This is a genomic window from Microcoleus sp. F4-D5 (assembly GCF_036704885.1).
Taxonomy (GTDB): Bacteria; Cyanobacteriota; Cyanobacteriia; order Cyanobacteriales; family Microcoleaceae; genus Microcoleus.
Genome location: NZ_JAUBSX010000050.1, coordinates 1 through 54,008 on the forward strand (window position 1 = coordinate 1; position 54,008 = coordinate 54,008).

At 46.2% G+C, this 54,008-nt stretch carries 28 protein-coding genes and 3 pseudogenes; 13 read left to right on the top strand and 18 right to left on the bottom strand.

The features are described 5' to 3' along the window. Positions 1–264: 264 nt before the first annotated feature. The 3 genes and pseudogenes from QUA80_RS21325 to QUA80_RS21335 all read right to left on the bottom strand — a co-directional run bounded on the left by QUA80_RS21325 (position 265) and on the right by QUA80_RS21335 (position 11,509). A pseudogene (locus QUA80_RS21325) lies at positions 265–1,057 on the bottom strand (IS1 family transposase). Positions 1,058–1,368: 311 nt separating this feature from the next. Continuing rightward, complete coding sequence (locus QUA80_RS21330) at positions 1,369–2,451, bottom strand: PleD family two-component system response regulator (RefSeq protein ID WP_333427083.1); 1,083 nt, start codon at positions 2,449–2,451, stop codon at positions 1,369–1,371. Next, positions 2,444–11,509 carry a PAS domain S-box protein gene (locus QUA80_RS21335; protein WP_333427084.1) on the bottom strand — a complete coding sequence of 3,022 codons (9,066 nt, stop codon included), beginning with the start codon at positions 11,507–11,509 and terminating at the stop codon, positions 2,444–2,446. Before QUA80_RS21335 ends, QUA80_RS21330 begins: the two co-directional genes overlap by 8 nt. 658 nt (positions 11,510–12,167) lie before the next feature. On the opposite strand from QUA80_RS21335, the gene blaOXA reads away from it, so the two are divergent. Beyond that, positions 12,168–13,040 (top strand): class D beta-lactamase, encoded by an 873-nt coding sequence (gene blaOXA / locus QUA80_RS21340; RefSeq protein WP_333427085.1) that lies wholly within the window; start codon positions 12,168–12,170, stop codon positions 13,038–13,040. Positions 13,041–13,331: 291 nt separating this feature from the next. Here blaOXA and QUA80_RS21345 read toward each other — a convergent pair whose 3' ends face one another. Continuing rightward, entirely contained in the window at positions 13,332–13,877 is a 546-nt protein-coding gene (locus tag QUA80_RS21345; protein ID WP_333427086.1) for a dual specificity protein phosphatase family protein, read from the bottom strand. 57 nt (positions 13,878–13,934) lie between these two features. Between QUA80_RS21345 and QUA80_RS21350 the strand changes: the two genes are divergently transcribed. Continuing rightward, positions 13,935–14,573 (top strand): pentapeptide repeat-containing protein, encoded by a 639-nt coding sequence (locus tag QUA80_RS21350; protein ID WP_333427087.1) that lies wholly within the window; start codon positions 13,935–13,937, stop codon positions 14,571–14,573. 320 nt (positions 14,574–14,893) lie between these two features. Here the strand turns inward: QUA80_RS21350 and QUA80_RS21355 are convergent, their stop codons facing one another. Both QUA80_RS21355 and QUA80_RS21360 read right to left on the bottom strand, forming a co-directional pair. After that, a complete protein-coding gene (locus tag QUA80_RS21355; protein WP_333427088.1) occupies positions 14,894–15,058 on the bottom strand; it encodes a hypothetical protein in 165 nt (54 codons plus the stop codon). A 26-nt stretch (positions 15,059–15,084) separates the two neighbouring features. After that, positions 15,085–16,149 carry a TIGR03032 family protein gene (locus tag QUA80_RS21360; protein ID WP_333427089.1) on the bottom strand — a complete coding sequence of 355 codons (1,065 nt, stop codon included), beginning with the start codon at positions 16,147–16,149 and terminating at the stop codon, positions 15,085–15,087. Positions 16,150–16,433: 284 nt separating this feature from the next. On the opposite strand from QUA80_RS21360, the gene QUA80_RS21365 reads away from it, so the two are divergent. Next, complete coding sequence (locus QUA80_RS21365) at positions 16,434–21,122, top strand: DUF4347 domain-containing protein (protein WP_333427090.1); 4,689 nt, start codon at positions 16,434–16,436, stop codon at positions 21,120–21,122. A gap of 102 nt (positions 21,123–21,224) precedes the next feature. Here the strand turns inward: QUA80_RS21365 and cruG are convergent, their stop codons facing one another. The 7 genes from cruG to QUA80_RS21400 form a co-directional block, all read right to left on the bottom strand. Beyond that, the gene (gene cruG, locus QUA80_RS21370; RefSeq protein ID WP_333427091.1) at positions 21,225–22,427 is read right to left on the bottom strand and encodes a 2'-O-glycosyltransferase CruG; all 1,203 of its coding nucleotides are present in this window, start codon (positions 22,425–22,427) and stop codon (positions 21,225–21,227) included. A gap of 233 nt (positions 22,428–22,660) precedes the next feature. Next, positions 22,661–23,602 (bottom strand): gamma-carotene 1'-hydroxylase CruF, encoded by a 942-nt coding sequence (cruF, locus tag QUA80_RS21375; RefSeq protein WP_333427092.1) that lies wholly within the window; start codon positions 23,600–23,602, stop codon positions 22,661–22,663. A gap of 167 nt (positions 23,603–23,769) precedes the next feature. Then, positions 23,770–26,385, bottom strand: a complete 2,616-nt coding sequence (locus QUA80_RS21380) for a CHAT domain-containing protein (protein WP_333427093.1) — start codon at positions 26,383–26,385, stop codon at positions 23,770–23,772. 120 nt (positions 26,386–26,505) lie between these two features. Beyond that, complete coding sequence (locus QUA80_RS21385; RefSeq protein ID WP_333427094.1) at positions 26,506–29,415, bottom strand: two-partner secretion domain-containing protein; 2,910 nt, start codon at positions 29,413–29,415, stop codon at positions 26,506–26,508. A 65-nt stretch (positions 29,416–29,480) separates the two neighbouring features. Further along, positions 29,481–32,372, bottom strand: a complete 2,892-nt coding sequence (locus QUA80_RS21390; protein WP_333427095.1) for an S-layer family protein — start codon at positions 32,370–32,372, stop codon at positions 29,481–29,483. A gap of 65 nt (positions 32,373–32,437) precedes the next feature. Continuing rightward, positions 32,438–35,389 (bottom strand): S-layer family protein, encoded by a 2,952-nt coding sequence (locus QUA80_RS21395; protein ID WP_333427096.1) that lies wholly within the window; start codon positions 35,387–35,389, stop codon positions 32,438–32,440. Between the two features lie 372 nt (positions 35,390–35,761). Continuing rightward, a complete protein-coding gene (locus tag QUA80_RS21400) occupies positions 35,762–36,214 on the bottom strand; it encodes a Uma2 family endonuclease (RefSeq protein ID WP_333427097.1) in 453 nt (150 codons plus the stop codon). 319 nt (positions 36,215–36,533) lie between these two features. On the opposite strand from QUA80_RS21400, the gene QUA80_RS21405 reads away from it, so the two are divergent. From QUA80_RS21405 to QUA80_RS21430, 6 genes and pseudogenes are all read left to right on the top strand, one after another. Next, on the top strand, positions 36,534–36,749 hold the full coding sequence (locus tag QUA80_RS21405; RefSeq protein WP_333427098.1) for a hypothetical protein: 216 nt from the start codon (positions 36,534–36,536) through the stop codon (positions 36,747–36,749). 156 nt (positions 36,750–36,905) lie between these two features. Beyond that, positions 36,906–37,244, top strand: a complete 339-nt coding sequence (locus tag QUA80_RS21410) for a DUF433 domain-containing protein (protein WP_333427099.1) — start codon at positions 36,906–36,908, stop codon at positions 37,242–37,244. Then, the gene (locus QUA80_RS21415; protein WP_333427100.1) at positions 37,238–37,588 is read left to right on the top strand and encodes a DUF5615 family PIN-like protein; all 351 of its coding nucleotides are present in this window, start codon (positions 37,238–37,240) and stop codon (positions 37,586–37,588) included. The genes QUA80_RS21410 and QUA80_RS21415 overlap by 7 nt, the downstream gene beginning before the upstream one ends. Before the next feature lie 320 nt (positions 37,589–37,908). Then, positions 37,909–39,201: a hypothetical protein gene (locus QUA80_RS21420; protein WP_333427101.1), complete on the top strand. Its 1,293-nt coding sequence runs from the start codon at positions 37,909–37,911 to the stop codon at positions 39,199–39,201. 276 nt (positions 39,202–39,477) lie between these two features. Beyond that, positions 39,478–40,092 (top strand): alpha/beta hydrolase, encoded by a 615-nt coding sequence (locus QUA80_RS21425; RefSeq protein WP_333427110.1) that lies wholly within the window; start codon positions 39,478–39,480, stop codon positions 40,090–40,092. 109 nt (positions 40,093–40,201) lie between these two features. Further along, positions 40,202–41,866: pseudogene (locus QUA80_RS21430) on the top strand (IS1634 family transposase). 414 nt (positions 41,867–42,280) lie between these two features. Here the strand turns inward: QUA80_RS21430 and QUA80_RS21435 are convergent. Next, positions 42,281–44,440, bottom strand: coding sequence for a ShlB/FhaC/HecB family hemolysin secretion/activation protein (locus tag QUA80_RS21435; RefSeq protein ID WP_333427102.1), 2,160 nt, complete (start codon positions 44,438–44,440; stop codon positions 42,281–42,283). A 436-nt stretch (positions 44,441–44,876) separates the two neighbouring features. Here QUA80_RS21435 and QUA80_RS21440 point away from each other — a divergent pair, with 436 nt between their 5' ends. Then, positions 44,877–45,068: a hypothetical protein gene (locus tag QUA80_RS21440; RefSeq protein WP_333427103.1), complete on the top strand. Its 192-nt coding sequence runs from the start codon at positions 44,877–44,879 to the stop codon at positions 45,066–45,068. A gap of 7 nt (positions 45,069–45,075) precedes the next feature. On the opposite strand, the gene QUA80_RS21445 is transcribed toward QUA80_RS21440, so the two are convergent. Further along, positions 45,076–46,083: a protochlorophyllide reductase gene (locus tag QUA80_RS21445; protein WP_333427104.1), complete on the bottom strand. Its 1,008-nt coding sequence runs from the start codon at positions 46,081–46,083 to the stop codon at positions 45,076–45,078. Positions 46,084–46,440: 357 nt separating this feature from the next. On the opposite strand from QUA80_RS21445, the gene QUA80_RS21450 reads away from it, so the two are divergent. From QUA80_RS21450 to QUA80_RS21460, 3 genes and pseudogenes are all read left to right on the top strand, one after another. Next, a complete protein-coding gene (locus QUA80_RS21450) occupies positions 46,441–46,854 on the top strand; it encodes a hypothetical protein (RefSeq protein WP_333427105.1) in 414 nt (137 codons plus the stop codon). Positions 46,855–46,920: 66 nt separating this feature from the next. Next, a pseudogene (locus QUA80_RS21455) lies at positions 46,921–47,998 on the top strand (ISKra4 family transposase). A gap of 49 nt (positions 47,999–48,047) precedes the next feature. Further along, positions 48,048–48,506, top strand: a complete 459-nt coding sequence (locus QUA80_RS21460; RefSeq protein ID WP_333427106.1) for an ATP-grasp domain-containing protein — start codon at positions 48,048–48,050, stop codon at positions 48,504–48,506. Positions 48,507–48,577: 71 nt separating this feature from the next. Here the strand turns inward: QUA80_RS21460 and QUA80_RS21465 are convergent, their stop codons facing one another. The 3 genes from QUA80_RS21465 to QUA80_RS21475 all read right to left on the bottom strand — a co-directional run bounded on the left by QUA80_RS21465 (position 48,578) and on the right by QUA80_RS21475 (position 53,746). Then, positions 48,578–49,696 carry an alkene reductase gene (locus tag QUA80_RS21465; RefSeq protein ID WP_333427107.1) on the bottom strand — a complete coding sequence of 373 codons (1,119 nt, stop codon included), beginning with the start codon at positions 49,694–49,696 and terminating at the stop codon, positions 48,578–48,580. A 204-nt stretch (positions 49,697–49,900) separates the two neighbouring features. Then, positions 49,901–51,649 (bottom strand): pseudouridine synthase, encoded by a 1,749-nt coding sequence (locus tag QUA80_RS21470; protein WP_333427108.1) that lies wholly within the window; start codon positions 51,647–51,649, stop codon positions 49,901–49,903. 117 nt (positions 51,650–51,766) lie between these two features. After that, positions 51,767–53,746, bottom strand: a complete 1,980-nt coding sequence (locus QUA80_RS21475) for an Ig-like domain-containing protein (protein ID WP_333427109.1) — start codon at positions 53,744–53,746, stop codon at positions 51,767–51,769. Between the last annotated feature and the right edge of the window lie 262 nt (positions 53,747–54,008).

Here is a 54,008-nt window from a genome sequence, read left to right on the forward strand (position 1 = left end):
ATGAATTACGCCCTTGATTTAGCTAAATACTTCATCTTATCATGTTTTAGGTTGAAATTAAGATGCGTTTACCCTGGCATCTATCTGCGGGCGGATCTGTAAAAGATTTCGGTACACAAAACGACGACAGCTTGCTTTGGCGACTATTGCGAGTACAATCCAACTTGATAGAAAACCTGCCTTTGTATTTGGGAGTTGTTTTACTTCGGTAGTCCTGCACAGTCAGTATAGTTACGACTTTTATTTGATAGATCGAGTGGCGTTCTACTCATGAATAAAATACCAAAGAGCTGCCGATATGATTGGAGAGTGTTTTAGAAACTAAAAGAGTTTTTCTCACCAGTCGCGATATTCTTTGTCTCGCGGTATTATTAAATCTTTCTATATAGTTTGTCTGACCAGCATCCTTTCCAACTGCTCTCTGTATTTTTTGAGGAAAAACTATCCCATAAGAAAGGACAGAAGTCTGTATAACTTACAGCACATTGACGATATACCGCTGGCACGTGAATCCCAAAGTCCTCGAACACCACTTCGATCTCTTTTGCCAAGATATACTCCTTCAATTTATGAAAGTAAATACATCAATTGCTAACCAAATCCACTGCTTATTACCCTTATTCCCTACAAATGAATGACCGCATATCATCACATTGAATTATTAGCTAACCCTGTTTTTTGACTTCACTTCTACTTGTCTTGCTTGCTGCTCCCAACTTTTTGTTAACATAGTAACGACTTACGCATTCTGTCCAGGTATAGGCACAACCACGGCGGGTTTGCCCCTACAAAACGCTGTAGGTAGATCCTGTGCGTTTAAGTCCTGATAGTATTGTAGCCATTTTTCTGAAATCCCCGTTGCCCTACAAATTTCAGCCAGAGATATCTTTTCTAATAAAAGTTTATCTATCAACTTTCTTGTTGCTTCCGAAATTGGCTGATGTCTGGGAGCTATCACAACTTGTCTGGCAGAATCTCCACACTTAAAACTTTGTTTACTATTGTGAGTGTGACCGTTTTTTCCAATATTTTGGAAATCAAATTTAGGACATTTTATCAGCTAAAACTTAAGGCAGATCGCATAAGTAAATTATAACAAATATTCCTGACTCTGCAGGACTACCCTAAACTCCAATCCATTGTCGATCGCCTTACCTATCCTACTTTTATATTCCTGTCTCAGCCTGATTTCTATTTTTATTCTGCCTAAAGTGACACAAGAGGGTTAATATTAACCACATCAAGCGCAGTAGCTAGTAAAATGTCTACCATCTTGGTAGTAGTCGCGAAAACTTACGTAAAAAAGCTTTGAGTTGTGACCACCACAGTTCAATGAGGTAAAAATCTGGGGAGTATGGGGATAAACACCTAAATCAATTTATCTGGGAAGCAAGTTGAGTTGAACTCAAAGCCTAATGATTCAAAAGTTGTCACAATTGAGCGGTTTCTCCCCTGCTCTTTAGCTTTATATAATGCTTTATCAGCCGCGGCAATCAAGATTGAGGGGTCACAGGTGTGCTGTGGAACTACACTGAAAATGCCCAGACTCAAGGTGACGTATTTATTAACAGCAGATTGAGGGTGAGCAATTTTAAGATTTAGCACTTCATGCCGCATCGCCTCAGCAACTTGTAGCGCTCCTTCAGCTTTTGTATTAGGTAGAATTACAGCGAATTCTTCACCTCCGTAACGAGCCAATAAATCTGCCGGACGCTTAATAGCACGGCTAATCGCTTGAGCCACTTGCTGCAGACAGAAATCTCCGGCTAAATGACCATAAGTATCATTGTATTTTTTGAAATAATCAATATCGCCTAAAATCAAAGATAGGGGTAATTGCTCTCGTGCCATCCGTTGCCACTCTTTATTGAGAGATTCATTGAACTGACGGCGATTAGCGACTCCTGTTAAGCTATCTAAAGAGGCGAGACGCTGTAGCTCGATATTAGCTTCAACCAAAGCAGATTCAGCTCGTAAACGAGCTTGGATTTCCTGTTGTAAAAACGCATTTTGCTCGGCGATTTTCTGGGCTTGCTTCTGAAGTTGAAGATACAGATTGCGGATAATTAGTTGGTTTTTAATGCGAGCTAAAACTTCGGTTGACTGAAAGGGTTTGGTAATGTAATCTACCCCTCCAGCATCAAAGGCTTTTACTTTATCAAATACATCATCGAGAGCGCTGAGAAAAATTACTGGAATCTCCGCTGTTTTTGGATGAGCTTTGAGCAAGGAGCAAACCTCATAGCCATCCATTTCTGGCATCAAGATGTCAAGTAAAATCAGAGCGGGGGGAGCCTTTTGGGCTACTTTTAAAGCCAGATGACCGCTGATTACTTTTCGGACTTGATATCCAGACTCGGTAAGGATAGCGGACAAAACTCGGAGGTTGTCTGGATGATCGTCAACGACGAGGATGTCCCTCAAAAAAGCGGGTACTTGATGGCTATTCATTACTAGATTCTCGGATTAAATTAAAGAGTATATCTAAGCGAAAGTTATTAACCAAATCTGCCAGGGTGTGTGCTAAACTTGCCTCGCTTTCGGGAATTTGATCGATTAGCTGCAATATTAACTCGTCGTTGGCACAAAGCACCTCTTGTCGGAACTGTGCTATCCACTCAGAAGGCATGACGTTTAGATCCTCTGGTGTTAAATTTCTCGGTGTTGCTGGCTGGGGTGAGCTATGCGACAAATCCTCTTGATAAAGATAACGGACTCCTAAGTGTTGAGCCATCTTGTCAAATAGTATCGACTCTCGGAAAGGCTTATGTATAAAGTCATCGCAGCCTGCATTCATAATTTTGGCTCGATCTTCTTCAAAAGCACTAGCAGTTAAAGCAATAATTTTTGTTGCGTTAGTAGGTGATGAGTTGGCAGGTAAGTTGATATTCTCTCCAGCTACCGCACTTTGCTGTTCCAAAGCTTTTATTTTTCTAGTTGCTTCGTAGCCGTCCATGACGGGCATTCGCATATCCATCCAGATTAGGTGCGGTTTCCAAGTGGACCACAAAGCGATCGCTTCTTGACCGTTAACCGCTTCTCGCACTTCAAATCCTAACGGTTCGAGTATTTTTAAGAGCAACTGACGGTTCTCTTCGACATCCTCAACAACTAGAATGCGGTATACAGGTTGATTTGGCTCTAATCCAATAACTTCCTGGGTAATTAATAAACTCTTCTCATCAGGTTCAGCAACCTCGCTCGCGACGATATCGAATCTGAAAATTGTTCCCTGACCGAGTTGACTGCTAGCCGCAATCTCTCCTCCCATCATCTCTACGAATTGTTGGCTGATAGTTAAACCCAACCCCGTTCCTTGCATCGATTTGCGACCTGCTTCTGTTTGGACGAAGGGATCGAATAAACTTTTAATTTCATTGGGATCGATGCCGGGTCCAGTGTCTTCAATTTCAAACAACAAATAGGTTGTCGAGCTGAGGTTTTGGATGTCAGGTTTTTCTGATATCCTGCCCTTTTTTACTCGTAATGCGACGTGACCTGAGGTAGTGAATTTTATCGCATTTCCCAACAGGTTAATTAAAATCTGACGCAATTTATTTTCATCAGCTTGCACGCATTGGGGAACATTTGATGCCAGTTCAAAAGTAAGCTGCAAACCTTTAGAAATCGCTTTGAGTTTGAGCATCTGTTCTATATCATTCAGTAGCTGATACAGGTCAAAGCAATTTTTATTGAGCGTAGTTTGGCCTGCTTCTATTTTGGACACTGACAAAATATCATTGATTAAATTAAGCAAATGTTCGCCACTACGATTGATAATTTTTAGCTGTTCTTTTTGCTCAGAGTCAACGGAACTACTGCGAACCATCACCTGGCTAAAACCGAGAATGGCGTTGAGAGGAGTACGCAGTTCGTGGCTCATGTTGGACAAGAAGCGGCTTTTAGCGATGGATGCGGCTTGGGCGGCTTGGAGGGCTTGTTGCAAGGCGGCTTCTGCTTGTTTGCGATCGCTCACATCTATGGCGTGACCTACGGCGCGAATTGCTCGTTTGTTGTCATCTCGCGCGATCGTGCCATAATCTGACAGGTAAACGTAGTGACCGTCTCGATGCTGAAGTCGGTATTCTAGCACGTAATAACTTTGAGTTTCACTAGCAAATGCTTCGGACACCTGCTGGAAAACTTTGGATACATCTTCTGGATGGATGTGTTCTTTCCACCACTCAACGTTAACTTGGGCTTCTTCAGGACGGTAGCCAACGGTATCAAACACTCCCTGTGTCCGTAGAACAGTATTTTGTTTGAGATCCCAGTCGTAGATAAATCCTTTTAGTGCTGATGCTGCTAGCTGAAAACGTTCGTTACTTTCTTGCAGCGCTTGCTCCATTTGCTTGCGATCGCTAATATCGAAAGCTAAACCCTGAAGCACTTGAGTCTTTCCGTTCGCGGCAAGGACGAGATTGGCTCGATCTCTGACCCAAACCGTTCCGCCACTGCGAGTTATCATGCGATATTCGACGCTCAATGGCTCTCCCGTAGAAATCGTATTGCTTACGGCTTGCCAAACGCGATCTCGATCTTCTGGATGTACGAAATCGGCCCAACTATTAAAGAATCCAGCAGACCATTCTTCCGGAGGAACTTCCAGCAATTGTTGCAGTTGCGGGCTGATATAAGCTTCCTCGGTTGTTGCCTTAAGCGGAGAGATATAAACGATACCCGGAATTTGTTCGATTAAGGTGCGATATTTATACTCTGCCTGTTTGAGCTTTTCTTCTGAAAGTTTGCGATCGCTGATATCTAAGATCACTCCATGCCAAACTTTAGAACCATCTTCACGGTCTTCGAGTTGGGCTTGGGCGCGCAGCCATTTTTGTTTTCCAGATGGAGCAATACTGCGCCATTCAGCAGTGAGAGGTTGCAGGTTTTGCAGGGAGTAAGAAATTGCCTCTTCAAACCTGAGTCGGTCATCAGGAGAAACTTGGTTTTCAAAAAGATTTCGATCTTCTAGTATCTGTTCCGGCTCGAATTCAAATATGTCTCGGCAACCGGGACTGACATACTCAAACTTAGCCGAACCATCGGGATAGTATCCAAAGGAGTAAAGGGTTCCCGGAATGCTGGCCGTCAGGTGTTTGAGCCGCGCTTCGCTGAGGCTCAGTGCTTCTTCTGCGCGTTTGCGATTGGTAATATCTTCGACAATGTACGACAGTCTCGGACGACCGTTGGGGCCAATTCCGATCGGGCAAACGCTGGCAGAGAGCCATTTTAACTCGGTTTGAGTGTCGTGACGATACTCAAAGCTCGCGGCAGCTTGAGTCTGTAAAGCTTCTCGATAGCGATCGAGCCACTGCTGTAGGTCTGCTGGTGGCACTCCCATGTCGCTTGCGAAGCGATTCTTCGTCTGTTCTGGGGTAGTGCCGAAAAACCGCGCTGATGTTAGGTTATCTGAAAGATGCAGAATATCGTCGTCATACAGCTCTACAATGCCCATCATCATGACGCTACTGTTGAAGAAAGCTCGCAAGGTAGATTCGCTCTGCTGCAACGCTACTTCCATTTGTTTCAGTCGGGTGAGGTTACGCAAACTTGCCACCACGCCTGAAATAGTGCCATCTGCCTCTACATAAGGAGCGTAGGTAGCGCTAAGAAATTTCTCTTCTCCGTTTGAATATTTAAACCACTGTTCGTATTGAACAATCTCTCCAGCTAAACATCGGTCTACTTTGGGTTTGATTTGAGTTTCAAACAGGTCTTTACCTAAAAATTCACTAATAGTATATCCGAGTATCTCTTCCTGACAGCAGTTATGCCAATTCAGATATGCTTGGTTAACTATTTTATAGGTATAGTTGCGTTCTATTAAACAAATTGCATCATTAGTAGTGGCAACAATCTTTTCGTAGCGTCGCAGGCTTTCTTCAGCAAGTTTGCGATCGCTGATATCTCTTCCTACTGCTTGCAATTCAATTAAGCGACCGTTGCTATCAAATATGCCTCGGTTAATCCATTGCGTCCAACGAATTTTTCCGCCCGCAATCACTCGATTTTCAATAGTAACAACCGGATTTTGCCAACATATTTTATTGACGCATTGAGCCACATATTCCCGGTCTTCCTCAATCACAACGGGTTCGTAGCAATATCCCACAATTTCTTCCCGCGTTATGCCAAAAAATTGACAGTAAGCTTCGTTGACATAAGTAAGAGTGCCATCGGGTAAAAACCGAGCAATGAGTTCTGTCTGATCTTCAAGAATGCCACGATAACGCGCTTCGCTTTGCCGCAGTGCCTCTTCTGCCTGTTTGCGAGCGGTAATATCAGCGAATGAGGCAACAACAGCGTAGGGAAGAGGTTCGCCTGCTCGAAATAGAGGTTGGGAATTAATGGAAATCCAGGTAAAACTATTATCTGGTTTTTGGACTCCGATCACCACGTTAGAGCAAGCTTTGCCCGTTCGCAGCGTCACGATTGCCGGGTGTTCCTCTCCTGGAAAAGGCGAACCATCTTCGCGAACAGCTTGCCAACGAGGATCGACAGAAGTCCGCCCCATCATTTGCTTGCGAGACAAACCGAGAATTCGTTTAGCACTAGCGTTACAAGTACGAATTACCCCATCAGTATCCTGCAAGACTATACCCTCTGCCATCGCTGCTATTACAGTACGATACCGTTCTTCGCTCTCTTGGAGCGCTGCTTGCGAGCGCTTGCGTTCGGTGATATCGCGCACCAAACATACAACCTCATCGGCACCGCTTTTGACGATGCGCGTCTCGTAACTGTGGATGCCATCCGGTTTGTCGAGGTCGTGTTCGTAAATTTGTAGCGTTCCTGTTTTCACCACTACCTGGAAACGTTCGAGCAAGTCGGTTTTAATTTGTTCGGGAATGGGCGTTTCCTGTAACTTTTTGCCAATCAGCGTTGCGCGCGGCACTAGCAAGGAGTTGTCATTTCCTGCCACGTCTAAATAAGTCCCATCGACTCGATGCCTAACCATCAAATCGGGTATCGCACTCAAGAGCGCCTGCATTCGCTCTTCGCTTTGCCTGAGCGCAGCTTCTGTCCTCTTGAGTTCGGTAATATCTGTAGAAATACCGCACAGGCCATAAACATCGCCGTCAGAATTTTTGAGAGGAACTTTGGTAGATAAAACGTAATGCAGGTCTCCTTTACTATCGATTCCAATTTCCTCAAAGCGATGGACAAGACCGCTGTTTGTTACGCGATCGCAATTTTCTTTGTAAGCTAGAACAAATTCTTCAGCAAAAAACTTCCAATCGTTCGCTCCGATAATTTCAGATGCGCTACACCCAAAAAATTCCTCAGTTAAGCGATTGACATAGATGTAGGTGCCATTCAAATCTTTGATATAAATACAAGCACCTGCATTATCCAAGATAGCTGATAGTTTAGCTTCGCTGCGCCGTAATTGGTCTTCTATTTGCTTGCGTTCCTCAATTTCCTGCTTTAATTGAGCATTTGTTTGAGTCAGTGCAGCCGTGCGTTCTTGTACTTGAGCTTCTAGAAGTTGATTGTAATCTTTTAAGAGTTGTTCTGATTGTTTGCGCCCGGTGATATCAGTAATGGTGCCAATGTAACCGATCGTGTTCCCCTCAGCATCTTTTTCCGCGATCGCTTGTCCCAATACCCAGATAACGCTACCATCGGGTCGTTGAAAGCGGTGTTCGTGGTGATAGGGAATGCCTTGCTGTACAAAACTCAACCAAGCAGCAATAGTGCGATCGCGATCCTCTGGGTATATTGCTGTTGCCCAACCTGCGCCCATCGATTCCCCTAGAGAAAGCCCGATCATTTCAAAACTGCGTTCGTTCCCATACACGCAATTGCCCTGAATATCAGTACGAAAAATTCCTACAGGTGCGGTTTCCGCTAAAGTTGCAAAGCGTTGTTCGCTTTCCTGCAATGCTTTTTCTGCTTGTTTGCGTTCGGTGATGTCAATAACAATTCCGGTGGCAAACCAGTAATCCTCAGATTTGTGCTTTTTAGCTAGCAAAGTGTTAGATAACCAAAGCAAACTGCCATCTTTATGGCAGAATCGATACTCTATGGTTATTTGCCGTCCGGCATACAAATCTTCCATCGCTGGCAGAACGACCGCCTCCATATCTTCAGGAGGAATTCTAGATAACCACAAACTCGAATCGGCAGCAAATTCTTCTCCTTTGTAGCCAAAAACCGCTTCTCCATTCGGAGAATAGTAGTTGTATTCCCAGACTCTATCGGGATGAATGCGGGCCGAGTAAATAAAGGCGGCTGTATTGTCGAGCAATTCTTTGAGTCTGCTTTCCGATGTTTGCAGGGCAGCTTGTGCTTGTTTGCGATCGCTAATCTCCTGCAGCAATTCCTTATTTGCTGTAGCTAGTAAGGCAGTGCGTTGTTTGACTCTAATTTCTAACTCGTTGCGAGCCTGTTTTAGATCCAATTCTGCAAGTTTGCGCTCGCTGATATCGCGAGCAACTGCCAAAACTGATTGCACCGAGCCATCGCTGCCCAATTCAGGAACTACGCGGGAAGCATAATAAGTTAGCCCTGCAAGCGATGAAATTTCGTATTCAATGTTTTGCTCGCAACCCGTTTCAAATACTTGCTCAATGGTTGTTTGCCAAAAATTAACCAATGCTTCGGGCGCACCCAATTCATTAATAGTTTTACCGATAAACGAGGCAGGAGGAATCCCGGATTGTCGTTCGACTGTGGGGTTGATATAGAGATAGCGACATTCCCGATCCAACCGCATGATAATGTCGGGCGCATTTTCTACTAAAGCGCGGAACTCTTGTTCTCTCTGTTGCAGGGCTGCCTCTGCTCTTTTGCGATCGGTAATATCGATCGCTACCCCACCCACCAAAACTTCTCCCGATGAACTGGTCAGCGGAAACTTGTAAACCAAAAACTCACCAATACTGCCGTCTGCAAGGCGACCTCGCTCAACTGCTTCGAGTGTTCGATTGGTATCTGCAACTTTGCGAATATTCTTTAAATATTCTTGACTGAACTCTGGTGGATGGATAGAAAGGTCTATTTTGCCAACTAAATCTTTTGGCACATTGAAGATACGCGCATAGGTTTGGCTGATGTAGAGAAATTTCCCTTCTCTATCCGTAATCCAAGCAGCAGCAGGGCTGTGATTCATAAATGCTTGGAAGCGGGCTTCGCTTTCTCGTAAGGTGGCTTCTGCTTGTTTGCGATCGCTAATGTCGCGCAGAAAAACAGTAAAAACTTTGTCTCCTGTTAATTCCAATTGAGAAATCGAGGCTTCAGCCGGAAATTCCGTACCATCTTTACGGCGACCGACAATCTCGCCGCGCTTGCCCATCTTCCTTGCTGTTTGGGCAGATTGGGCAAATCGATCTACGTGCTGGCGATGACTTGCCGCAAAGCGTTCTGGCAAAAGTCGATCGAGAGTCTGACCGAGCATTTCCTCGGACGTATAGCCAAAAATTCGTTCGGCTCCTTGATTGTATAGGGTAATGCGTTGGCTGGAGTCTACCGAGATAATTGCCTCGTCCGCAATGTCTAGAACCCCAGAAAGACGGGCTTGAGATGCCCGCAGTGCTTCCTCTGCGCGATAGCGCTCGCTGATATCGCGAGCGCAGGCAAAACTGTATTCCTTGCCGTTAAATTCCAGGTAATTCAGCGTTATTTCAACGGGAATAATACTGCCATCTTTTCTGTAGTGTTGTGAATTAAACCAAAGGGTTTTTTGCTCTTTAAGTTGTTGCCAATGCTGCGACCATACCTCGATCGGAAAATTGGGATCGGCCTCCCAAACGTACATTGACAGCAACTCTTCGCGAGAATATCCTCTTTGCTCGCAGGCTGTTTGGTTCACCCGCAAAATTCTGGCATCGCGATCGATCCAGGCAAGGGCGAGAGAGGAGCGTTCGAGCGAAAAATCGGCCAGTTGCAGTTGTTCTTCTATTTGCTTGCGTTCGGTAATATCTTCAAAGAGATAGAGCCGTCCGAAATAGCGATCGCTTTCGTCGCGGATTTGTGTCGAAAAACGGCGAATCGTCCGCCCGTCGCTAAAAGGAATTTCATCTTCAACAACGGCTCGATTTTCTTCACTTTGCAGCGGTTTGCAGGACTCGGCAAAAGCCGGAACATCTGCAAGCACGGGCAAACATTCAGGAATGATATCGTTATTTTTTAGTTGACTCCGGTGCATCTGTTCCTCTAGGTGTTCGATGCCCCAGATTTGGCAGAAGCGGTGATTGAAGTAGAGAATGTCATCGCTACGGTTATCTACCACAAAAAAAGCGAGTGGCGAAGTATCAGTCATCGAGCGCAGCAAGGTTTCTTTCCAGCGCAGCTCTTCTTCAGCCTTTTTGCTTTCTGTAATATCCGTAGAAGAACCAACCATTCTAATCGCATTGCCGCCGTCATCCCAGAGTGCCTGACCGCGATCGAGAATCCATTTATAAGTCCCGTCTTTACATAAAATGCGGTGTTCGGTTTCGTAAAAAGGTGTTTTTTTAGCAAGGTGATTTTGAATTGCTTCCATCACCCAGGCAAAATCGTCTGGATGGACTCGTTTAGCCCATTCATCTAGATGGTGGGAAATTTCGCAGTCTTCATAACCCAGTATTTTCTTCCATCGCGACGAGAAAAAAACTTGGTTCGTTCCGACATTCCAATCCCAAATTCCATCATTGTTACCCCGCAACGCTAACTGCCAGCGTTCTTCACTTTCTTTCAAAGCATTTTCAGCCTGCTTGCGTTCGGTGATATCCATGCTGACGCCGAGCAAGCGAGTGCGCGAATCGGGAGCTGATAAAGGCGTTAAGGTGGTGAGAAAGCAACGAATCTGTTCCCCAAAAGGCAGATTCTCCTCGTAAGAGATTGTTTGACCTTGCTGCAAACAGTCATGGTAGCGCGCCCGAATCGTAGCAGCTATTTCGATCTCCCACAGTTCGTCCAGCCGTTTGCTAATCCAATCCTCGGCCAAAGTTGCACTTGAAGTTTCAACGGCTCGATTCATGCTGACAACTTGAAATTCGCCATCCTCAAGCTGTTCCACCACCCAAAGGGCGTCTGTTACTGAGTTATAAATGTTGCTTAAGAACTGCTCCCGCTCTTGAAGTGCTGCTTCTACCTTGATACGTTCTCTAATTTCCTGCTCTAGTTTTCGATTAGCTGCCTCCAACTGTGCGGGACTGGGGAGTGCTAATATTTTTGGGATTAACGGCATCAGGACTATAGCTGTCACCACTGAAACCAATGCGGTGATGGCTTTGAGGCCGCCACTCAGCCAATAGGTAGGATGCCAAAGCGTCCAAATCTCCATCAGGTGAGTGGTGCCGCAAGCGATGATAAAGGTGCTAAATAGCAGAAATATCCAAGGGTAGGGCAAATCTTGTCGCTTGCGAACAAAGTAGAGCAGCGTGATGGGAATTGAATAATAAGCCAGGGCAATCAGCGAGTCGGAAGCGATATGAAGACTAACCAATCCAGGCTTCCAGAGATAGCAATGCCCGTGAGGGATAAACGGTGCTGTGGCAAAAAGGTTTTTCCAAAGTTCCAGCATTTTCTTCTAACTGCAATCACGACTTTTGCGATCGCATCGGGAGGGTGAAAACTCACCTAAAACCTTTATGGAGTAAAGATTTTGCCCACTTGTGTAAAAAAAAGACAGGCAGCCGAATTGTTACAAGCTAGTCTAACGCCATTGGTAACAAGTTAAGCTAAAAAAAGCATTTGTCAATCAGCAATTATGCTCGAGATTTACTCGGATTTTGGGCCCAAAACTGAGATTTGGGCGATCGTGCGATCGTGCCGAGGGTGATATTATAGCGATTCTCAATAAAATGAGGTACACACCGCTGGCAACTGATGCCCGCTCCAGGCCACTCCAGGCCTATGCCCCATGCCCTGTGCCCACTCCAGGCTTATGCCCGCTCCAGGCCTGTTTGGCCGCTCCTCAAGCGTGTACCTCATGTTACGCTCGAAAGGCTATATACCTGCTCCCTCTCAAATCGTGAATTTTCCACTCCTAAAAAATCAGTTTTTTTGAGTAATATTACTGATTGATAAATGCAATTAAGTCTTAACTTGTCACCAATGATAGTAGGGTGCGTCAGGGGCAAATCCTAATTGTTTTGCAGACAGCGCAAGTCAGGCGCACCTGACAAGTCGATCGCCCCTGTTACCTTACTGCCTGTGATTTTGCTACCTTATTGAAGTTTATGAACCGAATATCTCGTGCGATCGCTGTTATTTTAATTGTCTTAGGCTGCATTACTTTTGTTTTAGTTCAGCCACCGCAATCAGCCTTAACCGTGCCACCTCCCGTGCAAGAATCTCCACGACGCGGAGGAGATGTTGCTCAGACAATGAATTTTGGCAGGCACTTTCAAGAATTAGGAGTTGAAGGGTCGATCGCAATTTACGATTTGAACAGCGATCGGCTTTATCAACACAACCCGCAGCGCAACGCCACAGCTTTTTTACCCGCATCTACATTTAAGATTCTCAACTCTCTGATTTCCTTAGAAACAGGGGTGATTTCAGATGAGATTGCCGTTCTAACTTGGGATGGAGTTCAAAGGCAAATTCCCGCATGGAATCGAGACTTGAATATGAGAGAAGCCATCAAACTTTCCGCCGTTTGGTTTTACCAAGTTCTCGCCCGCCGAGTCGGACACGAGCAAATGCAAAAATGGGTCGCTAAAGTCGGTTACGGCAACCAAAAAATCGGTAACAAAGACGATATTGACAAATTCTGGTTAGAGGGAGAACTGCGAATCACACCCAACGAGCAAATTCAATTTCTCCGCCGTCTCTACAAAAACGACTTACCCTTTTCTGAGCGATCGCTGTCTCTGGTGAAAGACATCATAATTGTCGAACAAACTCCCGATTACACAATTAGGGCAAAAACAGGCTGGGCAAGCTTTGGAGAACAAACAAAGCCTCAACTTGGCTGGTATGTAGGTTATTTAGAAAAGGATAAAAATGTTTACTTTTTTGCTACAAACATTGACATCCGCAACAATAATGACGCCCCTGCAAGAATCGAGTTAACCCGCCGTTGCTTCAAGGATCTGGCGCTGCTGTAAGTGCGTTATTTGTTCTCTAATATTCGCAAAAACGCCAGCGGATGGGCTAACGGTGACAGCCAAAACACCCATTTATGCGATGCCTGATTTAGCTCGCAAGTAGCCGAATCTTTTAAATCTTTTAGGACTTATAGCGGTTCTCAGAAAGATGAGGTACGTAGTTGGGCTTTAGCCCTCTTATGTTATTGTGGTTATATAATCTATCAATCATACCTCATCTTTTTGAGAAAGGCTATATAGCGGTTCGAGCGAATCTTTTTGAGAACCGCTATATATATAGTTGCTACCGTGCTATATATCATTTCTGGCAGCAAGGCGACAATCATCTAAGATAGCATTAAGTTCTTCAACGACTAGCCAGGGGTTTCGACCTTTCAAACAAGCTGCGATTGCTGCTTCATGGGGATTTCTGCCAGTTTTTTTTACTGCTGCGATCGCCTGTTTGTTAGACAATCCCCGCGCGCTGACCAACCAAGCAGCCAAAACCTGTCCTGTACGTCCAATCCCCCCAGAACAGTGAACTACCACCCGTTCGCCTTTGCTATTTGCAGATTCCAAAAATGGCAATATGCGATCGATTAAAATATCGCGATCGACCAATTCAAAGTCTGCAATCGGTGCCCAGCAAACTCGATCGCGCCCAAAGATGTTCCGATATGTTCCCAGTAAATCAGCGTAGCGGATGAGTTGCGTCTGATCGAGCAAGCAGCAAACTTGCTTGATATTATGCCCCTGCATAAATTCAATCCAGCGAGCAACTTCTGCATCGCGGTATCCCGGTCTGGCTGCACCAAACACAATTAATTCATTCTCTGAAGCCGCAGCGAATTTGTGCATACTGGTTTCAATATTTTTACTTATAATTAAGAAAGACGCACAAACCCTGAATCAACAGTGAAAAACAAGAGATCGATCGGTTTAATCAACTGGCTGCGACCCAAACCAGAAACCGTTTTGTTATGCGACTCAATTGCAGCAGCTTCTGACATGGCATTCATGCTCAACGGTGAGTGGGATGGGTGCAATAGTTTGGTGCTCCCTAAATCCGACAAGGTAGCAATTGAAGCAGCCGCTAGTTTGCTGGAGACATCGTGGTGCTACAAAAATACTTGCGAACCGGTTTTAGTTCGGCTGGAAGTTGACGAATTGCTGCGCCGTTATGCGGTTGGAGACAGGTTTTTTATCAATGCTAACTTGCGATGCGCGCAATTGAGCGAACTTTGCTTGGAAAACATCGATCTGAGTTATGCTAAATTGAATTTGGCTAACCTCAGCCGCACTAATTTAAGCAAAGCCAACTTAATCGCAGCACAGATGCAATCGGCAAATTTGAGTGGCAGCAATTTGAGTAAATCGCAACTTGTGAGGGCGAATTTATCAGGAGCCAATTTATCTGATGCTATTCTCAGAGGTGCCGATCTGAGTTATGCGGATTTAAGCAATGTTTGTTTAACAGGTGCTGATTTAAGAGGTGCAAATTTAGCGAAAACAGACTTAAGAAAAACCAGCTTAGATGGGGCGATTTTTGAGTAATACCAAATCCCGATTAAATACTTTCTCTCACACCCCGTGGGTAAATCCTGTCAACATTTTAACATCAAACCGACAGTCCGGCAGGGGTTGAAACCCCTGCCTCAAAGCGCAAGTCCTCTAAAAGAGGACTGAAGACCCAGAAGAATAATTTTTAAAACTCATTATATCAAATCCGGTTACATCGGAATGATTAGCTTTTTTTGGTAATGGGTAATGGATAATTGGCATGGTAATGGGTAATTGCTAATTGCGATCGCCGCGTTGATTAATTCCGATGCAACCGGAAACGATATTAGTCCTCTTTTAGAGGACTTTAGCTATTAGACAGGGGTTTCAACCCCTGCCGGACTAGCGGGTGGGCGGGAGGATTGGCGGTTGCTATAGCTTAAGTTGACACGCTTTGGGTAATGCCGTTTTCCTACGGCGATCGATCGCACTTCCGGGGTGTGCTTCATAAACGTGGAATCTGCTGTATCTGCGTCCATTCGCGTACATCTGCCACCATCTGCGGTTAAAGTTCCAAAGTAATTAACTGAGCAATTTCGTCAGTCTGAAAACCCAAAGCCATCGGCTTTTGTACTTCCGGGATTACTTGCACATCATAGAGTTCTGTGACAATTCCTTCAAAGCGCAACCAGTGAACGATCGCCCCATTTGTCAAATCGATCGCCATCATACCACAGCGAGCCTCAGCATCCTTGGCGAGCAACAACTCATCCAATTCTAAACCGCTAAAAGTGTTGTCACCTCCCCGAGGTTTCGAGAGTCCAACAATTGCCCAATTTTGCCAAAATGCCAGTCCTCGCACATATCCCGGACAAAACGCGATCGCCTCAAATTTCCCTGTATCTAAATCCGCATAACCGAATTCTCCTCTCCCCGAATTCAGCAACCACAACTTATCTCGATACCAGCGGGGTGAGTGCGGCATTGACAATCCCGTGACGATAATATCATTAGATTCAATATCAATAACTATACCGCCATTTTTTCTGCGATCGCGCCAGCCATCCACCACATCCGACTGACTCGAAGCTGTGACATATTTCGCTTCCCCTTCTACCATTGCCAAACCGTTGAGGTGACAGCGGTCTTCATTTATATATTGTGATATAAATTGCGGTTTCCAGAGAGGTTTGCAACTGTGGCGATCGCTCAAAGTAGCCATACAATTAAACAAAGTGCTAATAAAAATGATTTGATTATTTTTATCGACTGCGATATCGTGAATGTCGATATCTCCTGTAGTATAGCCGATTCTGGGTATATATAATTTATCGTATTCTTGGTATAAGTTACCGGATTCTAAGACATTATCTAATTGCCAGAGTTGATATTTTGAACTTAAATAAAGGCGTTCCGGGGTGCAGAAAAGCCCCATTGCGCGATCGAATATTCGCCAAAATGCCGAGATTCTGTTGGTTTCTGGCACAGCGCCGATTAACATTAACCTGCTGGTTTGATAGGTAGTGCAAGCGAGGCTGATTTGTTGTTGGGTTAACCAAGATGGCAAATCGCGATCGCCAAAAATCTCGTGTTCGTGGGCTGTATTGAAATTTGTGCGATCGTTATTCATAGAATCACTGAGCGTAATTGCCTAAAATCAATAATCTCATAAACCCGTCGCCGCGCCACGGTAAATCGCTTCGACTTTTGATAATTCCTGTAAAAATACCTAGAAGTATATAAAGATTTGTACATGAGGGAACTAAAGCACTGACAGTGCGCTCCAATCCTACTAAGTAGTAGTTAAAAATCTAGCGTGTTATTTGCCACCAGGTAGAAAGCCCGCATCTTAACTCAAATCAGGTGAGAGAGCCTTTGCTGCTCAACAAAGCATTCTACTGGAGGTAAAAACATATGAAAACTCTCGTTCAAATTAAGTCTCAAAAAAAAGTTTTTCCCACCGCTTGTGGCATTAGCAACCAAGCAACGGAAATAGTCATCCTTGACCCCACAATACCCGACAGCCACCACATAGCCTCTGGCATCAAACCGGGCACAGCAACCTACATCCTCGAAAGCCAGCCGGATGCCCTAGAGCAAATCACTACACTGCTAGCTCAGCATACAAGCATCGAAGCCCTACACATCATCACCCACGGCAGTCCCGGCAGCCTGTACTTAGGCACAACAGAACTTAACAGCAGCAACATCCAAAACTACAGCCAACAGTTGCAACAGTGGCGAAACAGTTTGACTGACAACGCCAGCATCATATTATATGGATGTAACGTAGCAGCCCGAGATAGAGGCCACAAATTCCTCACTCACCTGCACCAACTCACAGGCGCAAACATCGCCGCCAACACCGCTACTACAGGTAACAGCAAAAAGGGCGGCAACTGGGACATCCTCCAACTCATCCCCCCATCCCCGCAAACGCCCCAACTTGCCCTCACTGAAACCACCCTCAAAACCTACAGAGGCGTGCTAGGCTTCGCCCCCCAAGTCCCCTTCCCGACTGGCACTGGTCCCAGCTCCGTCAGCATCGGCGACATCAACGGCGACGGCTTCTCTGACTTAGCTGTGGCGAACTACTTCAGCAACACCGCCTCCATCCTGCTCAACACCACCGCCACCGGAGCCGCCACTCCCACTTTCGCCCCCCAAGTCACTTTCGCCACTGGCACTGGTTCCGACTCCGCCAGCATCGGGGACATCAACGGCGACGGCTTCCCTGACTTAGCTGTGACGAACATCTTCAGCGACACCCTCTCGATCCTGCTCAACACCACCGCCACCGGCGCCCCCACTCCCACCTTCTCCCCCCAAGTCACTTTCCCTACTGGCGCTGGCCCCAGCTCCGCCAGCATCGGCGACATCAACGGGGATGGAAAACCTGACTTAGCTGTGGCGAACGCCACCAGCAACACCGCCTCCATCCTGCTCAATACGACTACCACCGGAGCCGCCACTCCCACTTTCGCCCCCCAAGTTCCCTTCGCTACTGGCACTCGCCCCTTCAGCGTCAGCATCGGCGACATCAACGGCGACGGAAAACCTGACTTAGCTGTGGCGAACGCCACCAGCAACAACGCCTCCATCCTGCTCAATACGACTACCACCGGAGCCGCCACTCCCACCTTCGCCCCCCCAGTCCTCTTCGCAACTGGCACTCGCCCCAGATTCCTCAGCATCGGCGACATCAACGGCGACGGGAAACCTGACTTAGCTGTGGCGAACCTCACCAGCAACACCGTCTCCATCCTGCTCAACACCACCGCCACCGGTGCCGCCACTCCCACCTTCTCCCCCCAAGTCACCTTCCCTGCTGGCACTGGTCCCATCTCCGTCAGCATCGGGGACATCAACGGCGACGGGGAACCTGACTTAGCTGTGGCGAACTCCGGCAGCAACAACGTCTCTATCCTGCTCAACAACACCGCCAAAGTTACTGCTGTCACCGCCACCACCGCTGACGGCAGCTACGGTGTCGGTGCCACTATCGCCATCACCGTCACCTTCGATTCTGCTGTCACCGTCACCGGCACACCCCAACTTCAACTAGAAACAGGTACAACTGACCAATTTGCCAATTACGCCTCTGGTAGTGGGACTACAGCCCTCACCTTCAACTATGTAGTCCAAGCAGGAGACACTTCTGCCGATTTAGAATACTTCGCTACCAATTCCCTCACTCTCAACGGCGGCACGATTAAAGAGACTGTTGGTACAGCCTTTGACGCTTTCTTAACCCTCCCCACTACCGCCTCAGTTAGCTCTCTCGGTGGTAGTAAAGCCATAGTTATTGATACCCTTGCACCCACCATCACCAGCGTCACCTCTACCACCGCTGACGGCAGTTACAACACAACTAGCAATATCAACGTCACCGTCAACTTCAGCGAAGCCGTTACTTTAGCAGGCGGTAACATGAGTGTCGCCTTAGACACAGGTGGCACTGTCACCCTTGCACCTTTCACAGGCACATCTGCTGTGGGCATATACACTCCAGCAGCCGGACAAAATAGCACCGACCTCAACTCAACTGGGATCACTTTAGCCGTCGGGGCAACATTAAGAGATGCTGCGGGAAATAATGCAACAACATTGACTATTCCTGCGGGGCAGTCTTTAGCAAATAGCAAAGCCATAGTTGTAGACACCGTTGTCCCCACAGTTGCCTTAACATCCGCATCTCCAACAACCACAAACGCACCATTTTTAGTCACAGCAACATTCAGCGAAAGCGTCACCGGATTTATTGCCAGCGACGTTAATATTACTAACAGTACGATTAGCAATTTCACAGGTACCGGCACAACTTATAATTTTACCGTTACACCGAATGCTAGTGGCCCTGTCACAGTTGATGTCCCCGCCGCTACTGCCACTGATATTGCAGGCAATAATAATACCGCCGCCACTCAACTGACTCGCACTGCCGACTTTATCGCCCCCACAGTTGCCTTAACATCAACTTCAGCAACCACAGTCAACGCACCATTTAGCGTCACCGCCACATTCAGTGAAGATGTTACCGGGTTTGATAATACTGATATTAGCGTCGCCAATGCGACTGTCGGTAATTTTGTCACAGTTGACGCCAAAACTTACACCTTTGATGTGACTCCTACTGCTGATGGTAGTGTCACTGTTGATGTACTTGCGGCTAAAGCTACGGATAATGCGGGTAATAATAATACTGCGGCTACTCAACTAACTCGCACTGCTGATGTCACCGCACCTACTGCTAACTTGGGTGCAGTTTCTAACCTTACTACAGCGGGTGGTACAAGTCAGACATTGACAGTTACTTTCAGCGATAGTAGTGCAGTTGATGTTACCAGTTTAGATAATTCTGATGTTGTTGTAAATTGGTCAGGTGGCGCTATTCCTACTACCTTTGTTAGTGTTGATATTAATAGCAATGGTACGCCGCGTACAGCAACATATTCATTTACTCCGCCTGGTGGAATTTGGGATAATGCTGACAATGGTACTTACACAGTTAATTTGCAAGCATCGCAGGTGAAGGATGCTGTTGGCAACTTGTCTGCTGCTAGCAGTTTAGGTACTTTTGGCGTGAATATTGCAATACCAACACCAACTCCGGGACCTGTCCCAACACCAACTCCGGGACCTGTCCCAACACCAACTCCGGAACCTGTCCCAACACCAACTCCGGCATCTGTACCAACACCAACTCCGGCACCTGTACCAGTAACAACACCAACTCCTGCACCTGTACCAGTAACAACACCAACTCCGGCACCTGTACCAACACCAACTCCTGCACCTGTACCAGTAACAACACCAACTCCTGCACCTGTACCAGTAACAACACCAACTCCTGCACCTGTACCAGTAACAACACCAACTCCTGCACCTGTACCAGTAACAACACCAACTCCGGCACCTGTCCCAACACCAACTCCTGCACCTGTACCAGTAACAACACCAACTCCGGCACCTGTCCCAACACCAACTCCGGCACCTGTCCCAACACCAACTCCGGCACCTGTACCAGTAACAACACCAACTCCGGTACCAACACCAACACCTGCGCCAACACCAACTCCTGCACCATTGGTAACGCCAACACCCGCACCAAGCCCTGCGGAAACAGCGACACCGACGCCCTCACCAACACCCGCACCAAGCCCTGCCGAAACACCCACACCAACAACCAACAACATCCCCAACGATGACTGCATCTGCGATGACATTGCCTATCCCAATTTAAACCAACCGAATACGGTTGAAAACACCATACTTGGTGTATCGACAATTCAAATAGGCACTGCCAAAAACGATGAATTACTCGGCAGCAACAGCGGCAATATATTCGATGCCAAATCCGGGGATGACAACTTATATGGTGGCGACAGCAGCGACATCCTCAAGGGCAACACAGGCAATGATTTTATCAGCGGTGGCAGTGGCGAGGACATCCTATTTGGAGATGAAAATAATGACATTATTCTTGGCGACTTGGGCAATGATTTAATCTTTGGAGGCAAAGGCAATGACTCCATAAATAGCCGCGAAGGTAATGACATCGTTTATAGCAATAGAAATGATGACTTCATCGATGGTGGCAAGGATAATGACACCTTATTTGGAGGCAAAGGGAATGACATAGTGCTTGGTAGTCAAGGTGATGACTACCTGTTTGGCAACGAGGGTTCGGATACCATCTGTGGCGGGGGTGACAATGATTTCATCAGCGGTAACGAACAGGAAGATATCCTAGCAGGGTGTAAAGGAAATGATACCCTGTACGGAGGCGAAGATAACGATACTCTCACTGGTTGTCAAGGCGATGATATTCTTTACGGAGACTTGGGGAATGATAGTTTGATTGGCGGTAGCGGTAACGATATCTTTGCCTTAAAAGCGGGTCAAGGATTTGATATTATTGCTGATTTTACAAGCGGTCAAGATTTGATTGGATTAACAGGTGGCTTGAGTTTTAGCCAGTTAGCAATCACTCAAAATACTCAGGGAACTCTCATCAAAAATGTCTTGACAGGAGAGGAGTTAGGTGTGATGATTGGAGTGAATGCCAATGCGATTACATCGGCTAATTTCCGGTTGATTTAGGAAATCAAGAAAAGTACGATCACCCATTCGAGCCAAAAGAGCGATCCCAAAAGAGCGATCGCACTTCTACCAATTTTAAAAGGTCTAGCAAAAATTTAATGATTATTCATACTTTCGGCCGCGCCACTGAGTAGGCTGATTGAAAGCAGAAATGAGAATTCGCAAAAACGCCAGCGGATCGGCTAAAGGTGACAGCCAAAACAGCCATTTACCCGATGCCCCAGTTGTATCGTAGGAAGGTGCGATCGCCAAACACAAAGCCGATCGCACTGCCACCAAAAATACATTCAATCCCAACAGCCAAAAGTGGGGAAATACACCAACCGGCGGCAGCGAACCAAACAGCAAATAGCACAACACAACCGGCACGGGCAAACCTTGAACCGCCAGCAACAGCCACAAATCGCCCCAGATTTGACCGCTAGAAGCAGCATCTTTCAAATCGAGCGATCGACCCCATTCATTCCAAGTCTCGATCGCCCCCTCATACATCCGCACCTTCAACACCTTAGCCCCATCCAAAAAACCCACCTTAAAGCCCTTAGCAGCCGCATAGCGAGCCAAAGTCACATCATCGCAAAAAGAACCCCTCGCGACCTCATAGCCCCCCAATGCCACCAAAACCTCGCGCTTGCACAAGAAACACTGACCGTTCGCCATCACCCGTTCCGGCACATCGCCGCCAGTCCCCGTCGGCCCGAACCGATAAACCAAAGTCATTAACAAAGCAGGTTGCAGCCACAACTCCCCCGGATACTTGAGGATAAACTGCGGCGAGAGCGAAATCAAATCGTAATTTCCAGCCGCCGCCGTCTTCAGCAAACTCGCAATCAAGCCCGGATGCGGCACAGTATCCGCATCTATCCCCAAAATCCACTCGCACTTCTCGGAACTTGCCAAAAAACCCGCATTCAGCGCCCACGGACGCCCTACCCAACCCGCAGGCAGCGGGTCATCGTTAATCAAGCGAAACCGGGGGTCTTTTTGTGCTGCTGCTTTGACTAAATCTCCGGTTCCGTCTACCGAATAGCTGTCAACCACGATCGCTTCTCGGAGATCGTAACTTTGGCGGCTTAATCCTTCCAAACAAGGCGAAATTCGATCGGCTTCGTTCAAAGTCGGTACTACCGCAGTACAAGCACCTAACAAATCCAGCGTCGGCGAATCCGGTTCCAGGGGCGGGATGCGCGATGGACCTTTAATCAAACGCGACATCAGAATGGCCGCGGCGGGCAATTGCAGCAGCAGGAGTGCGGCAGGGATGATACTTGTCAGCAATTGCGAGAACAGGTGAGGGGCGATCATGGGATTTTAGATTTTAGATTTTAGATTTTAGATTTTCAATTGAAGAATTGGGAATTACGGTTGGTGTCAATTGAAAAAATTTAATCAAATTTTGACCTCAAACATATTACAGGAATTGGGAAGGATAAAATCGCCGCTGAAAAACCCGGTTTCTTGTAGAAACCGGGTTTTTAAACTAGCTCAAAAATTAGTGTAAGTTTTTGCTAAATCAGCCGCTGTTGCTCGCTAGCGACTTACTTTCGCAAAAGGCCCGCGGGCTGAGGTGGAATTTCAGCCGCGAGCACAGATGTATCCAAAGACGGCATTGTTTCAGTTACGTTAATTTCTGCGGGTTTAGCGATCCAGCTTAATGCGATCGCCGGAACAACACCCAGAAGCACCGCTAGCGATGTCGGGAACCAGAACCGAGAATCCAAGGAAGTGACAGTGATAATTGCTCCGAAACCAAAGTTTACCAAATAAACAATTAAGGGCAAACCCAATTCCGATCGCTCTAATTTAATCGGTGTTTTTCTCCACAAGAAAGCTGCAGAGGACATAAATAGCGCCCCCGTGCCCATCCAGCCAGCCAAATTGCGGTAAGGCATCCCAAAGAAAGCCCCAAGTTCCTCAAACTCCCAAAAAGGCACAGAAGTTTGACTCATCGCCGGATCTAGTACAAAATCCCAAGCTGTTAGCAGCAAAGCACCCAGGGCGATCGCCCCTATTTGGCGCACCCAGTTGAGTTCACCTTTACCGCCAGCTACTCCAGCGCGAGCAATTACATAGGAAACCAATCCCAGATAAAACCACGAGAGGGGAATTGTAAACGGAACCAGCCCTGCAATTTTGTAACCCAAACCGCTCAAATAGTGGTAGTTGCCGAAGGGAAAACCCGTACTCGTTCCCAACAACTCGCTACTCAAGGACAAAAACACAGAAGGCAGTAAAAAAGCCAGAGTTGCACCCAAACCCAACGTCCGGAAGGCATAGAGAGCAACCGCTGCTGCACCAAAGATGATATAAACTACTCCACCCCCAGCCATTCCCCACTGGAATAGAGTTTGCCCTGTTGGTGGCAAACTCATCACCAATTCGGGACGGGGTAAAACCAGCAGCAACCCTGCCAATCCAAAAGCCATTGAAAAGACGTGGGCAATCAGGCAAAAGCGCTCAGCAATCAAAAGTTGCTTCATGGGACTCCTCGAAAAAATATTAGATGCGGAAAGCACTCCCTAACAGTTTACAAACTTTAACAAAAAACCAACTGCATTTCAGTCAGTTGACTGTTGCCCCATGCCCGATGCCCGATGTCCGATGCCCGATGCCCGATGCCCGATGCCCAATTCCCCATTTCCGATAATTACTGCCAATTGCCCACAAGCACGAAAGGTGCCCAGAAATACGGATTCTGATACTGTTGGTTTTTCAGCAGCGTTAATTGAGCGTTGCGGAGGGCTTCAGCTTTGCTGGTTTTAGAAGAAGCAAGCTGTCGGTAAAACTCAGCCATAAAGATAGCTGTAGATTCGTCGTTGACTTGCCAAAGGGTGGCGGCGGTGCTGCGGGCACCCGATCGAATTGCGGCCCCGGCCAAACCCAAAGCCGCGCGGTTATCGCCCGAAGCAGTTTCGCAAGCACTCAAAACCAAAAGTTCGATCGGCTGTTGTTTCTCTCCAGTGCGGGCTCGCAGCAGTCGATCGAACTCCTTAACATTCACTTTCTGGTCCCAAGTCACAATAAAAGTATCCGCCGCATTCGAGCTAAACTGACCGTGAGTTGCCAAATGGACGATCGGGTAAGACAAAGCTTTAATTCGATCGTGCAACCGCCCGCTGACAAAATCTTGATTCAGCAGCGAACTCGCCGGCATCTCGGCAGCAATTTGCTGAATTTCCTGCGTCACCCCCGGCAAAGCCGAGAAGCCTTGACGCGCTTCCGAGAGGGCAGCGGTGAGCACTTTTAACTTTACTTGGCTCAGCGGTTTCGGTGCCAGCAGTTGCAGTCCCGGCGCCAAAGCAATACTGTATTTTTCTACCAAAAACTTTTCACCGTCGTGCAACACCGCCATCGGCAGATTTCGCAAATAACCGTCGAGCACAAATACCAGGGTTTTAATCCCGCTAGCCGTCAAATCCGCTTCCGCAGGGCGGATTAACCAGTCGTAAACCTGTTCGACGGGCAGCCTCCTGTCCCGGGGGAAAGCAGCGGGCCTGATGGTATTTTTGGCTTGTCTGAAGGCAGTTTCCAACTCGGCTTGAGACTTGTTAGTAGTGTAGCGGCGCAGGGGTTTGCCGGGAATTGACAAAATTACCTCCAAACGATCGCTCAAAATAATCGGATAAATCACCGCCGCTGTCGGATCGATTTCCTCGATCGACTTTGGTTTAGCATCAGCGCAAGCATCCCGAAAAAAGTTGTCCAATTCCGCCAACTGCAAAGATTCAACCGTTTGGCGCGCCAGTTTCAATTTAGCTTGACTCGGGGATTCCTCTTGCAAAAGCAGCCCGACTAATTCCCGATAAACCGGTTCGGCACTTTCCCGAAACGAAAATTGCACTTCGGGATTGACTGTCACCAAATCGCCCCGCAGAGAAGACAATATATTGACAGCTTGAGTATATTGATCGATCGCCCCTTCTGCATTTCCCTGACCTTTCCGAATCCGTCCCAATTGCCAAAACAATTGGTAAGCAATATCGGGAGATTGAAACGCCGGTGCTAAACTCAAAGCCTGAATTGTAAGATTTTCCGCTTTCTGATACTGCTTTTGGACTTCCGATAGTTTGCCTTTAGCTGCCAGAATATAAGCTTGTATCCGTTGGTCGCCCAAACTCTTTGCCGGTTCGAGAGAGCGATCGAGCATTGTGTCAATATCGCTTAAACTCAAAGTTTCTGCAGGCGACTGAGCTAATTTCATCAAGCTTTGAGCTAGATTAATTTGAGCGTAAAGTCCGGCGCGGTTCGACCCAAATTGAGCGGTTTGAGGTTCGATAGAACGCCACAAAACCTCTGCCTCAGACCATTTTTTGCGATCGACCAACAAACTCAATTGGTTTAACTTCGCCTGAATTTGTAGGATAGAGCGATCCGGCATCGCCTGGACCGATCGAGCATAATACTCTAGGGCCAAGCGTTCCCAGTCAGCCCGCTGTTTAGGTGTCAAACCCGGTTTATTGCTTTGAGCCCGTACCGTATTCCCCAAATTGAGATAAATTGCAGCCTCCTCTGGTCGGCTACCTAATTTTTGGGCTGCTTCGAGTCCCACGGACAGTAAATCTTGCGATCGTTCCAGTTGTCCCAAAACCCGCAGCACTCGCCCTAAAGCATGAATTGCCCGGACTTGTTCGAGAGAAACAGGCTGATTTTTCAAAGTTTCTAAACCCGCTGCCGAAACTTCGCAAGTTTGGTTTTCCAGCTTAAAAGAAGCTAACAAAAATTTGCAAGCTCTGGGGTAAAGTCCGAGAATTTCCCAAGCCCGACTTTGATTAATTTGAACTTGAAAAAGTTGATTTTTACTATCAAGCTGCTCAAAAATTTTAGCAGCTTGCTTCCAAATATCGATCGCATCTTGAGTCTGCCCCCGTTCGAGTTGCAACTGTCCTTGAATGTTGAGAGTTTCAGCCAAAATCCGCTGCTGTTCGGGAGTTTTTGCCTGTGTTCGCACAAGCGACAAACTCGAATTCACAGCTTGTTCTGCCTGTTCCCAAAGCGCTAACTGCCCGTAGGTTGCAGCTAAATTGCTCAAAGCTGTGGCGCGATCGAGATTTTCGCCTTTTGCCTCAAACTGCGCCGCCGCTTGCTGCAACAGCGGTACAGCTTCCGAAAAACGTTCCTCTCGGTACAGACTTCGAGCTTGACGGACAAGCTGCAGCGCTGGTGGTGGATTAACCTGAGCAACTCCGGGAGGAATCGCAACGGATAGCAGACAGGAAATCACAAATAACAGAATTACTTGTCGGAGCGATCGGGTAAACTTCATATTTAGACAATAAAATTACAACCGCAAACACACATACCAATTAACCCAAAGACATCTTATTCTTAATCTGCGTTAATCCGCGTCAATCCGCCTACATCTGCGGTCAAAAAACACTTAAATTCAACGCGACACACAAACAGAACTCGATCGAGGATTGCGATCGTCAGCAGCATTACCCAGATTGTATCCAACCAGAGTTACGTCCCCTTTCGCATTCACCACCCAACCTTGCGCCGGCACAACTTCCTCTTGCCGAAGGCCTTCTTCCCTCGAACCACTTCCACCCTCGAACTCAATCCCTTCTTCCTTCTTACTTCTTCCTGCCTCTTCCACCCAAGGAAACGGCGCTGCTGCAATGCTGAGGGCATCATTAGGACTCGCTGGCACTCCTCCTTTCCCAGTAGCAGTAAACTCGCTCTGTGCCCCTCGGATGCAGGGATTTGCAGCAATTAACGCAGCCGGATTCACCACATTTTGCGGCAGTTCCACTAAACCTTGAGCGGGATTCACCCCAGAAGCACTAAATGTTACAGTACCTTGCAAAGCCGGGCCGCTACTTTGAGAAATCGCCGCAATATCGCTGGTAGGAATTAAAGAAGTAGGACTTACTTGCAACGCTGCAAATTCAGCATCGGTTAATCCCAAATTACCTCGAACCTGTTCGCGAGTGACTGATGTAAACCCAAAAACATTGGGGACATTAATATTAACTCGACCACCTTGGGCCGATCGCGCATTAGCAGTAATATCGCTATTTTCATTAGGTAAAGCCACCAGAATATCGCTTTTAATGTTGATATTGCCACCATCAGAAATACTGGCATCAGTGGTAATTCTGCTCCCTCGGCGCAACTGAACATCCCGTGCTTCGAGGTTAATATTTGCTCCGGCACCGGATTCAGTTCTACCGTCAATGCTGCTTTGATTGTCAAGGGAAATTGAATCTGCTTTCACGTTAATGTTACCAGCCCGTGCTGAACCCAATGCTTGCAGATTGAGTGTTCCCCCATTGCGAAGAATCAATTGCCCGACATTCAGATTCAACGAACCTCCGTTAGCCGTAGCATTGGGATTTCTAACGCGAGAGGCAATCCCAACGGAAGTCTGAATTTGACTGTTAAATTCACCTTGACCCCCATTACCAATCACCTCTACACGCTCCGCATCGATCGTAATGCTTCCGGCATCTCCTTTGCCTAAAGATGCAGTAGAAATAACTCCCCCATCCCGGAGAGTCAGTAGGGGTGTAGAAATCTTTATATTCCCTCCCCGATTAGCTGCGTTGGCATCAGCGGAGATGAAACTGGCATTCCGACTCCCGTTCGCCAAAACTTCAGAAATACCCTCTATTGTTACTGACTCACTGGCCCTAACTGTCAAAGTACCTCCGCGCCCGCCCGTTGTATTCAACGGTTGGTTGCCCACAACTGAGCCGCTAGATAAACCAATTCCGCTTCCTTCAGAGATAATCAACCGCTTCGTGTCGATATTAATGTCTCCAGCTTCCCCATTCAAACCATTCGCTGTTGAGCCGATTAAGTTTGCTACGGGACTTCCAGCGGGAGTACGCAGCACTTCTACTGATTCAGAAGCTTTAATGTTGATATTCCCCGATTGTCCTCGATCGCGGGTAACGCTAATAAAAGCAGAATTATCGCGCACTGTTAAACGTTTTCCCTCAAAGGAGATATTTCCTCCCCTACCCGTACTCCCCAATAGTGTGCCGCTGTTGATTCCAGAAGCGACCAGATCGAAAATCCCGGCACGGATGCTAATATTTCCGGCGTTGCCAGCACCTAACGTGGTGCTAGTCAATGCGGTTCCGTTTTCTATCAGCAGTTTTCCGGTGTCGATCGTGATGTTTCCGGCATTTCCCGTGCCAGCAGTGCCAGTGATCAGGACAATTTGTGGGTCAAAAGGTTTGAACGAGCCAGATACCACATAGCTACCACCAAACACTCTATAGGTTTCCGATCCAAGCCCGATCGTTTCTACGGAGTCGGTAGCGCGGATGTCGATCGGGCCTCCGGCACCACTTCCGGCTGTCAGCGTGGAGATTTGCGTTCCACCTTGGGCCCGAAACTGTTGAGCGTTAATGTCTATGCCCTTGCCATCGATATTTCCCAAAGTCAGTCCATAAATTCGCCCATTGTTGAGGTTGACATTTCCACCTCGAATTTCGACTTTGCCACCACCGATTCCACTGGTGTTGAGCGCTGAGCCGTTGCTTATTTGAATATTACCAAAGTTGGAAATCTTGTCATAGTTTAAACTTAATCCCAATGGCGTTGCCCCCAATCCAACCATCCCCGGACTAGCGACGCTACCGAGCAAAATTTGTCCGGTTGATGCAGTGAGTGTTCCCTGATTTAATTCCAGATCTCCGCCCGCTAGGGCGATAGTTTTTCCTGGCTCAACTGCTAAGCCCGTGTTATTGAAAATCTGCGGGATTCCTGGGGGTAATTGTGGTAAAGTCAATGCTGGTGCTGCTGAATAGTTAAGAATTTTTCCCGGATTTTCTCGGAAGTTTAAACCGATAGGTATATTGACATTTAACAGGGGGATTGATTGGGGATTGCTGCTGCGGAATTGATAGCCATTATCGAAAACTACGCTATCAGCAGAACTTGCTAAAAATGAACCGCGCAAATCTAACCTCGCATTGGGACCAAAGAGAATTCCTCTGGGATTAAGTAAGAACAAGTTAGCATTACCTTGTACTCCCAGCACACCTAAAATATTAGAAGGATTGCCACCAGTAACGCGGGTGAAAATATTCGCAATCCCGTTAGGATTGGCAAAATATGCTCCTCTGCCTTCACCTACGTTAAACTCTCGTAAACTGTGAAATAAATTTACTCCGCGAGTTGCACCGCCTTCTATTCTGTCGGATGGTAAGTTATTAATCCTGTCGGCAACCGTGCGCGAACTTTCTGCACCCAAGCTAGGATCGGGGACTATTTGGGCGATCGCCGGGACAGGACACAGCAGTAAAAATGCACAAAATAGGGCGGAATATTGGCGGAGCATCTTTGAAGTCTGGTTAATTTAATATTAGGAAAATAGCCAGGGGTTAGCTAAAACCTAAAGATTACCTATCGAGGCACGCAAACACCCGTCGGTTTCGGACTGCGAATAGATGCACCACCACCTGAATTATAGGCTACCAGCCTTACTTGTCCTCGATCGTCCATTACCCAACCTTGAGCGGGAATAATTTCTTTCGATCCAATTTCTATGGATGCTCTTTGACCTTCTACTCGTTGACTTTCACCTACCCCTGGTTCCACCCAAGGAAACGGCGGTGCAGCGCTGCTGAGGGCATCATTAGGACTTGATGGCACTCCTCCTTTCCCAGTAGCGGTCAACTCGCTCTGAGTCCCTCGGATGCAGGGATTTGTCGCAATTAACGCAGCCGGATTCACCACATTTTGCGGCAGTTCCACTAAACCTTGAGCGGGATTTACCCCAGAAGCACTAAATGTTACAGTACCTTGCAAAGCCGGGCCGCTACTTTGAGAAATCGCCGCAATATCGCTGGTAGGAATTAAAGATGTAGGACTTACTTGCAAAGCTGCAAATTCAGCATCAGTCAGTCCTAAACTACTCCTGGCTTGTTCGCGGTTAAGGCTTGTAAAGCCAAAGATATTTGGTACATTGACCGTAACTTGTCCGCCCCTAGCTGTGCGAGCATTAGCTGTAATATCACTATTCTCTCGCGGTAAAGCTACCAATATATCGCTATTAATTCTGATATTACCGCCCTCAGAAATACCTGCATCCGTGGTGATTCTACTGCCGCGCCGCAACTGAATGTCTTGCGCTTGCAGGTTAATATTGGCCCCCGTACCAGAGACTGTCGTGCCATCAATTATGCTTTTATTATCCAGGGCAATTGAGTTAGCTACAACGTTAATATTGCCAGCCCTACCCGTTCCTGAAGATTGAACGTTAACCACTGCACTATCCCGCAGAATCAATTGATTAGCATTCAAATTCAACGAGCCGGCATTTCCGCTAGCAGTGGCATTGACAGCATTAAACGCCCTACCGGCCGAGGCCTCAATTCCACTCCTCAACCGACTGTTACTCCCAATACCTTGCACTTGTAAGCGATCGGCATTAATTGTAATATCTCCTGCATCTGCTATACCCAAAGAAGCCGCAGAAATAACGCCGCCATTCTGCACAGTTAGTTTAGGTGTTGAGAGGCGGATATCTCCACCTCTACCAGAACTTGCAGTTTGAGTAACAAAAGAACTTGCTACATAGCCCGCATTCCCCAAAAATCTTGACTCGCCGCTCACTTCTATAGACTCGGAGGCTCTCGCAGTTAAATTTCCTCCCGTCCCCCCACTTGAAGAAAACACGACTTGGCCAAAAATTGCACCCGTCGTTAAACTAATTGTGGCTCCATTAGAAACACTCAGTCGCTTAGTGTCGATCGTAATATCCCCACCTTTTCCATTCCCATCAAAAGTATTCGTGCCGAGCCGAGTTTGCCCTAGACCTACAGGAAGACTACCCGATAATTCCACAGATTCACTCGCTTTAATCGCGATATTCCCCGATGCTCCATCACTCAGGCTGAAGCTGGCAAAAGCACCGCCATCGCGCAGTATTAAACGTTGGGCTTCAACAGTGATGTTTCCGCCTTGACCGGTGCTTTCTTTCGTTGTTCCGTTATAGAGCGTTGAACTGACGAATTCGACGGTGTTGGCGCGGATACTCAGATTTCCGCCATTCCCAGCGCCAAAGGTGGGGGCACCGCCCACTACCCCATTGCTCATCAACAGCCGTCCGGCTTCAATGTTAATATCTCCGGCGGCTCCACTGCCAATAGCGCTAGTAAACAGAACAATTTGCGAAATAAAGGGGTTGCCTGTTCCAGATGTCTGAAAATTTTCTGTAAGCTGCTGATAGCCCTCAATTCCCAACCCGATCATTTCTACTGAGTCAGTAGCGCGGATGTTGATATCGCTTCCTCTCCCCTCTCCCAGTGTGGAGGCGAAAATTTGCGACCCCCCCTCTACTCGCAAGTTTTGGGAATTGATATTAATGCCTCTACCATCAATATTTCCGAGTGTCAGTCCATAAATTCCTGAACCATTAAGATTAATATTTCCACCTCGAATATCGACTTTCCCACCTCCTAATCCGCTGGTATTTATAAAGGCACCGTTCATTTCAATATTGCCGAAGTTCTGAATATTGCGATAGTTTAAATTCAGACCTAAAGCTGTTGGTTCAAATTGCACTAAACCTGGACTCTTGACACTACCCAGAAGAATTTGTCCGGTATAAGCAGTTAGATTTCCTTGTTGGAGTTGAATGTCACCCCCAATTAATGCTAACGTTTGACCGGGGTCTACCGCTAAACCGAGTTTTTCAAAAGCAGGAATTTCTATGGGTAGTGGCGGTAAGGCTGATGTAGGAGCCATTGTTTGGGAAGAGTTGACAATTGTACCGGGATTGTCTCTAAATCTTAAACCCACAGGAATATTGATCGCTAACAATGGCACTGCATTAGAATTAGCTGCACTAAATTCAAAGCCATTATCAAAGAGAATTCCGCTACCAGTTGAACCGATAAATGCTCCGCGCAAATCTAACCGAGCATTGGGACCGAAGATAATTCCTTTGGGGTTAATTAAAAACAAATTACTGTTTCCCAAAACTCCCAGAGTTCCTAAAATATTAGAAGGGTTGCCACCAGTAACGCGGGTGAAAATATTGGTGATTCCGCTGGGATTTTCAAAATAAGCTCCCCGCCCTTGACGGATGTTAAATTCGCGCAAGCTGTGAAAGAGGTTAACGCCGCGAGTTGCACCGCCAGTGATTCTATCTGAGGGTAAGTTGTTGATAGTATCGGCAACTGTGCGCGAACTTTCCGGGCCCAGGGAATTATCGGGGATGATTTGGGCGATCGCACCGAAAGGACACAGCAGTAAAAATGCAAACAATAGGGCGCAAGATTGGCGGGGCATCTTTGAATTCCTGTTAGTTTAGTATCAGGAAAATAGCGACGGGTTAGCTAAAACCTGAAGATTACCTATTGAGGTACGCAAACACCCGTCGGTTTCGGACTGCGAATAGATGCACCACCACCTGAATTATAGGCTAACAGCGTTACTTGTCCTCGATCGTCCATCACCCAACCTTGAGCCGGAATAATTTGTTTCGATCCAATTTCTATGGATGCTCTTTGACCTTCTACTCGTTGACTTTCACCTAGGGCTGGTTCTACCCAATTAAACTCGCTAGAATTGCTGCTGAGGGTATCGTGAGGACTCGGCGGCAACCCCCCCCGCCCAGTCACGGTAAACTCGTTCTCGGCCCCTCGGATGCAGGGATTTGCAGCAATTAACGCAGCCGGATTCACTAAATTTTGCGGCAGTTCCACTAAACCTTGAGCGGGATTCACTCCAAAAGAACTAAATGTTACCGCCCCTTGCAAAGCCGGGCCGCCACTTTGGGAAATCGCGGCGATGTCGCTGCTTGGAAGCAGAGATGTAGGACTTACTTGCAACGCTGCAAATTCGGCGTCACTGAGGCCTAACCTGCTTCTGACTTGTTCGCGAGTGGCTGCTGTAAAGCCGAAGACATTGGGGACATTGATATTCACGCGACCGCCGCCTGCTGTGCGGGCGTTGGCTGTGATGTCGCTGTTTTCTTGCGGGAGGGCTACAAGAATGTTGCTGTTGATGTTGATATTGCCGCCGTCTGAACTGCCTGCATCGGTGGTAATTCGGCTGTTGCGGCGCAATTGGATCTCTCCCGCTTGCAGGTTAATATTTGCTCCTGTACCGGATACAGTGGTACCGTCAATCATCGCTTTGTTATCAAGAGCGATCGAATTTGCGACAATATTGATATTACCAGCGCGTCCGGTTCCCGTAGCCTGTACCGTCACTGTAGCTCCATCTCTGACAATTAGTCGATCGCGCGCCTTCAGAAGCAACGAACCGGCATTTGCCGTAGCATTGGGATTAGTACCAAATATCTTGCCCACTGAAGCATCAATTGTACTGACAAACAGACCATTATTTCCGCTGCCGCTGACCTCAATGCGATCGGCATTAACAGTAATATTCCCCACATCTCCTCCACCCAAAGAACTCGTAGAAACTATCCCCCCATCCCGCACCGTTAGGCTTGGCGTATCAATACGAATATCCCCACCCCGACTCGAACTCAAAGTTCCAGAAGTCAGTGCACTCGCATTCTGAATTCCGCTGCTCAAAAGTTGAGAAATGCCTGAAATTTCTACTGATTCACTAGCCCTAACTGTTAAGTTTCCAGCAGGCCCGCCCTCTTGAGAAAACAAAAACCTGCCAATTAACACACCCGTTCCTAATGTAAACGCAGAACCCCCAGAGAGAGTCAACCGCTTGGTATCGACGTTAATATTCCCCGCCCTTCCGTTTGAGCTGATACTCAGGGTGCTGATTCCGGTTGACACAACTGTTGTCGGCCCGCTGTTAGACAATTCTACTAATTCAGCAGCATTAATGTTGATATTCCCTGACGGGCCGCTGCTGTAGCTAGTCGTACCGAGAATAGAACCGTCGCGCATAATTAATTTCGCGACATCAACACTAATGCTTCCTCCGGCACCGCTACTTTCTTTAGCTGTCCCGTTGTTAATTCCAGAACCCACCATCTCAAAAGTATTGGCGCGAATGATTAAATTTCCGCCCCTTCCACCGCCAAAAGTGATGCCGCTACCTACTACGCCATTGTTGAAGAACAGGCGGCCGGTGTCGATCGTAATATCGCCCCCCGAACCGCTACCAGCACTAGCATTAAACAGCATCATTAGCGGGTCAAATGGGTCTGTAGTTCCCGATACCAAATATTTAATTGCAAGCTGTTGATAGCCCTCAACTCCCAGCCCGCTCATTTCTACTGAATCAGCAGCCCGGAAATTGATATCGCCTCCTGCACCATCTCCTAGAGTCAGGGTAGAAAATTGCGTTCCGTTTTCCACTCGCAACTTTTGAGCGGTGATATCGATACCTCTACCGTCAATATTTCCCAGTGTCAGCGCATAAATTCGCGCACCGCTGAGGGCGACATTTCCACCTTTTAACTCTATTCTGCCACCACCAATTCCGCTGGTGTTTATGACTGTTCCATCGGATATTTTAATATTGCCGAAGTTCTGAATGTTGTCATAATTAACAATTAAATTAGCCGGTTGTTGCTCAGCAGGGGTTAGTGCAAAATTAACTAAACCGGGACTGGCGACGCTACCGAGTAAAATTTGTCCGTCGCTGGCAGTTAAATTGCCGCCTTGCAGTTGGATGTCGCCGCCAATGAGTGCTAAAGTTTGACCTGGTTCTACTGCTAAACCAACTCGATCGCTAATCGGAATTGGCACGGGAGAAGCTGGGCGATTTACTTTGCCTAAAGCTGTCGATTGGTTGACAATTGCACCGGGATTGTCTCTAAATCTTAAACCAACGGGAATATTAACGGTTAACAGCGGAGATGTTTGCGGGTTTGTGCTGCTGAATTCAAAGCCGTTATTAAACACAACACTGTCAGCCGTTGCACCGATAAACGAACCGCGCAAATCTAACCGAGAATTCGGGCCGAATATAATCCCTTTCGGATTAATTAAAAATAAGTTACTGTTTCCCAAAACTCCCAGAGTTCCTAAAATATTAGAAGGGTTGCCGCCCGTAACGCGGGTGAAAATGTTGGTAATTGCGCTGGGATTTTCAAAATAAGCTCCCCGCCCTTGACGGATGTTAAATTCGCGCAAGCTGTGAAAGAGGTTAACGCCGCGAATTGCGCCGCCAGTGATTCTATCTGAGGGCAAATTGTTGATAGTATCGGGAACTGTGCGCGAACTTTCCGGACCCAGGGAATTATCGGGGATGATTTGGGCGAAGGTTTTCGAGGGCAATAGCAACAGGAAAGCAAACAGTAGGGAGTAACTTACGGGCGGGCAAAATGCCCACCTCACAATAAAATCTAGTATTTGTGGAACAGGCATCTTGCCTGTTTTTGAGAATGGTGAAAATAGTAAAGAGTAATGGAAGGGAGGCATAAAAACACTCTTTCCAGAATAAAATTTATCGGTGTAAGCTCATCTCGTTTCTCTAAATGTTTTGAATTTGGCTGCTGAGTATAAGTTGCTCTACAGTGATTTCTAGTTCGGGAAAAGTTTTAGAGATAATTCGCTCATTACCTCTAAAACTTTGAACTAAATAACTGCCATTTTCCAAAGAGTAAACGAAAACAGTGGGAATTTTGGGATTTCCTAAATAAGCTGTTGTGCATTTAAATAGGGTGTGAGGATTTGGTGAAAGGGAACAGGGAACGGGAAACGGGGAACAGACAATATGTAATTTAAATGCACGACAGCTTAAGCCCTAGAAGCGATCGCTAAATAGTCCACAATCCAATACTCACAAATGCCGAGCCTTTGATACTCATCTAGCTTATCCACATAGTCGTCTTCCCAGTTAGTTGAGGTAACTTCTACTGCTAATTGGATAGGTTCGGTAAGAGCTCCGTAGCCGCGTACATTGCTATTCCATACAGATGCCTTAACCACGCCAACATCAGGATTTCTGCCTTGTTCTTGTCCTGAAGCTGTTACAGTTCTCAAAACTATATCTTTGTCAACGATATAGTCAAGTCCCAAGCGCCTGATTTCATCGTTAAAGCCAAATACTAGAAATCGTGCCACATTTTTATGAGCTCTGGTTGCTTCCACTTTGACAATCTCTCCATTTACAAGTTCGTAGATGCCCGATCCGTCAGGGTACTTTTCGAGAAACTCTGCAAATGTTAGTTTAGTTTTTGTCTGAACCATAAGACAAGCCCTCTTGTGTTAACTAGGTTAGGATTTATATCGTTTCCGGTTCCATCATAATTATATATTTTGATCGTATCAGTGCGAGCGTCCCCGCTCGCGACCCAAGTAGCGATCGAGACTCCCACTTAATAAAATTTGACAGTCAGCGCTAAAAATAACTGACAACCTTGCCAGATCCACAGCCATAGGCTAAGATTTTGCCAAGGTCGAGAACACAATCTTACCAAGCTTTTTTATGAACTACCGAAACCACATCACGATACTCGCTATCCTTTAGATAGGCTTTAGATAGGAAGAATTAATTAGGGAAACTCAAATGGCAATTAACGCTTCTGTAGAGGAACGGCTGGCAGCAGTGGAAGCAGCGATCGCCCCGTTGCAAAAGCAAATTGTGGCTTCTCAACCGACAAATTGGTTGCAACAAATTATAGGATCTTTCAAAGATGAACCTGCCTTTGAAGAGCCACTTGCCTATGGACGAGCGATTCGCCAAGGGGATGAGTCTCTCCTCGAAGCTGAAGATGAGCTATGAAATATTTACTGGATACAGATCATCTGAGTATTCTTCAACGTCAAGCAGGGAGAGATTTTAGCAACCTTTCGACGCGCATGGCTCAGTACCCACTATCAGAATTCTAAACGGCTAGGAAGATTTGCTACTATTGGGATATTGAATTTGAAGATGCTTATGACACTGACAATCGTGGCTGAACCTGCTCCTTTAAATGCAAATGAAGATGGTGTGATTCTCGTCGGAAAAACTCGCGTTACATTAGATACTGTAATCGCTGTCTTTCAGCAGGGCGCGACCGCAGAGGAAATTGTTTATCGCTATCCGTCTCTGAATCTAGCTGACGTTTATGCCACGATCGCCTTCTATCTCAAGCACGAATTGGAAGTAGAAGCTTACTTGCAACAGCGACGGCAGCAATCTCAAGAGATTCGCGCTATGAATCAAGCAAAATTCGACCCACAAGGCTTGCGCGATCGCCTGCTTGCCCGCAGAACAGTGCAAGAACCATGTTAAAACTTCTTGCTGATGAAAACTTCGATAATACGATCGTTCGAGGGTTATTTCGCCGCAACCTAAAGCTCGACATCGCTCGTGTACAAGATGTTGGGCTGTCAGGGAAAGACGATCCAACCGTTTTAGAGTGGGCAGCGCAGGAAGGGCGTATTCTGCTGACTCACGATGTCGCTACGATTACTCGCTATGCCTACGATCGAGTGAGGCAAAGTCAGCCGATGCCAGGGGTGATCGAAATTAGCACGGATGCTCCGATCGGACGAGTGATTGAGGATCTTCTTGTCCTTGTAGAGTGCAGTCAGGAGGGAGAGTTGGAAGGTCAAGTTCAGTACCTCCCGTGGTGAAGCAATCTAATACTGAAATTTATACAATGAATATGGGGCGATCGATTACAGTCTTTCGAGCGTGAGTAAGTTCTGATGAATGTCTCAATTTTTCCGATCGCCGAGGGTTGACATACATCTATCGATATGGGGTATTTTTAGACTATATACAGTATTGTACCGCAACTGCGATATAATTATAAGTTATGCGGCTCAACTTCTTGGGTAGAGGTGTGTTGCAATATGTTTACAGAGTTTTTAAGGTTTAATGAGGTTAGGTGGCATAGCCAAAAAATTAGCCAAGTTGGTAATGCAAGTTCAAATCATTATGGAGGCTTTAAGTGAATCAAGACCGTATTGATTTATCAGAATGGGTAATTCACTTTGTCCATGATAGAGATTTAAATCACTATCCTAAAAATGTTAATTTGCCTTTGCCATTTTGTTTTGACACACTGGGAAAGCCTTTGATTCATGTCTTAGATGAAATTGCTTATGATGATCAACTTGCGTATGAAAACAGTCTTGACCATCCATACGGGTTAGATTCTGACGCAAACGCTTACTCTGTATTAAAAAGAATTTTATTTGATGGCTACATAAAATCAGGAGGGTCATTTCGTGGAGGAAGACCCACTATCTACGGTTCAAAATCGGCTGTATGTTTTACTGAAATGCCTCTTTATGCGCTTCTTGCATATGCATCTAAAAGAAATAATTCTTCCTCAGTCGAGGCTTATGGTATTGCTTTGCGTAAGCAAGAACTATTTAAAGCTGGTGGTAGACCTGTAATATATGGGTTATCTGGGAATCACAAAGAAGCCTCTAGAGATGATTCCTATTTTGGAAAAGGGTTTCGATGTCTAGCATCCTCCTGTGGAATAGCACTAAATGAGCAGTATCGCTATGTAGCAATGAATCTAGATAAAAATAAGTGGATAGACTGGACTCATGAGCGTGAGTGGAGATGGGCTGATACTAGAGAAAATCATGAAGTTCCTGGTTTCCCCGTATGGGTAGAGAGTCAGAATCCGAAGCTGAGCCAAATTCTTGTAATAGTAAAAGAAGCGTGGGAAGCAGAAGACTTTATTAACTCAGTGAAAACTCATTACGATGGACGAGGAAATATTTATGATTCAACTTATGATCGCGATAATTTGAAGAATACCGTAGTGGTATCTTTAGAAGAAATTGAGCAGCAGCTAAGTAGTTCGTCGGTAATTCGCTTAGAGGATTTACCATTGAAAAGTTTTTCATACATAGCGCCAAAAACTCCTTCGATCGAAGTTCTTGAAAAAGTAAAGCAAGCGCTGAAGGAGGCTCAGGAGGAAGCTGAAAGGGCTGCACAGAAGGATAGGGAGATTGCACCGCGTAATAAAGATGGTTATATTACCGATGTATGTGGGTTTGCAACAGTCGTTACTTCAGAGGCTAATACGGAAATCACAGATGCCTTAATCAGCTTAGACTATGCTTCTCCTTGTGATGGAGAATGTTATTTCATTTACGAGGTAACATCTGGCATAGATACTGAGCAGGCTTTAAGAGTGGCACAAGCTGCTGCTCAAGCGGCGGCAAAGAAACTTTCTGAATTATTGGGGCAAGGGTTTTCTGTGCGTTCAAGATGGGACTGAAGAGCGGCAGATAAGCAAGAGCAAACGCCGCATAACAATTCGATTGGAGCAGACTGACAGAGTTAGTTGGTGGTGTGGCAAAGGTCACGAGCAGCGGCTCAATCGGAACGTTATGCGGCAAATTAATCGTTAGAAAAGATAAACTTGAATGCAACGGTATTAGCTTTATAAACTTTGCTATGGCAATCTCAGAACAATCGATCGCGCTTGCTCTATATATTACCGCTATCAGTTTATTTGCTGGGATTTTCTATCAAGCAGTCAGTCAAATAATCGATTCAGCAGAGTGTTGATGAATTACACGCCCTATTGACCAAAGCTGAGATCGAACCTCCCTACATTTTAGTTGGACACTCGTTGGGTGGAGGCAATATGCGACTATATGCCAGTCAACATCCAGAAGAAGTCGTCGGATTGGTGCTGGTTGATTCTGTCCATGAAGATCAAATAACACCCGCAATATGGAAGCGTATGAAAAGGGTAATTTTGCTTTACCAGCTTCTGAGAAGTGCCAGTCTGGTTGGAGTGTTACGAGCGATCGGAGATATGAATCTGTTGCCAATGTTTAAGAATATCAAACAAGAAAGTCAAAAATATCCGTTGGCAGTTCAAGCTCTATTTGACACCTTCAAATCTTCTTGTTACCGCCCCTGTTATTGGGCAACTACGTCAAGTGAGCTTGCCAATATGAAAAGGAGCTTTAAGCAACTGCAAGCGAGTACACTACCGGGGAACCTGCCTTTGATTGTATTAACTCAAGGCTCTAAAAATCCAGAGATGAGTGATGAAAGATTCCAGCAATGGGCATCACTTCAGCTAGATTTGACTCAACTATCCTCAAATAGCAAACAGATCATTGCAGAAACCCACATTCCGCAGGTCTTTAAATAGAATAGATGGTTATAAAATTGAAAAATGTAAGCCTGAAGTGGTTGCCCAGCAGTCACTTCAAGCTTTTTTAAGTTAAAATGAACGGGTGAGAGTCAAAGAGGAAAAAACCATGAATGAACCAAAAGTTGCCATAAAAGTCCTAAATTTAGATCATCTAGGAATAGTAGCAGGCATAATAGACGAGATGGAACTAGAAGAAGAAGTCAATAAAATAGTAGGAATAACAACCCAAGAAAAACTCAGCCCAGGACAAGTCATGAAAGCAATGATTTTGAATGGACTAGGCTTTTTGAGCGCCCCCTTATACATATTCGAGGAATTTTTTGTAGGAAAAGCAACAGAACATTTAATCGGAAAGGGAATATTACCCGAACATTTAAACGACGACAGACTCGGAAGAGCATTAGACAAATATTATCAAACAGGAACCACAAAACTCTTCACAGCAATCGCCATAAAAGCCGCCCATAAATTCCAAGTAAAAATGAACAGCATCCATTTAGATGGAAGTTCAATGTACGTACAAGGAGAATATAAAACCGAAGTCAAAAATACCAATCAAACAGAAAAAGAAGCCGAACCAGAAACATCGGAAATGAAACCAATAGAAATAGTACACGGATACTCGAGAGATCATCGACCAGACCTGAAACAATTTATCATAGATATGATCGTAACAGGAGACGGAGACATACCACTATATCTCAAAATAGACTCAGGGAACATCGACGACAAAAGCGTATTTGTAGAAAGACTAAAAGAATTCAAAAAACAGTGGACATTTGAGGGAATCTGCGTAGCAGACAGCGCCTTATACACCAAAGATAACCTATCAGCAATGACAGGAATCAAATGGATAACAAGAGTCCCACTCAGCATAAAATCAGCCCAAGAGCAAATTGTAGACATCAAAGAAAGTGAATGGAAAGCAAGCTCGAAAAAAGGATATAAAATAGCAGAAAATACCAGCAACTATGGAAACATCAAACAAAGATGGTTGGTCAGAGAAAGTGAACTCAGAAAAAAAGCAAGTATTCAACAGATAGACAAACAAGTAAATAAACAAGAATTAAGCGCCAAAGTATCACTAGGCAAGCTATCTCGGCAAAAATTTGCCTGTGAAGCTGACGCAGAAACCGCCATAAAAAAATTATCATAAACCTGGAGATATCACCAAGTTATAGAAATAAAATGCCAAGAAACAAAAATAAAAACATCAAAAAATCCGCTCCAGGCAGCTAGTAAAACAGAGAAGATAGAATATCAAATAACCGGAAAACTAGAAACAAGACCAGAAATAATATCAGCCCATAAAATTAAAGCAGGAAGATTTATATTAGCGACGAATATTTTAGACAAAAACGAAATAACCAACGAACAAATATTAGAAGAATACAAAGACCAACAAAGTAACGAAAGAGGATTTAGATTCTTAAAAGACCCATTATTTTTCACATCAAGCGTCTTCGTAAAAAAAACAGAAAGAGTAGAAGCAATTGCCATGATAATGGGAGTATGTTTGCTAGTATATAACCTAGCGCAAAGAAAGTTGAGGCAAGAATTAGCATCAGCAAATGCCAGCATCAGAAACCAGGTCAAGAAATTAACAAATAAACCGACAATGCGGTGGGTATTTCAGATGTTTCAAGCCGTACACTTGGTCAATGTAAATGGAACCGAGCAGGTGAGCAACTTAACAAAAGAACTTGAGGATATATTGAATTATCTAGGAAAGGTTTGCGGTCAATATTATTTAATAGTTGAAGATGGATAAAGACACAAATAAACCTGAGAATATTGTTGAAAAAATCAAATAATTAGCAAGACAACAATCATGTTGTCATGATTTTGATGTCTAATTTATGGAAAGTTAGTTCAAAAGTTTCCGAATAAATGTATTAGGAAATATCTGTCAATTCAAATTTGTTATATATCGGCAAAATCCGACAATAATGATACTCAAAATAGAAAACTTAGGCACAGATATTTTTTATACGGTGAATGTATGAAAAACCTTAGTCATCAAAGCCAGAAGTGCGGAATGTGGGCAGAAAATAGCGGGCATCTTATACCGCTAGATCGGCCTGAATTGGTGGTTAGTGCGGTTCATCAACTGATTGAGAGGACTTAAAGTAGTGTTGGGCGAAGCGAAGCGTTGGGTTCGATCGCACTCAACCCAACCTACAATTTAAAACGGAAAATAATTGATTCTAAAGTAGATGCCTTTTTCCTGCAAAGTTCGATCGCCCGATCGAGCATTAATCAAAGGAATACCGTAGTCTAAACGCACATTCAACCGATCGCCCATCTGCCAAACCAGCCCCAAACCCGCACCCAGCAGTTTATCCGAGTCGGGATTCGGCTTTTCCTCCGAATTGTTCCACCCTACCCCAAAATCGATAAACGGAGCCACTTGCAACAAACCTTCGACTTCTGGGACACGCCAAACCGGGATTCGCACTTCTGCAGACGCGATCGCACCGCTATCAGTTAACAGCAAATCTTGGCGGTATCCGCGCACGCTTTGAACGCCGCCGATCCCGATTTGTTCGAGGGAAAGCAGGGGGCGATCGGCTAATTGAATGTCGGAACGCACTATCAGCAAGGTTTCGGGCGCTAACAGCCGCACGTATTGCGCTTGTCCGCGCCACGCCAAAAAGCGGCTGTCAGGCCCGCTATCGTTCGCAGTAGCGCCGAACAGATTAGTGCCGAGGGAGAATTGCGATCGCGCCGCGAACACTTGGTTGGAACTCCGCTGCACGTATTCCTGAAAAAACCGCACAGCCGAAACCCGCGTTTCACCGCGCTCATTTGCTCCCGCCGAAAGCGCAAATCGTTTCCCCGACAGGAATGTATCGCTTTCTTGCCGCGAAAAACTCAGTCCCAAAGCCAAAGTGCGATCGGGCTTTTCCACAATCGGCTGGCGGTAAGTTAACTCGTAAGTCCGCGATTTCCCCTCGATTTGTGCGCGATCGAACGGTTCCTCGATGATATTGGTGCTAGCAGCACTCGCAGCGAACCCAATCGTCCCGTTGCGCGCGTTGACGGGGACTGTGTAGCTGCCGTTGAATTCATTGCTGCCGTCGGTGTTAGCATAAGATACCTCTAATCCGTCGCCCAAACCGAGCAAATTTGCTTGATTGATGCGAACACCGCGCCGAAAACTGCCGACGCTGGGCGATCGGTTGTTGTCTGCAAACACTTCGCCGCTAAAGCTGTCTGCTTCTTTGACGCGCACTTCTAAGCGGCTGTTTTCCGGGCGGCTTCCGGCTTGCAATTCGGCGGAAATATTGCCAATTAACGGGTCGAGTTGCAGCAATTGCAAGGCTTCCAGCAACCGAGATCGGTTGAGGGGCCGTCTGGTGGCGCGTTCTAGGCGCGATCGCACGTAATTTGAATTTAAGCGCCTGTTTCCAGTAATCACAATTTCATCTAATCCGCCTTCTACAATCCGAATTTTCACCACACCTCCTTCTCTCGGAAAGGTTTGGTTGGCAGGAATTACAGCGCCGGAATTGATGTATCCCGCGGCTACATATTTTTGAGTGACGGCTGCTTCTGCTGCGATCAGTTCGGCAAAGGTGATTTCGCGGCCCGCAAACTGTTGCGTAACTTCTGCGAGTTCGCGATCGCTAAAAGCTGTGTTGCCCTCAAATTCAAAGCCAGCGACCTTAATTGTACCGGGAATCCCCGGTCTAATTTCGCTTTCAACGGGTGTTGGCTGGGTGGGTTGGAGGGGAGACGGCGCAGGGGGTTGCGGCGGCTCAGGAGCTGGCAATTCTGGTTCTCGCGGCAGAATTGGGTTGGGCAGTTGGGCCAGATGCGAGGCTCGATCGGTACCCAAATCAATTTTTTTGCTGTCAATACTTTCTTCTAGTTTTCGATCTCGGTTAAAAAGCTCGGTTTCTTGAGTTTTTGTGCTGAATGTGCGATCGGCCTGAGATGTTGCACCATTGTCAATAAGCATTTTACGGGCGGGCAGGATGCCCACCCCACAATCAAACTCACTCCTCGCTTCACAGGCATCTTGCCTGTTCTTGAGAATGGTGTAAGATGTCGCATCGACTGAATTTGCCGCGGACGGCGGTAAGCCGGGAGTTTCCGCCGCCGATCGTTCTGACTCTGCAGATAACTGCGTTGCCTCATCTTGTACGGGCAAGTCTTCGCGTTTGTCAAGATTAGTATCGGGAATGAAAGCTCGATCGCCTTTGCTGCTAACTGCTGCCAAATCCTCAACATTTGAGGTTAAAATTTCACCTGTGCTAGCGGATGTTTTCGCTGGTTTTGCCAACAAAACTAACCCTAAAATACCAGCCAATAAAAATAGTTTTTGCGATCGACAAGCCATAGGATCTAATTATCTCGAATAATTGGGTGAAAATATTTTCTGCAATAGAGCACCCTCAAGTAAAAATCAATCTTAACAGCAAAAAAGGAAACAGCCGTCGCAGCCAACAGTTTCGGCGACGCTGCAAACCAAAAGGTCGATCGACCGCTGTTCGTTCCCCAACACTTACGCATCAACGGGGCTTTTATCCGAAAAAATATCGTGTAAGTCGATCGACTTAACAGTAAAAAAACCCAAGTTTTTTGGTTGCAAAACCTACGCTTTCATCCTAATGCCACAACCAGAACAGCCCTGGAGTCTCCGGTAAACCAGAAACCTGGTTGTGTCCGAAAATACCCGTTACAACTGAGATCTGGCACCATTCTCAATAATCTTTTTATGAACAGGCTTTCCGGCCTGTGAAGCGAGAAAATTTATCTCTTGTGGAACAGGCAAGATGCCTGTTCTTAACAATAGTGCAAGATGTGAGTTACAACCTGCCGACCCACTAAAAAACCCGCTTTCTTTGATTTTGGTGCATCATCCCAAATCCGACTTGAATACCCCCTTTATTATTGAGTTTGCGTCGGCAGACATCCTGTGCGTAGACGCCGTTTCAACCGCCGATGCTAATAAAGGAGGTTTCTAACTCTGAATTATGCAGAGCGGCCTGCACCAGCCGCAGTACCCATTTTAGCCCCGTCAGCCAATCCCACCAACTTAGCGCTCAACTCCCACATCCGCTCGCCTTTTTCATCATCCCGGGCCTGGGGAGAAACCTTCTGCACAAAAGACTTGCCATTTTTTTTCTGGCGATTTCCCCAACTCCAATAAGCCCCAGATTGCTTGTATTCTGGGTCGGCAACCACCATCGCCAGCCTTTCGCCCGCCAACTCCTGCGACACGTAACCCCCCGTGATATTCTTCTGAAACAGCGGGAACAGCTTCTGAAACAAAGGATAGTGGTTGCGGAACAGCGGCGTATCCGCAACGCATCCCGGATAAAGCGAAGTGAAAGTAATCCCCGTGGATTCGTGAAAACGGCGGTGCAATTCTCGCATCGTCAGCACGTTGCAAACTTTGCTATCTTTGTAAGCCTTGACCGGTTCAAACTTCTTGCCGTCAACCATCGAAATCGGGTCTTTGAAACCGGCTTCAAAACCCTCAAAGTTGCCCAAATCCGGGCGCGGCGGAATCTTCCCGCCCAATTCGTCTGGATTGTGAGTCACAGTTCCCAAAATCACGATTCTCGCATCGGAATAATAGGAAGGTTTCATATTTTCCAGCATCAGGTTGCACAGCAGGAAATGACCCAGGTGATTGGTAGTCATCGTCAACTCATAACCCTCGGGACTCCGCAGCGGTTCCTTAATCAAAGGCATATAAATGGCGGCGTTACACACCAAAGCGTCCAGAGGCCTGCCGCTTGCCTTGAATTCTCGGGCAAATCGGCGCACGCTCTCCAAATCCCCCAACTCAATCTGCATAATGGAGAAACTGCCTTGAGGTATGCCCAACTCTTGGGCGGCGTCTCCGGCTTTCCGCACGTCCCGACAGGCCATGACTACGTGCCATCCCCTGTCTGCGAGTGCTTTAGCGCCGTACAAACCGACGCCGGAGGAAGCGCCGGTGATGATAACCGTTGATTTGTGATTTTGTGCCATCTTGTTAAAAGCGCTTCCGCTATAGATTATTTTCAGGCACTCAAAAGCTGAGCTAGCAGCTCTAATTTTTTGAAGTACCCTATGATTATTAGGATATGGGGAAACGTTCTCGATCTCAACTGCCTTTTTGCCCAAGGGCTCGATCGAGTCATTCGATTTTAGATTTTAGATTTTAGATTTTGGATTTTGGAGGCGACCCCACGGATAAATTCGGCGGCTTGAGGATTTTAGATTTTAGATGCTTTCGATTGATTCCACGGATCGATCGCGTGGCGGGTAGGATCAAGAAATTCTCGGTCATTTTCGCTCTATGCAGCGATAGTTGCCCCTCAAACACCGATCGAACGCAAGACTGCCATGAAAAAAGTAAATTGGTTGATCGAACAAAATATTTACGATCGCGAATTAGAATTTTTAGCAGAATTGCAGAAACAAGGATACATTTACAAACAAACTAAATATCTAAATTTTCGCCCACAAGCAGCTCATCAATATTTTTCCCCTGATGATTGTGTTTTATTCATGGGAACCCTAAATTTAGGTCGGCATATCTTAAGAACTCCGTGGATTCCGGGCGCTTATATGGACGAAAAGCATCTCCGTTGTTCCAGTTACTACACTTACTTCGGTCAATACTTGTTAAATAACAAATATTTTCTTCTTTCTTTGGGCGAATTGGTCAGAAGAAAGACCGAAATTCTGGAATACTTCAAATCCGAGGGAGCGTGTCACTTTTGCGATAAGCATAAATACTCAAAAAGAGTAAAATAGTGGCTTTGAGCCATTGTTGAGCAAAATAGGCGAGAATAATAGTGTCTTATTAATGGCGATTGAACCATGACCCCAGAACAGCAACAGGCGATTCAAACACATGTAGAAGCTATTTCTGCAATCCTGTATGCGGATTGTGAACCTGGATCGTTAAAGACATTAGAAGATATCGAGCTAGCAGTAAAACAAAGAGTGTTAACTCATGTAACACCACAGATCGGAATTTTTTTATCTACTCAGCTAGCGGGACAAAAGCAGGAAGGGTAAAGAAATTAAAAAGTACATTAGGTGATTTAAGTATCACCGAGAAGCAAGCGGCTCGACTAGGGTGTGGTACGGGAAGTAGATTAAGTCCGCATTTAGAAAACTGCTGTTTAAGACTGAGTGCTAATGTTGCCTATGAAAGTGCATCAAAAGATATTAAATACATAACTGGAGTTACTGTCCCCTCGAAAACACAACAAAGATTAGTACATTATCAAGAATTCAATAAACCCGTAGCAACATTAGATATTACTGAACTAAGTGTAGATGGTGGCAAAGCCCGGTTAATCACGCCAAAAGGAGAAAAATCTGAGTGGAAAGACTATAAAGCAATTGTTTCAGAGGCGGGAATAGTAGCTAGTTTCGACCAAAATAATATGATTATTGATTGGGCAAATCAACAACCACTAGCAAACCCAGTAACTTGTCTAGGTGATGGACATGATGGAGTCTGGAATATATTCAAGGAAATTAGTTGTGAACAGGACAGAAGAGAAATCTTAGATTGGTATCATCTGAATGAAAATCTTCACTTATGTGGGTGGTTCAATTAAGCGGTTAAAGCAAGCCGAAACATATTTATGGCAAGGAAATGTCCCCAGTGCAATAGCATTATTCACAAAGTTAAAGAAAAAACCAGCAATTAACTTCTGTAAGTATTTAGAAAAGCATCAGGAAAGAATTATTAATTATGAAGTTTTTCAGAGAGACGGAATTTGTTCAATTGGCACGCGGGGCAGTAGAATCAGGAATTAAGCAAATAGCTAGACGGATTAAAATATCTGGAGCAAGTTGGAAATCAGAACATGTTGGGCAGGTATTAGCTCATCGATGTGCTTACTTAAACGGCTTAATTGGTAAATCACCAAAAGCGGCTTAAGTATTTTTACTTATCACAAAAGTGACACGCTCCCAAATCCGATGGAGATTTGTTTGTCCGACCTGACAGCAATATGAAATCATTTCGAGCCGGGATTTTTAACCTGAATATTTTAAATACGATGGAATCTCTGGGAAGCGAATTAAAAAGAGATGAAACCACTTTTGTATTAGTCAGCGGCAAACGACACATTGCGAAAGAATGGAGATTTTTTGTTTATAAAAATCACATTATTACTGGTTCTCTCTATTTAGTTGGAGAAGAAAGAGTTGATGAAACGATCGGCGGAGGATATCTAGAAAACTATCTTAGCGAAGTTCTCAAACAAGTGAGCTGGTATCCAGAATCTGTATACACGATCGATATCTGCGAGTCTGATGGAGAGCTTTATATCTTGGAACTTGGTTCTTTTAGCTGTGCTGGAGAATATGCTTGTGATTTGAGTGCGATCGTCGAATTTGGTGCAAAAGCAGCTTGGGAAGATTATGAAGCTGTTAATCAATTTTAGATTACCCAGATCCCAGACTTCTTAAAGAAGTCTGGGATCTAACAGCAGGTGTCATCCATGTAATCTGACGATCAGGAAATAGCTTGAGATTCCTGATAGCTAGGGAAATCGATATAACCTTCAGGCCCAAAAGAATACCAGACGCCGACTTCTGCCGGCGGATTGAGCGGCCAACCATTAGTAAAACGCTCTACCAAATCGGGATTGCTGATAAAATCTCGACCAAAAGCAATTAAATCAGCAACTTTGCTGCTCAGGGCCGTTTCAGCCTGTTCTTGAGTATATCCGCAGTTGCCGACCAGCGGCCCTGCAAACACATCGCGAAACTCACCTATCATCATCGGCTTTCCCAATTCGTGAAAGCCAAAAGCCAGACCGTCCACCAAGTGAAGGTAAGCTAAATCATAGGCATTTAACTGCCCCGCGAAATACAGAAAATCTTCCCGATAAGTGGGAGAACCCATATCATTGAAAACACCATTGGGAGAAAGTCTAACTCCCACTCTGTTTGCCGGAAATACTGTGATAATCGCTTCGACAATCTCCTTAAGAAAACGGTAGCGATTTTCGACTACACCACCATAGGAATCAGTGCGGTGATTGGTTCTGGTTTGGAGGAACGTGTCAATGAGATAGCCGTTTGCCGCGTGAATTTCTACACCGTCAAAACCTGCCATTTTTGCTCGTTCAGCCGCCTTGCGATAATCTTCTACAACCAGCGAGATTTCATCGGTTTCTAGAGCGCGGGGAGTTTCGTAGGGTTGTTTGCCTAGAGGGGTATGAATGCTTTCTCCGTTTATTTTGATGGCAGACGCTGCAACTGGCAATTGATTGTTTTCATGAAAACTGCTGTGGGAAGCCCGCCCGCAGTGCCAAAGCTGGATGAAAATCGGCGTTTCGCGGGCATGAACCCCAGCCACGACTTGTTTCCAAGCTTCGCCTTGCTCATCTGAATAAATACCGGGCGTATTGAGCCAACCATTACCTTGAGAAGAAATCACTGTGGCTTCTGTAATGATTAAACCAGCGGATGCCCGCTGAGTGTAATACTCTTCCATCAAGGCGTTGGGCATCCGCGCTTCACCGGCTCTGGCTCTCGTCATGGGTGCCATGAGTACCCGGTTTTTTAAGGATAAATCTCCGAGTTTGAAGGAACTGAGTAGGAGTGGAGAAGTTGTTTGATCGGCCATAATCTTGATGTTTTTTCAAGTGAAGAATCAGGGAAATCACATAGCTGTTAACGGTTCACTGTTAGCTGTTAACAGAAAAACGTGAAATCCCCCGCACCTTTTGTCGGGGGATGAGTTTAATATAACTTGAATCGATCGCGACCAATGCTAACGGCATCACATATTGCCTTATCAATTAACGCTTGCTACACGATCGCCCTGAGTTCAAAATGGTGTTTCTGCCTTTATGTATAGCGTTTCTCCCAACTGCGGATGCTTAAAGGAAAGTTCCCGGGCGTGCAAGTGTAGCCGGTTCGCAGCAGCCCGACATCCGTAAAGTCGATCGCCCAAAATCGTTATCCCCAACCCTCGAACATCCGCTGCATGAACCCTCAATTGATGCGTGCGTCCCGTCAGCGGCAAAAACTCGACGCGATCGTAATTTCCCTCCCTCGCTATTACCTGAAAGCGAGTAACGCTGGGTTTTCCGCACTCCCAATTGACTTGCTGGTAAGGGCGATTTTCTGGATCGCCCCAAAGTGGCAGATCGATCGTCCCCGCATCAATTTTGATAGTACCCGAAAGCACCGCTTCATAAACTTTGTGAACCTGCTTGTTCTCAAATTGTTGCCTGAGTTGACTGCTAGTTTCTTTGTCCCGCGACAATAGCAAAATACCCGATGTTTCCCAATCTAAACGATGCACCGCTGTTAATTCTAATCCATCCGGCAACAAATTGTGCAAGCGACTCAAAACACTATCTTGATTTTCCAAATAACGACCGGGAACTGACAGCAACCCAGAGGGTTTATTGACCGCAATCAACCATTTGTCTTCATAAATAATCGGTAGCATTTGGGTAACGGGCAAGATGCCCGTTCCACAAGAAATATGATGATTTGTGGGGAGTAGGGGTTGGGCTTCTAGCCCGCCCCACAAATCATCATTTATATTAGAAACAGTCGGATTTTGAGCCAATCCTGACAGCAAAAAACCCATCAAAGGCTGACACCGATCGGCACAAGCACCGTAAAATTCTCCCTGTATCTTATCGCCCGATGGCGGCCCCCACCAAAACTCAGCCATTGCCAGCGGTTTCAGATTGTTTGCTGCCGCACAGTGGAGCAATTTTGGCGCGCAGCAGTCGCCGGTGCCAGTGGGAATAGAATTAGTTGGCATCAATGAGGATAGCGATCGCGATTTCCCCAAAAAATTCACCAGAGTGTAAGCCGCGTGCATTTGCGTCTGAAGTTCGCGGGAAAGTTCTTTTCGCCGCTGTTTCAGCGCCCGCATCCGCCGATCCGCAGCTTCAATTAATTGTTTTAGCGGCTGCAATGTTTCATCCCGCTGCCGTTTCAATTGCCTGCGTTCAATTTTCTCCAAACGGCTTTCTTGATTCAGTTGTTCGAGGGCAGTTTCTAGTGTTTCTGCGGCGTGAGTTTGACACAGTAACTGGCGTTTTTCGTCTCGCTGCTGCTTGCAATTGCGGTGCCGATCGCTCAACACTTGCATTTGCACTTCAAACTCCCGAAATAAGGCTTCATACTCTTGTCGCTGCGGGAGTTGATTGAGTGCAATAAGTTCCTGTTTCATCGCCTCCAATTGCGTTAACGTGCGCGCTTCCTCGAAAGCAACTCGATCGCGTCCCGGAATCGGCGGCACCCAGCCCTCAACAATGCTGCAACCGTTCAGCAGCCCGGAAAATGCTTTGAGTATCCCCTGTTCCCCCGAAGGCATCTCCACCAGCAATATGCCGTACATCTTGCCCTCGCGATCGTAGGCACCGTCAGCCGCCAGGTACTGCATCAAACCCCGGGCCAGATCCTCTGACATTCGAGTGCGCGGCAGTCTCAGCAGATCGCCGCTTTGAGGACAACGGCCTTCGTACCAATAATTGGGGCGCGAGTCGATCGACTCCCGATCGCACTCGGTAAAGCAGTCCGTGAAATCTAAAAATAGAGGCTCTAGAGACAATTTTTAACCTTTTATTTCAGGAGATTGGAGAAAAGCGTTATCAGTAAAGAATCAAGGCTCTTTCAGGACAGCAAAACTTTTCTCATAGCTAGCTGTCCCCTACTTCCAAATAGACTGCTAGACGATAATAATTGTCTGACCAGCAGTCAAACTGGTGAAGTCATACGTTGTGCCACCAGCTATGAGTTTTTCAAACTCGGAAGTTATCATAAGTTGGTCGCCTTGGGTGAAAGTCGCCGATGTGTCCCATATCCCAACCGTATAACTTCCTGGCGTTAATTCTAGTGTGTCATTACCGTTTCCGCCATAAAAATCACCACTACCAAAACCCTTGATATAGTCTTCGCCCTCTCCTAAAAACACACTTCCACTGCTATTCAAGTCTGACTTAAAGCCTTCATGAGCAATGATGGAGTCGTTACCATCACCAGTATTAATGTTACCGCCGTTGTTATAAATGCCATATCCGGTACCAGTACCATCAACGCCTCCATCAGCAATAATAAAGTCATCACCATTGCCAGTATCAATGATACCCTCGTTGTAAATGCCGCCAGCGCTAGTGATTGTGTCGTTACCATCTTCTAAAGACAACCCACCCATGTTAATAAGCGTTCCATTCCCATTACCTGCATTAAGGCGATCGTCTCCTGGTGTCCCTGTTAGTCCATCTGTCCCATTACTGCCGTCCAGGTCAACCCCGACTTCAACAACAACTGAAGCCGTAGCTGTAGCAGTTCCATCGCTAATCGTATAGGTGAAACTGTCACTGCCGCTAAAGGTCGTTAAAGGAGTGTAAACCAATAGATCGTCAGTAAGGTTATCAGGCGTACCGCGATTATCAAGAACAATGTTACCTCCTTCCGTAGAAACGCCGTCAAATGCTTCTACGGTTATGACATCTCCATTAGGGTCACTGTCGTTAGCTAAAACATTTATACTAACAGCGATGTTCTGGTTCGTTGTGATCTTGTCATTTACCGCTGTGGGAGGAGTATTCACAGGCTCTGGCGGTAAATTGATGATGTTGAGCAAGATGCTCACCAAGTCCTCATTCGTCGTGGTCTTAAGGAAGTCGCCTCCGGTGGTGTCTGCTATATCCTCAAGGGCAGACGTATCAACACCATTAGGGCCAGTGAATATTGTAAATATTTGAACTTGTGCAGTCGTCGGGTCAGGAGTGATGGGATCGTCGGATGGCACAAATGGGAAATCGGGATTAGCGTTGGGGTCACCAGGGTTACTTCGTTGTTGTGTACCGTTCGAGCCGTCATCTCCGAATGCCAGGCTAAAGGTATCGACTGAGCCGCCCGATCCCGCCACGGAGGAACGGTTTGCGACCGTGGCTCCAATACTACTAGCAAGGGCGTTCACTTGGTCAGCTAGGGCACCGTCTTTCGCTGCCGCGTCTGTAAATAGAGCGATCCGAAGCACGCCTGCGCCAAACCTCCATTCCCCCATAGACCCGTCTAGCGCAACACGAAGCCCGTCAAAGGCTGTCTCCGGCAGGTCGCCGCCACCGCTTACAGTGATGCTATTTATTGCTGCAATTGCGGCGGATTTTCTGGCTGCAAAGTCATCTTGATCTGTAAATGGGAGAATAACCGCTGACGGTTGCCCAATCGTAGTGTCCTTGTACTCGACCACCCCAATGCGACCATCGTTCTTGCCGCCAGCGAATACTGCATCAATAAGTGAAGATGCCTGCGCTTTGACTCTTCCTATCGATGAACCCATGCTGCCTGTAGTGTCGATCACAAGAGCGAAATCGGTTTGGAAGGTAAGACCGCCCTGTTTGAGTTCGTATGTCTTGCCACCGTCAAACTGCACGACTTCGACGTTTTTCAGCGTATCTGAACCAGCGTCCTTTGCACCGCGCACATTGCGAACTGACCAAGAACCGTTTGAATTTTTCCGGATGTCGTAGTCAAGTGGCGTCCCAAAATAAACTCCGGTGTCTCTACCAGCGCCTCCGTTCAACTCATCATCATCACCAGCGCCGAACAAAAAGTCATTGCCGTCACTAGACTGAAGAATGTTAGGGGATGACCCTCCGATCAGCAGGTCGTTCGACATACCGAGTGCGGTCGAACTCATGTCGGTGTTTCCACTTCTGGCAGCATCGATCGCTGCACCATTGGTATACTCATAATTGAGTTTATGAAGGGTTCCGTCATAGTCGTATGCAATGTAAGAAACCTGTTCGGGAAGACCAAGCTCCTTGTAAATCTGATTTACAAACTTAACATTATCTCCTTTGTAATCTGAGGGCGTCCAATTATCTAGTAGACGTAGGCGGGAGTTAACCTACCATTGATTATTTCTTCAATGCTTTGCCCGAATAAGTCCATTTGAAGGG

Coding starts and splice junctions, on each gene's coding strand:
- QUA80_RS21330 (WP_333427083.1), bottom strand. CDS start 2,451: ATGAATAGCCATCAAGTACCCGCTTTTTTGAGGGACATCCTCGTCGTT.
- QUA80_RS21335 (WP_333427084.1), bottom strand. CDS start 11,509: ATGCTGGAACTTTGGAAAAACCTTTTTGCCACAGCACCGTTTATCCCT.
- blaOXA (WP_333427085.1), top strand. CDS start 12,168: ATGAACCGAATATCTCGTGCGATCGCTGTTATTTTAATTGTCTTAGGC.
- QUA80_RS21345 (WP_333427086.1), bottom strand. CDS start 13,877: ATGCACAAATTCGCTGCGGCTTCAGAGAATGAATTAATTGTGTTTGGT.
- QUA80_RS21355 (WP_333427088.1), bottom strand. CDS start 15,058: ATGGACGCAGATACAGCAGATTCCACGTTTATGAAGCACACCCCGGAA.
- QUA80_RS21360 (WP_333427089.1), bottom strand. CDS start 16,149: ATGAATAACGATCGCACAAATTTCAATACAGCCCACGAACACGAGATT.
- QUA80_RS21365 (WP_333427090.1), top strand. CDS start 16,434: ATGAAAACTCTCGTTCAAATTAAGTCTCAAAAAAAAGTTTTTCCCACC.
- cruG (WP_333427091.1), bottom strand. CDS start 22,427: ATGATCGCCCCTCACCTGTTCTCGCAATTGCTGACAAGTATCATCCCT.
- cruF (WP_333427092.1), bottom strand. CDS start 23,602: ATGAAGCAACTTTTGATTGCTGAGCGCTTTTGCCTGATTGCCCACGTC.
- QUA80_RS21380 (WP_333427093.1), bottom strand. CDS start 26,385: ATGAAGTTTACCCGATCGCTCCGACAAGTAATTCTGTTATTTGTGATT.
- QUA80_RS21385 (WP_333427094.1), bottom strand. CDS start 29,415: ATGCTCCGCCAATATTCCGCCCTATTTTGTGCATTTTTACTGCTGTGT.
- QUA80_RS21390 (WP_333427095.1), bottom strand. CDS start 32,372: ATGCCCCGCCAATCTTGCGCCCTATTGTTTGCATTTTTACTGCTGTGT.
- QUA80_RS21395 (WP_333427096.1), bottom strand. CDS start 35,389: ATGCCTGTTCCACAAATACTAGATTTTATTGTGAGGTGGGCATTTTGC.
- QUA80_RS21400 (WP_333427097.1), bottom strand. CDS start 36,214: ATGGTTCAGACAAAAACTAAACTAACATTTGCAGAGTTTCTCGAAAAG.
- QUA80_RS21405 (WP_333427098.1), top strand. CDS start 36,534: ATGGCAATTAACGCTTCTGTAGAGGAACGGCTGGCAGCAGTGGAAGCA.
- QUA80_RS21410 (WP_333427099.1), top strand. CDS start 36,906: ATGACACTGACAATCGTGGCTGAACCTGCTCCTTTAAATGCAAATGAA.
- QUA80_RS21415 (WP_333427100.1), top strand. CDS start 37,238: ATGTTAAAACTTCTTGCTGATGAAAACTTCGATAATACGATCGTTCGA.
- QUA80_RS21435 (WP_333427102.1), bottom strand. CDS start 44,440: ATGGCTTGTCGATCGCAAAAACTATTTTTATTGGCTGGTATTTTAGGG.
- QUA80_RS21440 (WP_333427103.1), top strand. CDS start 44,877: ATGCCTGTTCTTAACAATAGTGCAAGATGTGAGTTACAACCTGCCGAC.
- QUA80_RS21445 (WP_333427104.1), bottom strand. CDS start 46,083: ATGGCACAAAATCACAAATCAACGGTTATCATCACCGGCGCTTCCTCC.
- QUA80_RS21450 (WP_333427105.1), top strand. CDS start 46,441: ATGAAAAAAGTAAATTGGTTGATCGAACAAAATATTTACGATCGCGAA.
- QUA80_RS21465 (WP_333427107.1), bottom strand. CDS start 49,696: ATGGCCGATCAAACAACTTCTCCACTCCTACTCAGTTCCTTCAAACTC.
- QUA80_RS21475 (WP_333427109.1), bottom strand. CDS start 53,746: ATGAGTTCGACCGCACTCGGTATGTCGAACGACCTGCTGATCGGAGGG.